General features: G+C 42.9%; 57 protein-coding genes, 4 tRNA genes and 3 pseudogenes (2 of these 64 cut by a window edge). 19 read left to right on the forward strand and 45 right to left on the reverse strand.

Annotated features, from left to right (window positions below):
• Positions 1–108: the 5' portion of a hypothetical protein gene (locus MHH91_RS20115; protein ID WP_013354185.1), read on the reverse strand. 33 nt of this gene lie to the left of the window's left edge; 108 of the gene's 141 nt are visible here — the first part of the coding sequence; the start codon lies at positions 106–108; its stop codon lies off the left edge, out of view.
• A gap of 484 nt (positions 109–592) precedes the next feature.
• Here MHH91_RS20115 and MHH91_RS20120 point away from each other — a divergent pair, with 484 nt between their 5' ends.
• The 12 genes and pseudogenes from MHH91_RS20120 (at position 593) to fbp (ending at position 9,722) form a co-directional block, all read left to right on the forward strand.
• Positions 593–799, forward strand: coding sequence for a DUF1657 domain-containing protein (locus tag MHH91_RS20120; RefSeq protein ID WP_013352384.1), 207 nt, complete (start codon positions 593–595; stop codon positions 797–799).
• A gap of 81 nt (positions 800–880) precedes the next feature.
• The gene (locus MHH91_RS20125; RefSeq protein ID WP_009336487.1) at positions 881–1,354 is read left to right on the forward strand and encodes a YhcN/YlaJ family sporulation lipoprotein; all 474 of its coding nucleotides are present in this window, start codon (positions 881–883) and stop codon (positions 1,352–1,354) included.
• A 17-nt stretch (positions 1,355–1,371) separates the two neighbouring features.
• Positions 1,372–1,851 (forward strand): stage V sporulation protein AC, encoded by a 480-nt coding sequence (spoVAC, locus tag MHH91_RS20130; protein WP_013352385.1) that lies wholly within the window; start codon positions 1,372–1,374, stop codon positions 1,849–1,851.
• The gene (spoVAD, locus tag MHH91_RS20135; RefSeq protein ID WP_013352386.1) at positions 1,851–2,870 is read left to right on the forward strand and encodes a stage V sporulation protein AD; all 1,020 of its coding nucleotides are present in this window, start codon (positions 1,851–1,853) and stop codon (positions 2,868–2,870) included. Before spoVAC ends, spoVAD begins: the two co-directional genes overlap by 1 nt.
• Complete coding sequence (gene spoVAE / locus MHH91_RS20140) at positions 2,867–3,217, forward strand: stage V sporulation protein AE (RefSeq protein WP_013352387.1); 351 nt, start codon at positions 2,867–2,869, stop codon at positions 3,215–3,217. Before spoVAD ends, spoVAE begins: the two co-directional genes overlap by 4 nt.
• A gap of 11 nt (positions 3,218–3,228) precedes the next feature.
• Positions 3,229–3,435 (forward strand): DUF1657 domain-containing protein, encoded by a 207-nt coding sequence (locus MHH91_RS20145; RefSeq protein WP_009336483.1) that lies wholly within the window; start codon positions 3,229–3,231, stop codon positions 3,433–3,435.
• A 29-nt stretch (positions 3,436–3,464) separates the two neighbouring features.
• Entirely contained in the window at positions 3,465–4,325 is an 861-nt protein-coding gene (locus MHH91_RS20150; RefSeq protein ID WP_013352388.1) for a DUF421 domain-containing protein, read from the forward strand.
• Positions 4,326–4,440: 115 nt separating this feature from the next.
• Positions 4,441–4,948, forward strand: a pseudogene (locus MHH91_RS20155) (DUF421 domain-containing protein).
• Positions 4,949–5,300: 352 nt separating this feature from the next.
• Complete coding sequence (locus MHH91_RS20160) at positions 5,301–6,794, forward strand: phospholipase D-like domain-containing protein (RefSeq protein ID WP_013352389.1); 1,494 nt, start codon at positions 5,301–5,303, stop codon at positions 6,792–6,794.
• 247 nt (positions 6,795–7,041) lie between these two features.
• A pseudogene (locus tag MHH91_RS20165) lies at positions 7,042–7,095 on the forward strand (hypothetical protein); the annotation flags it as partial.
• Between the two features lie 60 nt (positions 7,096–7,155).
• Positions 7,156–7,566, forward strand: a complete 411-nt coding sequence (locus MHH91_RS20170) for a DUF421 domain-containing protein (protein WP_076983292.1) — start codon at positions 7,156–7,158, stop codon at positions 7,564–7,566.
• 230 nt (positions 7,567–7,796) lie between these two features.
• The gene (gene fbp, locus MHH91_RS20175) at positions 7,797–9,722 is read left to right on the forward strand and encodes a fructose-1,6-bisphosphatase (RefSeq protein WP_013354186.1); all 1,926 of its coding nucleotides are present in this window, start codon (positions 7,797–7,799) and stop codon (positions 9,720–9,722) included.
• Positions 9,723–9,762: 40 nt separating this feature from the next.
• Here the strand turns inward: fbp and MHH91_RS20180 are convergent, their stop codons facing one another.
• From MHH91_RS20180 to MHH91_RS20205, 6 genes and pseudogenes are all read right to left on the reverse strand, one after another.
• Positions 9,763–10,248 (reverse strand): (2Fe-2S)-binding protein, encoded by a 486-nt coding sequence (locus MHH91_RS20180; protein ID WP_013354187.1) that lies wholly within the window; start codon positions 10,246–10,248, stop codon positions 9,763–9,765.
• Entirely contained in the window at positions 10,241–11,083 is an 843-nt protein-coding gene (locus MHH91_RS20185) for an FAD binding domain-containing protein (protein WP_013354188.1), read from the reverse strand. Before MHH91_RS20185 ends, MHH91_RS20180 begins: the two co-directional genes overlap by 8 nt.
• Complete coding sequence (locus tag MHH91_RS20190) at positions 11,070–13,400, reverse strand: xanthine dehydrogenase family protein molybdopterin-binding subunit (RefSeq protein WP_013354189.1); 2,331 nt, start codon at positions 13,398–13,400, stop codon at positions 11,070–11,072. Before MHH91_RS20190 ends, MHH91_RS20185 begins: the two co-directional genes overlap by 14 nt.
• 5 nt (positions 13,401–13,405) lie before the next feature.
• Positions 13,406–14,020: an NTP transferase domain-containing protein gene (locus MHH91_RS20195; RefSeq protein ID WP_013354190.1), complete on the reverse strand. Its 615-nt coding sequence runs from the start codon at positions 14,018–14,020 to the stop codon at positions 13,406–13,408.
• Positions 14,017–15,039: pseudogene (locus MHH91_RS20200) on the reverse strand (XdhC family protein). Before MHH91_RS20200 ends, MHH91_RS20195 begins: the two are co-directional and overlap by 4 nt.
• Before the next feature lie 70 nt (positions 15,040–15,109).
• Positions 15,110–16,129 carry an FUSC family protein gene (locus tag MHH91_RS20205; RefSeq protein WP_013354192.1) on the reverse strand — a complete coding sequence of 340 codons (1,020 nt, stop codon included), beginning with the start codon at positions 16,127–16,129 and terminating at the stop codon, positions 15,110–15,112.
• Positions 16,130–16,447: 318 nt separating this feature from the next.
• Between MHH91_RS20205 and MHH91_RS20210 the strand changes: the two genes are divergently transcribed.
• Together MHH91_RS20210 and MHH91_RS20215 are read left to right on the forward strand one after the other, a co-directional pair.
• The gene (locus MHH91_RS20210) at positions 16,448–17,002 is read left to right on the forward strand and encodes a hypothetical protein (protein WP_013354193.1); all 555 of its coding nucleotides are present in this window, start codon (positions 16,448–16,450) and stop codon (positions 17,000–17,002) included.
• A 58-nt stretch (positions 17,003–17,060) separates the two neighbouring features.
• Positions 17,061–17,222, forward strand: a complete 162-nt coding sequence (locus MHH91_RS20215) for a hypothetical protein (RefSeq protein WP_014471284.1) — start codon at positions 17,061–17,063, stop codon at positions 17,220–17,222.
• A 227-nt stretch (positions 17,223–17,449) separates the two neighbouring features.
• Here MHH91_RS20215 and MHH91_RS20220 read toward each other — a convergent pair whose 3' ends face one another.
• The 7 genes from MHH91_RS20220 to MHH91_RS20250 form a co-directional block, all read right to left on the reverse strand.
• Positions 17,450–19,411 carry a UvrD-helicase domain-containing protein gene (locus tag MHH91_RS20220; RefSeq protein WP_118977685.1) on the reverse strand — a complete coding sequence of 654 codons (1,962 nt, stop codon included), beginning with the start codon at positions 19,409–19,411 and terminating at the stop codon, positions 17,450–17,452.
• Positions 19,396–21,501 (reverse strand): AAA family ATPase, encoded by a 2,106-nt coding sequence (locus MHH91_RS20225; RefSeq protein ID WP_014471288.1) that lies wholly within the window; start codon positions 21,499–21,501, stop codon positions 19,396–19,398. The genes MHH91_RS20220 and MHH91_RS20225 overlap by 16 nt, the downstream gene beginning before the upstream one ends.
• A 43-nt stretch (positions 21,502–21,544) precedes the next feature.
• On the reverse strand, positions 21,545–22,024 hold the full coding sequence (gene rlmH / locus MHH91_RS20230) for a 23S rRNA (pseudouridine(1915)-N(3))-methyltransferase RlmH (protein ID WP_013354196.1): 480 nt from the start codon (positions 22,022–22,024) through the stop codon (positions 21,545–21,547).
• A gap of 80 nt (positions 22,025–22,104) precedes the next feature.
• Positions 22,105–22,275: a CxxH/CxxC protein gene (locus MHH91_RS20235; RefSeq protein WP_004393147.1), complete on the reverse strand. Its 171-nt coding sequence runs from the start codon at positions 22,273–22,275 to the stop codon at positions 22,105–22,107.
• A gap of 153 nt (positions 22,276–22,428) precedes the next feature.
• A complete protein-coding gene (locus MHH91_RS20240) occupies positions 22,429–22,599 on the reverse strand; it encodes a hypothetical protein (protein ID WP_013354197.1) in 171 nt (56 codons plus the stop codon).
• 320 nt (positions 22,600–22,919) lie between these two features.
• Positions 22,920–24,083 carry a hypothetical protein gene (locus MHH91_RS20245; RefSeq protein WP_013354198.1) on the reverse strand — a complete coding sequence of 388 codons (1,164 nt, stop codon included), beginning with the start codon at positions 24,081–24,083 and terminating at the stop codon, positions 22,920–22,922.
• A gap of 10 nt (positions 24,084–24,093) precedes the next feature.
• Positions 24,094–24,843 carry a YiiX/YebB-like N1pC/P60 family cysteine hydrolase gene (locus MHH91_RS20250; RefSeq protein WP_014472398.1) on the reverse strand — a complete coding sequence of 250 codons (750 nt, stop codon included), beginning with the start codon at positions 24,841–24,843 and terminating at the stop codon, positions 24,094–24,096.
• Positions 24,844–25,035: 192 nt separating this feature from the next.
• Here MHH91_RS20250 and MHH91_RS20255 point away from each other — a divergent pair, with 192 nt between their 5' ends.
• Positions 25,036–26,016 carry an aldo/keto reductase gene (locus MHH91_RS20255; RefSeq protein WP_013354200.1) on the forward strand — a complete coding sequence of 327 codons (981 nt, stop codon included), beginning with the start codon at positions 25,036–25,038 and terminating at the stop codon, positions 26,014–26,016.
• 29 nt (positions 26,017–26,045) lie between these two features.
• On the opposite strand, the gene MHH91_RS20260 is transcribed toward MHH91_RS20255, so the two are convergent.
• The 8 genes from MHH91_RS20260 to MHH91_RS20295 form a co-directional block, all read right to left on the reverse strand.
• Positions 26,046–26,519, reverse strand: a complete 474-nt coding sequence (locus MHH91_RS20260) for a GNAT family N-acetyltransferase (protein WP_013354201.1) — start codon at positions 26,517–26,519, stop codon at positions 26,046–26,048.
• A 47-nt stretch (positions 26,520–26,566) separates the two neighbouring features.
• A complete protein-coding gene (locus MHH91_RS20265) occupies positions 26,567–26,701 on the reverse strand; it encodes a hypothetical protein (RefSeq protein WP_007407881.1) in 135 nt (44 codons plus the stop codon).
• Positions 26,688–27,803: a response regulator aspartate phosphatase gene (locus MHH91_RS20270; protein WP_013354202.1), complete on the reverse strand. Its 1,116-nt coding sequence runs from the start codon at positions 27,801–27,803 to the stop codon at positions 26,688–26,690. Before MHH91_RS20270 ends, MHH91_RS20265 begins: the two co-directional genes overlap by 14 nt.
• Before the next feature lie 130 nt (positions 27,804–27,933).
• Positions 27,934–28,824 carry an arginase gene (gene rocF / locus MHH91_RS20275; RefSeq protein ID WP_013354203.1) on the reverse strand — a complete coding sequence of 297 codons (891 nt, stop codon included), beginning with the start codon at positions 28,822–28,824 and terminating at the stop codon, positions 27,934–27,936.
• A 74-nt stretch (positions 28,825–28,898) separates the two neighbouring features.
• Positions 28,899–30,299: an amino acid permease gene (locus MHH91_RS20280; protein WP_013354204.1), complete on the reverse strand. Its 1,401-nt coding sequence runs from the start codon at positions 30,297–30,299 to the stop codon at positions 28,899–28,901.
• A 222-nt stretch (positions 30,300–30,521) separates the two neighbouring features.
• Positions 30,522–31,727 carry an ornithine--oxo-acid transaminase gene (locus MHH91_RS20285; protein WP_014471290.1) on the reverse strand — a complete coding sequence of 402 codons (1,206 nt, stop codon included), beginning with the start codon at positions 31,725–31,727 and terminating at the stop codon, positions 30,522–30,524.
• A 229-nt stretch (positions 31,728–31,956) separates the two neighbouring features.
• Positions 31,957–32,592 (reverse strand): SdpI family protein, encoded by a 636-nt coding sequence (locus MHH91_RS20290; RefSeq protein WP_013354206.1) that lies wholly within the window; start codon positions 32,590–32,592, stop codon positions 31,957–31,959.
• Entirely contained in the window at positions 32,589–32,876 is a 288-nt protein-coding gene (locus tag MHH91_RS20295; RefSeq protein WP_013354207.1) for an autorepressor SdpR family transcription factor, read from the reverse strand. Before MHH91_RS20295 ends, MHH91_RS20290 begins: the two co-directional genes overlap by 4 nt.
• 166 nt (positions 32,877–33,042) lie before the next feature.
• Between MHH91_RS20295 and MHH91_RS20300 the strand changes: the two genes are divergently transcribed.
• Positions 33,043–34,461 carry a sigma-54 interaction domain-containing protein gene (locus tag MHH91_RS20300; protein WP_044051918.1) on the forward strand — a complete coding sequence of 473 codons (1,419 nt, stop codon included), beginning with the start codon at positions 33,043–33,045 and terminating at the stop codon, positions 34,459–34,461.
• Between the two features lie 101 nt (positions 34,462–34,562).
• On the opposite strand, the gene MHH91_RS20305 is transcribed toward MHH91_RS20300, so the two are convergent.
• From MHH91_RS20305 to MHH91_RS20320, 4 genes are all read right to left on the reverse strand, one after another.
• The gene (locus MHH91_RS20305) at positions 34,563–35,753 is read right to left on the reverse strand and encodes an MFS transporter (protein WP_013354209.1); all 1,191 of its coding nucleotides are present in this window, start codon (positions 35,751–35,753) and stop codon (positions 34,563–34,565) included.
• Positions 35,754–35,830: 77 nt separating this feature from the next.
• Positions 35,831–36,094, reverse strand: coding sequence for a hypothetical protein (locus MHH91_RS20310; protein WP_013354210.1), 264 nt, complete (start codon positions 36,092–36,094; stop codon positions 35,831–35,833).
• Between the two features lie 178 nt (positions 36,095–36,272).
• A complete protein-coding gene (locus MHH91_RS20315) occupies positions 36,273–37,691 on the reverse strand; it encodes a sensor histidine kinase (protein WP_014471292.1) in 1,419 nt (472 codons plus the stop codon).
• Positions 37,688–38,371, reverse strand: a complete 684-nt coding sequence (locus MHH91_RS20320) for a response regulator transcription factor (protein ID WP_013354212.1) — start codon at positions 38,369–38,371, stop codon at positions 37,688–37,690. Before MHH91_RS20320 ends, MHH91_RS20315 begins: the two co-directional genes overlap by 4 nt.
• Before the next feature lie 213 nt (positions 38,372–38,584).
• On the opposite strand from MHH91_RS20320, the gene MHH91_RS20325 reads away from it, so the two are divergent.
• Entirely contained in the window at positions 38,585–39,496 is a 912-nt protein-coding gene (locus tag MHH91_RS20325; RefSeq protein WP_013354213.1) for a PepSY domain-containing protein, read from the forward strand.
• A gap of 372 nt (positions 39,497–39,868) precedes the next feature.
• Here the strand turns inward: MHH91_RS20325 and MHH91_RS20330 are convergent, their stop codons facing one another.
• The 13 genes from MHH91_RS20330 to dnaB all read right to left on the reverse strand — a co-directional run bounded on the left by MHH91_RS20330 (position 39,869) and on the right by dnaB (position 51,077).
• Complete coding sequence (locus MHH91_RS20330) at positions 39,869–41,065, reverse strand: S1C family serine protease (RefSeq protein ID WP_014472400.1); 1,197 nt, start codon at positions 41,063–41,065, stop codon at positions 39,869–39,871.
• 86 nt (positions 41,066–41,151) lie between these two features.
• The gene (locus MHH91_RS20335) at positions 41,152–41,946 is read right to left on the reverse strand and encodes an MBL fold metallo-hydrolase (protein ID WP_013354215.1); all 795 of its coding nucleotides are present in this window, start codon (positions 41,944–41,946) and stop codon (positions 41,152–41,154) included.
• Between the two features lie 15 nt (positions 41,947–41,961).
• Entirely contained in the window at positions 41,962–42,801 is an 840-nt protein-coding gene (locus MHH91_RS20340; protein ID WP_014472401.1) for a two-component system regulatory protein YycI, read from the reverse strand.
• Positions 42,788–44,146 carry a two-component system activity regulator YycH gene (gene yycH / locus MHH91_RS20345; RefSeq protein WP_014471294.1) on the reverse strand — a complete coding sequence of 453 codons (1,359 nt, stop codon included), beginning with the start codon at positions 44,144–44,146 and terminating at the stop codon, positions 42,788–42,790. The genes MHH91_RS20340 and yycH overlap by 14 nt, the downstream gene beginning before the upstream one ends.
• The gene (walK, locus tag MHH91_RS20350) at positions 44,136–45,971 is read right to left on the reverse strand and encodes a cell wall metabolism sensor histidine kinase WalK (protein ID WP_014471295.1); all 1,836 of its coding nucleotides are present in this window, start codon (positions 45,969–45,971) and stop codon (positions 44,136–44,138) included. The genes yycH and walK overlap by 11 nt, the downstream gene beginning before the upstream one ends.
• Before the next feature lie 6 nt (positions 45,972–45,977).
• Entirely contained in the window at positions 45,978–46,685 is a 708-nt protein-coding gene (gene walR, locus MHH91_RS20355) for a cell wall metabolism DNA-binding response regulator WalR (protein ID WP_004393104.1), read from the reverse strand.
• Positions 46,686–47,022: 337 nt separating this feature from the next.
• Positions 47,023–47,095 (reverse strand) — tRNA-Phe (locus MHH91_RS20360).
• A gap of 36 nt (positions 47,096–47,131) precedes the next feature.
• Positions 47,132–47,208, reverse strand: a tRNA-Asp gene (locus tag MHH91_RS20365).
• Positions 47,209–47,292: 84 nt separating this feature from the next.
• Positions 47,293–47,364 (reverse strand) — tRNA-Glu (locus MHH91_RS20370).
• Positions 47,365–47,372: 8 nt separating this feature from the next.
• A tRNA-Lys gene (locus MHH91_RS20375) sits at positions 47,373–47,448 on the reverse strand.
• Positions 47,449–47,650: 202 nt separating this feature from the next.
• On the reverse strand, positions 47,651–48,943 hold the full coding sequence (gene purA, locus MHH91_RS20380) for an adenylosuccinate synthase (protein WP_014472403.1): 1,293 nt from the start codon (positions 48,941–48,943) through the stop codon (positions 47,651–47,653).
• Positions 48,944–49,181: 238 nt separating this feature from the next.
• On the reverse strand, positions 49,182–49,595 hold the full coding sequence (locus tag MHH91_RS20385; protein ID WP_041915594.1) for a VOC family protein: 414 nt from the start codon (positions 49,593–49,595) through the stop codon (positions 49,182–49,184).
• A 117-nt stretch (positions 49,596–49,712) separates the two neighbouring features.
• Positions 49,713–51,077 carry a replicative DNA helicase gene (dnaB, locus tag MHH91_RS20390; protein ID WP_014471300.1) on the reverse strand — a complete coding sequence of 455 codons (1,365 nt, stop codon included), beginning with the start codon at positions 51,075–51,077 and terminating at the stop codon, positions 49,713–49,715.
• 170 nt (positions 51,078–51,247) lie between these two features.
• Between dnaB and MHH91_RS20395 the strand changes: the two genes are divergently transcribed.
• A complete protein-coding gene (locus tag MHH91_RS20395; RefSeq protein WP_014471301.1) occupies positions 51,248–51,445 on the forward strand; it encodes a DUF2188 domain-containing protein in 198 nt (65 codons plus the stop codon).
• Positions 51,446–51,475: 30 nt separating this feature from the next.
• Here MHH91_RS20395 and MHH91_RS20400 read toward each other — a convergent pair whose 3' ends face one another.
• The gene (locus MHH91_RS20400) at positions 51,476–51,685 is read right to left on the reverse strand and encodes a hypothetical protein (RefSeq protein ID WP_014472406.1); all 210 of its coding nucleotides are present in this window, start codon (positions 51,683–51,685) and stop codon (positions 51,476–51,478) included.
• Positions 51,686–51,803: 118 nt separating this feature from the next.
• On the opposite strand from MHH91_RS20400, the gene MHH91_RS20405 reads away from it, so the two are divergent.
• A complete protein-coding gene (locus tag MHH91_RS20405) occupies positions 51,804–51,947 on the forward strand; it encodes a YycC family protein (protein WP_007407902.1) in 144 nt (47 codons plus the stop codon).
• Positions 51,948–52,251: 304 nt separating this feature from the next.
• Here the strand turns inward: MHH91_RS20405 and MHH91_RS20410 are convergent, their stop codons facing one another.
• The 5 genes in view from MHH91_RS20410 to MHH91_RS20430 are tightly spaced (at most 33 nt apart) and all read right to left on the reverse strand, a layout consistent with a single transcriptional unit that may run on beyond the window.
• Entirely contained in the window at positions 52,252–53,514 is a 1,263-nt protein-coding gene (locus MHH91_RS20410) for a glycosyltransferase family 4 protein (protein WP_088030706.1), read from the reverse strand.
• A 33-nt stretch (positions 53,515–53,547) separates the two neighbouring features.
• The gene (locus tag MHH91_RS20415) at positions 53,548–54,603 is read right to left on the reverse strand and encodes a phosphotransferase (protein ID WP_014471303.1); all 1,056 of its coding nucleotides are present in this window, start codon (positions 54,601–54,603) and stop codon (positions 53,548–53,550) included.
• Positions 54,596–55,783, reverse strand: coding sequence for a carboxylate--amine ligase (locus MHH91_RS20420; RefSeq protein WP_014472408.1), 1,188 nt, complete (start codon positions 55,781–55,783; stop codon positions 54,596–54,598). The genes MHH91_RS20415 and MHH91_RS20420 overlap by 8 nt, the downstream gene beginning before the upstream one ends.
• On the reverse strand, positions 55,780–57,108 hold the full coding sequence (locus tag MHH91_RS20425; RefSeq protein WP_014472409.1) for a glycosyltransferase family 4 protein: 1,329 nt from the start codon (positions 57,106–57,108) through the stop codon (positions 55,780–55,782). Before MHH91_RS20425 ends, MHH91_RS20420 begins: the two co-directional genes overlap by 4 nt.
• On the reverse strand, positions 57,105–57,671 hold the 3' portion of the coding sequence (locus MHH91_RS20430; protein WP_014471306.1) for a PIG-L deacetylase family protein. It continues 90 nt past the right edge of the window; the window shows 567 of its 657 coding nt (coding positions 91–657); its start codon lies off the right edge, out of view; the stop codon is at positions 57,105–57,107. The genes MHH91_RS20425 and MHH91_RS20430 overlap by 4 nt, the downstream gene beginning before the upstream one ends.

Consider the following 57,671-nt stretch of genomic DNA (forward strand, 5'->3'; position numbering starts at 1 on the left):
GGTTTCCTTTTTTTCTCCCAGTTTAATCCCAAGTTTTATTTCTTCAATGTCCTTTTTTGGTTTTAACGTTAAACGTTGAAAGGATTTCCTTTTTTGTTTTGTTGTCATTTTTTCACCTTCTAAAATGTATGAAAAATTTGATGTTTAATAACAAAACAGTTCCTTTTTATGTATTAGACAAACCTTAATACGGCGACAAATGCATGCGTTTATCTTTGTTATTACATTTTCAATGTTAAATACCCATAAATAGGATGATTAAGAGGGAGAAACTCTTAAAACTTTGGGACAATATCCGAAAAATGGGAAAAATATTAGTCCTTTCAGGAAATACAATCATCTTATTTTATAAAGGTAGGGGTGTAAAAGAAATTGAAGTTGAGAAAAGAAAAAATGAAAAGTTATAAGAGCTATTGCTGTCAACGAGAAATAGAAGAAATGATGGGGATATGGAAAAGGGGTTATTATCGAAAAAATGGAGCTATACGTCAAAAATAATTTAGATTTAAATTTCCCAAAAATCATTGAATAAAAAATTCTCCATAAAGCAAAATAAAAGAGTAAAAAAAAATTCAAGAAGGAGGAAATTATCATGACAGTAATAAATGACGTTAAAACAGCTCTAGCAGGATTGAAAAGTGCTCAAGCAAGTTTTGAAACATTTGCTCTTAGTACAGATAATCAACAAGCTAAGCAACTTTACCAAGATGCAGCTAAGCAAACCCAATCCGTTGTAGACAGCATTGAACCACGTGTTCAACAAATCGAACAAGAAGAACCTCAATACAAACAACAGTAATTAGTAAGGCGAAAAAAGGTTGGCCTCTTAACCAACCTTTTTCAGCTGTTCAAATAATGGAAAAACATGGAGGTGATTTTTTTGAAAGATAAAATAACCACATTGAAAAACCTACTTTTTATTATAATGGTCATTGGTTTCGCATCAGGATGTAATGGTAATCAAAATGAATTTATTCAAGGTAATAGTACTTTTGGTATTTCGCAAGTACATACAAGTAAGCCAATTGATCAATCCGTTGCCAATCATGCGAAAGAAAAGATAATTGCCAAGGAAGATATTACAGACGTAAAAGCTGTGAATACTGATAAAGAGCTTATGGCAGCGATTAAAGTTGAGAATTTTGATCGATTTCGATTAAAGAGTATCGAGAAGTCAGTAAAATCCGACTTAGAAAAAAAATATCCCGACTATAAAGTTTTTGTTTCGACTGATAAAAAAATATTCTGGGAACTTGAAAAGGTCGAGCAAAGACTGAAAAAAAACGATATGAATAAGAAGAACTTAAAAAATGATTTGAACAAACTGAAAAGTCTTATGAAGGAACAAACCTAAAGAGGAAGGATCGAGTTATGTCTAACAATCAAAAGAAACAACTTACTCCTGTGCAACAGGAATATCAAAAATTGCAAAAACAACGAGAGATCAAAAGACCGGTTGTTAAAAATTGTATTAAGGCCTTTTTAATCGGTGGACTTATTTGTTTGATTGGTCAGCTTATTTCAGACTTTTACATTTATTATTTCGATTTTACTGAGCAAACGGCCGGAAATCCGACGGTGGGTACGTTAATTTTTATTACAATGCTTCTTACTGGTTTTGGCGTATATGATCGAATGGCCCAATTTGGTGGGGCTGGAACAGCTGTACCTGTAACAGGTTTTGGCAATGCGGTTATATCGCCTGCCATTGAGCATCGAAGCGAAGGATTTGTACTGGGCGTAGGTGGCAACATATTTAAATTAGCGGGGGCGGTTATTTTATTTGGTGTTTTTTCTGCTTTTGTCATTGCCTTAATTAAAACCACTTTAATCCAGTGGGGTGGTTTATAATGCTAGCAGGTCATCGTACATGGATCTTCGAACAAAAGCCTGTCATTATCTCCACTGGAACCGTTGGTGGACCATTTGAAGCCAATGGTGCTATCCCAGATGATTTCGATACTCTTCATGCTGATTTATGGCTTGGGCAGGATTCCTATGAGAAAGCACATAAAATCCTTTTTGAAGAGGCTTGCCAAAAAGCCATGGAAAAAGGGGGCATACAAAAGGATCAAGTTCAATTTATCCTAGCTGGGGACTTAATCAATCAAATCACCCCAACAAGTTTCGCTAGCAGAACGATTGGAGCGCCTTATTTTGGCTTATTCGGTGCTTGCTCTACCTCGATGGAAGGACTGGCTCTAGGTGCTTATATTGTAAATACAAAAGGAGCGAAATATTTGTTAACAGGAGCTTCCAGTCATGATACAGCTGTTGAAAAACAATTTCGGTATCCAACTGAGTATGGTGGACAAAAGCCACCTACGGCACAATGGACGGTTACTGGTGCAGGTGCAGCCCTATTAAGTGATTCTGGGGAAGGACCTCATGTCACATCTGCCACAATTGGTCGTGTAATCGATATGGGATTGACAGATCCATTTAACATGGGAGGAGCTATGGCGCCAGCTGCGGTTGATACCATTGAAGCCCATTTAAAGGAACGAAATGTTGAGCCATCTTATTACGATTTAATTGTAACCGGTGACCTTGGCCAAATCGGACAGGAAGTGTCCATGGATCTATTTAAAAAGCATGGAACTCCTATTAGTGAAGAACAATACCAAGATTGTGGCCTTATGATTTATCGGGAAGGACAACCCGTTCTTGCAGGGGCAAGCGGTGCAGGCTGTTCAGCAACGGTAGTTTATGGGCATTTATTAAACCGCATGAAAAATGGTGAATTTAAACGCATGTTAGTTGTGGCTACAGGTGCTTTGCTTTCACCGTTGTCCTTTCAGCAAAATGAAACAATTCCTTGTATCGCCCATGCAGTGTCAATTGAATACGGAGGTGAACAATTAACATGATCTATTTTTGGGCTTTTGTCGTAGGCGGTTTAATTTGTATCATTGGGCAAATTATGTTTGATGTATTTAAATTGACACCAGGTCATACCTTAAGTGCTCTTGTAGTGATTGGGGCGCTTTTAGATGGATTTGGACTATACGAGCCTTTGATTGATTTTGCTGGGGCAGGGGCTACCGTTCCGATTACAAATTTTGGGAATTCGCTTGTTCATGGTGCGATGCAGGAAGCAGAAAAACATGGGTTAGTTGGTGTACTGACAGGAATGTTTGAAGTAACTAGTTCTGGTATTTCAGCTGCCATTGTTTTCGGCATGATAGGAGCTTTAATTTTTAAGCCAAAAGGATAAGGAGAATTAGGATGACAGTAGGATCAGATGTTAAACAGTGTTTTGCCAGTCTAAAAGGGGTAGAAGCAAGTCTCTCAAGTTTAGCATTACGGACTCTTGATGATGAATCGAAGCGAACTTTGCATGAGGCTATGATGGTAGTACACGAAGTAACAAAAGATTTAAAAAAAAGAGTAGGAGAACTAGAAGGAGAGGAACTTCAGTACAAAGGTTTCTAGAAAAACTATATTTACAGGAGGTGTAAGCAGTGCCTGAATGGTTAGATGTAGCTGTACGCTCAGCATTATTTGTTGCTCTTTTACTTTTCATTACAAAATGGTTAGGGAAAAAGCAAATTTCCCAACTAACTTTCTTTGAATATGTCACCGGTATTTCTATTGGGAATATTGGTGCAGAAGTGGCTATAGGACTTGAACGGAACATTTTTCACGGAATTATTGGAATTGTCATTTTTGCGGTTATTCCCTTTTTCGCTGGTTTAATTTCATTAAAAAGTAAACGTTTTCGCAATTTTATAGAAGGAAAAGCAACTGTATTTATCAAAGATGGGAAGATTATGGAAGATAATTTAAAAAAGGAAAGATATACGACAGATGAACTGTTAGATCTCCTTCGCAAGAAGGATGTCTTTCAAGTCTCTGATGTAGAATTTGCTGTTTTAGAGGCAACAGGTGATTTATCTGTGATGCTAAAGAAAGAAAATCAACCTTTAACAGCAAAGGATATAAACTTGAAGGTTGCTTCAATCAAGGAGCCTCAGACCATTATTATGGATGGTACAATAATGGATGAACCACTAGCCACGATTGGACGAAGTCGGGCTTGGCTACAAACTGAATTAGAAAAACTAGGGGTAACGATTGAAAATGTATTTCTGGGACAGGTTAATTCTTACGGAGAGTTAACGATTGATCTGTTTGACGATAAATTACAAGTCGCACCCCCACAAGAAAGACCCTTAATTCTTTCAACCTTGAAAAAATGTCAAGCAGACTTAGAACTATTTGCTCTTGGAACGGAATCAAAAGACGCCAAACAAATGTATAGGTTAAACAGTGAAAAATTACAAGAAGCCATTGATAAAGTGACCCCTATTTTAAAAGGATAAGGATTTAGCTTAGATTCATACATGACGAAAAAAAGATACCATTTTTAATTGAAATAAGTTTAAAAACCTTAGTCCAATTTCGGACTAAGGTGAATTTTTTTACGAGGTGTTAGAAGTGTCTATTTTTTTAGTTAAAGTTATTTTTATCTATATTGTGTTTATTGTAGCAGTAAATATTTTAGGGAAATCAGCTCTAGCCCAACTTACCCCTCATGATTTTGGAGCGATTCTTTTTTTATCTTAATCGAAAGTTAAAGGAAAGTAGATATCCTTTACCTGAGCTGTTGTCTAATTTAAGAACAACAGGATATCCGGATATTCACGATAATGAATATGCGATTTTGGAAGCAACAGGTGAAATTAGCATTTTTCCAAGAAAAGAATTAGTTCCTATTACTCCAAAAGATTTACATATGAAAGTGGAATACCGCGGATTACCCATAGCCGTTGTCATTGAAGGGAAAGTGCAAAAGCGTAAATTAAAATTTATCAACAAAAATGAAAAGTGGTTAAAGGAAGAACTAAAGGCAAAGGGATATCTTCAAATCAAAGATTTTTTTTATGCTGCTGTTAGAGATACCGATCATTCATTAACCATTAACAAAAAAGATGTTAACGACTAATTTTAAGACGATTTCCTCCCAATATAAATTAATGTTTTCTCTTATTTACTTCTTGTTGCATTTACCACTTTCATTTTCCAAATTTATAAAAAATTATACCTATATTTAGGAATTTACCAGATGGTAATTTTCAAAATCACTAAGTCTCTAGTTAGGACAGTGCCCAGATCATTACGCCTTTCTTGATGTCAGAACTTTCCCAACCTTAATTCTCTTTTTTTCGTTCTTAATATCTTATACAAGTTCTTATAAAGGTAGTCCATAATATATAACAGACAATCCCTTCATATTCCATACGTATACTGGTTACATAGTTTGTACATGTTAAGAGTAACAGAAGGAGGGATTCCAGTTGGAGTGGATTTTTTATCTATACCTGTTAAATACGTTCTTTATCTTATTCATAGCAATTTGGGAAGTTCGTCGGCCTGCCAAGGCTTTGAATTGGATAATAATCGTCCTTTTTTTACCTGTCATTGGTTTCTGGCTATATCTTAGCATATCAAACCCTAGGTTTATTCATCGAAAAAGATTGACCTGTTCTAAAAATGAATCTAACAAATTACCTGAGACATTCGGTGCTTCAGCATCGGTAATTGCCAATGCTTTACGGCATTTCACTGTGAATGGGCTTCGAATGGGCCAAGTCCAAGTGTTTAACAATGGGATAGCAAAATATGATCAACTCCTTGTATCCCTGCAAAAAGCCCAAGAAACCATTGATCTGGAATATTTCATCTATCGGAACGACCAAATTGGTAATCGAATCACAGAACTGCTAATCGAAAAAGCATTAAATGGAGTGCAGGTTCGTTTTATGAGAGATAGCTTGGGGAGTTATAAATTCCCGCGTGAAAAAATCCGGCAGATGGTTGAAGCAGGGATAGAATGCAGGACAATATTTCCTCTGCGATTTCCCTGGATTTTGTCCAATTGGAATTATCGGGATCATTGTAAGATTGTGACGATTGACAGAAAGGAATCCTTTACTGGCGGTATGAACGTTGGGTATGAATATACAGGATTAAAGCCAGACGTAGGATTTTGGAGGGACACTCATTTGCAAATTATAGGGGAAGCAACAGGCGACTTGCAGACTGTTTTTGATGTTCATTGGGAAATCGCTGTGCCGGAAAGGATAAAATCAAAAACAAATTTGAAAACAAAATCAGAGGTAACGAAAATCAATTCAATCGGCAGAGCAGATCATTCCAAATGGTCAGCCGAATTGGGATCAGAGTTGAGCACCCTTGATGATAAAGAAATGGACATATCCGGAAAAACTAGGACATTGCATAAAGCGTATATCCATACGTTGGAAGGAAACCCTGGAATTCCTACCCCAGTCATTCGGCAAGCTTACTTTATATGTATAACACAGGCGACCAAGACTATTGATTTAACAACACCCTATTTTGTACCAGAAACGGATATTATCATGGCATTAAAGACAGCAGTAACTCGTGGTGTCCGTGTAAGATTGCTGGTTCCTCGCCACAATAATCAAAAAATCGTGGGTCTTGCAAGCCGTACTTATTACGGAGAACTTATAGAAGCTGGAGTTCAAATCTACCAGTACGACAAAGGAATGATACATGCGAAGGTGTTGACCATCGATGAGGAGATTGCTGCCGTAGGCTCAGCAAACTATGATATGAGAAGTTTTCGCCTGAATTATGAGGTGTGTCAAGTCGTGTACAGTGCTGATGTGGCAAGGGAACTCACAGAGCAGTTCGAGAGGGATCTTACTGATTCTGTACCATTAAGAATTGAAGACTTGTTGCAACGATCCCTGACCGAGCGCATTGTTGAACAGGGTGCTCGCGTGCTTTCTCCATTATTATAAGTTGAAAAAACCGGTATTATTTATCTTTCTGATTTTAATTAGCTTACATGTTGTAATATAAATATTTTAAAACATGAGGATTTTTGAAATCGAGTGAAATATAAAATGGAGGAATAAATTTTGGGTGAAGTTTTTTTGGGTTTACTGACAATCAAAGTCATAGTAGGTTTTGCAACTTTATTTTTTATCATTATCATAACAGGCAGAACATCCATCTATCAGTTAAACCCCGTTTCACTTAGTTTTTGTGTTAGTACTTGGAGATTTTTTAGGAAATAACATTTATGAAGATAAGGTAGGGATTTTTCATTTTTTATATGCCATCGGATTGTGGACGTTTCTTATGTTGGGAATAGAGTTTATGACTCTAAAAAATAAATCGACACGTTCTCTCTTATTAGGCAATCCTAACATCATCATTCGAGATGGTGTTATGGACAGAGATGTAAATCAAGTATTGAGTATACTCCGTCAAAATAATGTCTTTTCAGTTCGCGAAGTCAAATACGGTATATTGGAAGCTAATGGGCAAATAAGTTTATTATTAAAATCCAAGTATCAAAAACCAGATCTCAATCTTCCAGAAAGTCCAGTAGACCTCCCAACATCGTTAATTATAGATGGGGAAATTTTATGGGATAATTTACATGAACTCGGATTTGATCAACAGTGGTTAGATAACCAATTAACTACCAATGGATATGATAATGTAAAGCGTATACTTTACGCAGATTGGCGAGAGAGTGAAGGCATACATGTAAGTCCTAAATAAAATTTGTTAGGATAAGAGCACATCAATTTTCTTGGTGAATATAAACTTTAGTCTTCAACAATCAGGCGCTTTAATGAAGTAACTAAAGCCTAATTTTTCACTTATAACACCGAGAAATTAGACTTTTTATATTTTGGTTTCCTTAACGTTGTAAATCCGCATTTTCCTGACGCTACCCCAAATTCACCTTATCATGTAAATGCTCGTAAATAAAAAGGGGATGGACGAGATTGGAAACGAAATATTTAGATCTGCTCGCACAAAAATACGATTGTGAAGAAAAAGTGGTCACAGAAATCATAAATCTGAAAGCAATACTGAACCTGCCGAAAGGAACCGAGCATTTCGTCAGTGATTTGCACGGGGAGTATCAGGCATTCCAGCACGTGCTGCGGAATGGTTCAGGAAGAGTAAAAGAGAAGATCCGCGATATTTTCAGCGGTGTCATTTACGATAGAGAAATTGATGAACTGGCAGCATTGGTCTATTATCCGGAAGACAAACTCAAATTAATCAAACATGACTTTGATACAAAAGAAGCATTAAACGATTGGTATGAAGAAACGATTCATCGAATGATTAAGCTCGTTTCTTATTGCTCTTCCAAATACACCCGCTCCAAATTGCGCAAGGCGCTGCCTGCCCAATTTGCTTATATTTCTGAAGAGCTGCTGTACAAAACAGAACAAGCCGCCAACAAGGAACAATATTATTCCGAAATCATAGAACAAATCATTGCGCTCGGCCAAGCCGATAAGCTGATCACCGGTCTTGCATACAGCACGCAGCGATTGGTGGTCGACCATCTGCATGTTGTCGGCGATATTTACGACCGCGGACCCCAGCCTGATAAAATTATGGAAGAACTGATCAACTATCATTCAGTGGATATTCAATGGGGGAATCATGATGTTCTCTGGATAGGCGCCTATTCCGGCTCGAAGGTATGCCTGGCCAATATTATCCGCATCTGTGCCCGCTATGACAACCTGGATATTATTGAAGACGTCTACGGCATCAACCTGAGACCGCTCTTGAACCTGGCCGAAAAATATTATGATGATAACCCGTCTTTCCGCCCGAAAGCGGATGAAAACAGACCAGAAGATGAAATTAAGCAAATCACAAAAATTCATCAGGCGATCGCGATGATCCAATTCAAGCTTGAGAGCCCGATTATCAAGAGACGGCCGAACTTTAACATGGAGGAACGGCTGTTACTGGAAAAGATTGATTATGATCGAAATGAAATCACGCTGAACGGAAAAACATATCAACTGGAAAACACCTGCTTTGCGACGGTTAATCCAAAGCAGCCGGATGAGCTATTAGAGGAAGAAGCGGAAGTCATGGACAAGCTGCTGTTCTCTGTTCAGCATTCCGAAAAGCTGGGCCGCCATATGAACTTTATGATGAAAAAAGGCAGCCTTTACTTAAAATACAACGGCAACCTATTGATTCACGGCTGTATTCCTGTCGACGAAAACGGCAGCATGGAAACGATGATGATTGAGGATAAAGCCTATGCGGGCCGTGAGCTGCTCGATGTATTTGAACGGTTCTTACGGAATGCCTTCGCCCACCCGGAAGAAACCGATGATCTGGCGACAGACATGGTCTGGTATTTATGGACAGGCGAGTATTCCTCCCTCTTCGGAAAACGCGCCATGACGACCTTTGAGCGGTATTTCATTAAAGAGAAAGAAACGCATAAAGAAAAGAAAAACCCGTATTACTATTTGCGCGAAGACGAGGCAACCTGCCGAAACATCCTGAAAGAGTTCGGTCTCAACCCGGATCACGGCCATATCATCAACGGCCATACACCGGTAAAAGAAATCGAAGGCGAAGATCCGATCAAAGCAAACGGAAAAATGATCGTCATCGACGGAGGCTTCTCTAAAGCCTACCAATCCACAACAGGCATCGCCGGCTACACGCTCTTATACAACTCTTACGGCATGCAGCTCGTCGCCCATAAACACTTTAACTCAAAGGCCGAAGTGCTGAGCACCGGAACCGACGTCTTAACAGTGAAACGCTTAGTCGACAAAGAGCTGGAGCGGAAGAAAGTAAAAGAAACGAATGTTGGCGAGGAACTGCTGAAGGAAGTGGCTATTTTGGAGAAACTGCGGGAGTATCGGTATATGAAGTGAGAAATTTTCAGGGTTCAGAGGTGATTCTCTGGGCTCTTTTTTACGGTTTTCCGTAACAGTCATACTGAGACCCTTCCACTTTATTTAAAACCGATTTAACAGCTTCTTCAATCTCCTTATAACCCGTACATCTGCAAATATTGGACTCCAGCCAATTTTTTATCGTTTCATCACTTGCATTTGGCTCAGTATTCACTAAAGCATGACAATTCATTAGAAAACCCGGCGTACAATAACCGCACTGAAACGCAAATTTTTCAACAAAGGCCTTTTGAATTGGCGTATTGATGAGGCCTTCAATTGTCGTAATTTCCCTTCCTTCACCTTCTGCCGCAAGCATTAAACAAGATTTCATCGGTATCCCATCCATTAAAACCGTACAGGCGCCGCAATCACCATTTAAGCAGCCTGGCTTTGAACCAGTTAACCCAAGACGAAGACGAAGGGCATATAACAAAGTATCGGCCGGTCTGACAGTAATCTGTCTTTCCTGGCCATTTACTTTCAATGTAATAGGATCAGACATGTGGACCTCCTTCTAATTCATATAAGGCATCTAAGATTGTATGCTGTAAAACAAATATTCGATAGTCGCTTGAGCCTTCTGCGCCATCAAGAATAGGTTTCGGCAGATACTGTAAAGACCTGCGTACCCTTTCTTCTAATGAGCAGCTTTTATCGTTAAACATAGCCTCCATTTCAACAGAACGAAAAGGAAATGGACATACGCCGCTAAAGGCCATTCTAATCTTTTCATCTTTTTTCAGTGCACAAACTGTCACCAATGGATATCCGACATTCCACTGCTGTCTTCTTTTTATACTGACAAATGGCAAGTCTGTATACGTCCGGTCTATAACGATATGAAATAAAAAATCTCCTTTTTGCAGTTGTATTTCCCTGTTAAATATTTTATTTATAGAATGGTAATGAAGCCCCGCTCTCCCTGCAATCCCTATCAAACTATCCGAAATCAGCAACGGCAGCACGGCCTCACGGTAATAGATGCTCCCGCAAATATTTCCGCCCAGACTGATTTTATTTCGAGTCGTCCGATCCGCAATTTCACTCACTGTTTTACTTAATAACGGGAATGGATTTTCTTCCTCCACTTTCGTTAATGACACACCCGCTCCGATTACCAGATCATTTTCATAAAAACCAATGGTATGAAATCCCGGAAGTGCGTTAATATCTATCACCGCATCCGTATAGATGAGATTCAGCCTTCCTAACGTTATAATTTCTGTACCGCCGGAATAATACATTGGTGTTTTCTTTTCGGCCGCAAGAGAGTGAAATAGATTAGTTGTTTCTTGAATGGTCTTCGGTTTAAAATAGTCAAAATCAAACGGTATCATCTTTCCACCCCATTTGCGTCCTCCATAATTGTTCGGGAATGAGAGGGAGCTGATTCAATTGGACACCTAAAGCGGCAGAAAGGCAATTTCCTAATGCTGCCGGCATCCCCAACAGTCCATGTTCCCCTGCGCCGCGTGCTCCATAAGGCGCAATAACATGCGGGGTTTCAACAAATTCAATGATATATTCAGGCTGCTCTCCATAGTGAAGGGGTCTGTATGTTCTAAGTTGAGGATTTAATACTCTTCCATATGGATCAAAATCAAAGGTTTCTCTTCCTCCAAATGCGATTCCCATACTCATCCCCCCCATCACTTGACCCAATGCAGCTTTTTCATTCAATACAGTTCCTATATCCACAACAGAATAAGCTTTTGTAATTCGATACGTATAATCCCGTTTATCCAGCTCAACTTCAATTCCCTGAGCACCTACAGCCCACTCGGGTCCCGGCTTTCCTTTTCCGGTTTCCGGGTCTAAATTCGTCATCCGGGTTAATGTGTAGCTGCCGCTCGCCATAATTTGCCCGCCAATGGTATTTCCATTTGGAAACGTATATCCGTAAGCGATGTCTTTTATGTCAACATACACATTCGGATTATCTAAAAAATAAACCTTTCCATCAGCCACTTCTAATTCCTCGACAGGAACTCTTAAAACACATGATGCCACGGCCTTAAGCTTTCGAATGGCTTCCTCCGCCGCATTCAGTACGGCTCTTCCTCCCATTAAAGTCCCTCTGCTGCCTACGGTTTTCCAGTGCTCAGGTGTTGTTTGTGTATCTATAAGCATTTTTACGTGAATTTTACTTATATCCATTTTCATTCGTTCCGCTAAGATTTGGGCTAACACTGTTTTTGTCCCTGTGCCAATTTCCACTACCCCTGACATCAAATTAATGCTTCCGTCAGGATTAAAGGTTAAAATAACCCCTGAAGTTGCATTTGTATCAAATGTTGACGTTTTCCAAATACAGCTGATCCCCTTTGCCCGTATCTTCCGATCATCGATTTCAATTCTCTGTCCCTCATCCCAATTCATTAATTCCTTCAATCTTTCAATACATTTTGGTACATTTCCGACCGTGCTTGAATTGAGAAGAACTTGAGTAGGGGTCGTATCACCGGGACGAATGGCATTTTTATAGCGGAGTTCCAACGGGTCCATATTCAGCTTTTCCGCCAATACATCCATTGTTCGCTCAAAGGCAAATAAAACTTCAGCATGACTGTAGCCTCTATATGCACTGAGATATGGATGATTCGTATACATACAATATGAATCACACCATACATGGTCGATTGCGTATGGACCCGTACAATCAACCACTGCGGCTCGACTGACGTCAACTCCTTTATCAGAGTATGCTCCGCTATCAAATAAAAACTGAATGTCTGCCGCCTTTAAGATTCCATCCTTTGTTGCGCCTAATTTTACAATGGCATCCAATCCTATATGAGCAGGAGACGTAATCATATCCTCTTCTCTCGAATTAAATAATTTTACGGCCCGGCCTCCAGCCGCTTTTGATGCCAAATAGGCAATAACCTCTAACTGAACCGCTGATTTTCCCCCGTATGCCCCTCCTACTAAAGGTGTTTTGACGATAACCTTTCCGGGTTCTATTCCAAAATACCACTGCATTAATTTTTTAATGGCAAAAGGAGCTTGAGAGGATGTTGTAATGATAATGTCCCCATCAGCTTGAATTTCAGCAATCGAGCATCTTGTTTCCATAGCAGCGTGATCAGAGGGATTAAAGGAAATGTTGAACTCTGCTGTCACATGACTTTCCCTGAACCCGACTTCAATATTTCCTTTTCTGACTTTATCCAGGTTTGCGATATTCGTCTTCGGAACGGGATAAACACCTTCCTTCTTCTCATAACGGTCCAAATGTTCATGGACGAGGGGAGCATCCTTTTGGAAGGCCTCCCGGGGAGAATTTACGACGGGAAGAGGTTGATAGGACACCTTGATGGCATGCACTGCCTTTTTAGCTATGATCGGATTTTCCGCAACAACAACAGCAACCGGCTCACCGTGGTATCTGACTTTTTTATAAGCAATCGGCGACCTGTCTTTAATTTCTTCACCGACGAGCGGAAAAGGTTCATCCCCCAATATCGCTATTACTCCGGGAATCTTCCAAGCTTCTGAAAAGTCAATAGATGCAATATCGGCATGAGCATATGGACTGATCAGCATTTTCGCGTGCAGTGCACCTGTTTCTTGAAAATCATCTGTATATTTCGCCTTACCTGTCACTTTTTCAAGGGCTTCTTTTCGAATAACACTTTTCCCGATATACCCCAACTCATTCACTCCCCGAATTTATTCAGCAGCAGAGTATAATCTTCAACTGTATCTACGTCATAAAAAAGCAAAGGGTCTTGAAAGCTGATCATTTTTCCCGTATTACTTTTACGGATTACATACCGAGCGCCTTGGTCTCCCTTTAACTGATGCAATAGCGGAAAACATTGTTTGGAGAATAGGATTGGGGGCATAGGAAGATGTTGATTTTCAGCAGCAATAAATGAATAGCGGTGCTCCTTTTGATAGGAATCAATTAACGTATTGATGATATCTGCGGTGACAAATGGCTGATCTGCAAGAAGAATGATAACAGCGTCAGCCTCATACTCTAACGCTCTTTTTAACCCGCATTGTATGGAGTGGCCTTGGCCCTTATCCGCTTGTTCGCATTCTACTTGGCTCCACTTATTTACCATAGGATCTAAAAAGAAAAAAGCCGAGAGCCAATGCAGTGAATCTCCCTTTCTGGTGATAATGAAAATATGATCTAATTTAGATAACAAGGTATTTTTAAGCGCTATACTTCCCAGAGAAACTCCATTGAGAAATAAACTTCGCTTATCCGTCCCCATACGTCTGCTTGTACCGGCTGCCAGGTAAATGGCTGCTGTTTTCATAAAACAGACCCTTGTTTTCGCATTTTTTTGATCATCTCGCCAACAATACTTACGGCAATTTCCTCAGAGCCTTATGCGCCAATGGAAAGTCCGATAGGGGAATGAATATCCTCCGGAATCTCAGCCCCGCCTAATAGGCGTTCCGTACGCCTTCTGGGGCCTAATACACCTTTATAAAACACATCTTCATCTTTGAATTTATGTAAAATGGTCCGATCTTTTTGAAAGCTGTGTGTCATTATGATAATAAAATCCCTGTGTGTAATGCTCAGGCCCTCCATTACTTCTTCCAATACTCCGACAATCAAATGGCCGGCTGCAGGAAAATGGCCGTTATGACATAAAGCAGGACGCCAGTCAATCACCGTCACATGAAAGCCCGTACCAGCCGCCAAAGAAACCAATGGCTTAGCATCTTCGCCCGCTCCAAAAACATATAAACAAGGTTTTGGAATCATCTGATGGATAAAAAATAAATCAGATGTATGTTCATCCTTTTTGATTCCCTTTTCCGTATCATAAAGGGGGTTTTTCAGTTTTTGAACTTGCTCCATAAAATCCCCGGTTCCAAACACGCTGCCGTCTTCAGCTATATACATATCTTCCTTTGGCTCTAACGTTTCCGTGAATCGTTTCACTCGGGTCACAGACTTTTTTCCATCTAAACATTTCTTGACTGTCAGCAGATGTCTTTCCAATTCCCCTTTGACAGGCTCAAGTAAAACCGTCAAAACACCGTTACAGCCAACGCCCTGCCCCCAGGATAAATCGTCCTCCGCACTCATATCAAAGTGAACAATCAACGGCTCTCCCGCAGCCCACACCTGCTCTGACCTTTCAGCAAGATCGTCTTCCAGACAACCGGCGGATAACATTCCGACTCTTGTTTTGTCCCCTAAAATTAACATGGAGGCGCCTTCTTTCTTATAAGCGGACCCCTCTGTTTTAATGATGGTAGCCAGTACCTTAGGTTTTGCAGAATTCGCGATGACATCCAAAATCCGGTGTATATCATCCATTTTGATTTCCCCCGCTTTTACCTGATCATATCTGCATCTGTATAACCATATTCTTTTTTTCCAGAAAACATTACAAACGTTTCAGCAATTTCTTCGTTTCTAAAAAAAAAGAGTCTTTAAAGACCTTATGATCGGGCGGCGGGTACAACTGCATTTTGGAACGGAGAGCTTCCAATAACATGTTCTGTTCCTTCTGTTTCCAATTGTCTGTTTCACCCTGCTGTATTCCTTTAAAACCCTCAAAAAATTCACTTAACACTTTGAAGTCATTGCCCAGCTCCATTTTGTCACTTGAAGATAAAAGCCCTTCTTTTTCCCATTCTTTTAACGTTTTCACTATATTTGATATATACTCATACCCTGCATTCATCTTTTGTATCTCTATTTGATATCTTGAAAGAATGATTTTATGCTTTTTACGGATTGGGTTGAATTTTAAGCTGTCAGAGGCTGTTTGCAGCATCTCTTTTGCCGTATGCAGCTCCTGCAGAAGATTGTTCATTTTATACTCCACAAGGTTCCCCTTTCCTTGTCCCCACTCTGATTGAACCCATTTGGAAAGGTCAGAAAGTGTGTCAGAAAGCTGACGAGCCAATGATCGAAATGAGTCCGCTGCCTTTTTTGTAAAGTCCGGCGGAAAAAGGAACATATGAACCAGAATAGCGATGATGACGCCGATCACCGTATCGATTATTCGATCCATTGCATAATCTTTGGAGTGTCGTTCAAACGTAAATACCAATAAAATGGTGAGGGCTACCTGATGTAAAACCGTTTCATCTATTCGTAACCACCTTGCAATATAGGTCCCGCCTAATAGTAACAGCCCCAGCATCCAGCCATTCATTGGCAAGTGACTGACAAGATAGGATGTTAACAAGATCCCAATCGCAGTTCCCGCAATACGATGAAAAGAAAATCGAATCGACTGATCTATGGTTGGCTGCAAACATAAGATAACAGATAGAGGTGCTAAATAGGGGTGATGAGAGCCCGCCAGTTTTGCCGCTTCCCAAGAAACAGCAGAGGCAAGCGCCATCTTCCAAACCAACGATGTGTTGTTTTGATTTTTTTTACTTGTTTTCACCATACGCCCCCTCCTTTCAAAAACCTTTTCCATTAGGTTTCCGTTACGCAAAGGGATTTATACTGATATATGGAAAAAGCGAAAAGAAGGGAGAACGTTAGCAAATGATACATTATTTACTACTCTTGCAGGTGCTTCACCTTTCTTGATAGCTTCGCCCCAGATATGAAGACCGCCCCCCTATGACTTTCGAAGGGAAACACACAAACCTTGTTGGTTAAGCGCAATGGAATTGGGTGAATTTTTTATCATTTTATATGGTAAGGGTTTAAGAAGCAGAATGCCTTTGTTAGTATGGCAACCAAAGGAGGAGGATCAATTATGCAAAGCAGAATAAAGCTAACCGCAGTGAAACTGGCAGCCTTGGTATTCCTAGTAGGTGCCTTTGCCCTCCCGGTTTTACCTCATGCTGCGGCTGCCGCAGAATCCCAAGCTACATACAAAGTTGAAAACCTCAACGACAGTGAGCTGAAGATGACGTTCAATCATGCAGATGTTCATATTGACGCTAAAGGCAATGCAACCCTAAAAGACAACATAACGGGCGAGGAGCAGGCTCTTCCGAAAAGCTCTACTGACAAAAATGGTGACCCCGTTACACTGAAATACGAAAAAATCAAAAATGGCGTTTTAGTCAAAGTAGTAAACAAAGACTCTGGAAAAACGAGCGGGGCAATCAGCACCCAATCAGTCGGGAAATGTATTTTAGGTACTGGCGGCGGTGCGGTAACTGGCGGAGGCACACTGGGTCTTGCAGGAGCTGCTGTAGGAACCGTCACAATACCCGGCATCGGAACAGTAGGAGCGGGTGCCGTTGGAGCAATTACCGGCGCTGTTGGCGGCGCAATGACAGGAGCTGCCGCATCTTGCTTTTAATCATGAAGAAAAAGGGGCCCGCGCCCCTTTCTTTCACTAACTATGGAAGGTGGTCAACATGTACAAAATCATCATTCCTTCAATACTAACCATCTTCATTCTCTGGATACTCTTACAGATTTCCCTGGAGATAAGCATCGTTAAGAATCCATTGAATTATTTTATTGTATTCATTGTCTTCTTTCTCTTTATAAAGATGGTGAAAGAGAAGCAACAGTAGTTTGCAACTAATAAGCTGGAAACCAGATTTGTGTTGGAATCTGGTTTTTTTGTGTTTTTATTCACTATATATAAATCCTTTGCTGAAAGACAACAACAGAATCAACAGAAAACTAAACTCTAACGGCTATTTTGTCAAATCGGTCTGCTAAATGTTATTAGCAAAATTTTCATTAAACCCTATATCAAATTACTTGATACTATAGTTAATTTCGCTCGATCTTTCACTCACAATTTCTGCAATTCTTTTGCTTCAATTTCAACACTAAATCCCGTTCTCTTTAACTTAAAAATCAAATCCTCAGAAAAATCTTTTACCTTATACTTATCAATAAAAATAGTTAAATTGCTTTTTGCTCTTGAGCAACCAACATAAAAAAGTCTGTACGCAGACAGAACTCCGTACACAGTACTCTCTTTAAAACATTTTTTAAAGTTTGTAACATTAGGTTTTAGAAGATATGCATTGTAAAAGTCTTCACAAAGATCTTTAAATATCCAATTATTCTCGAAATATTTGCATAATTCTTCAACTCTTGTTTTTAGATAAGTTGCATGTGCCTCATACTTTTCTTTATTCAAATCTGATATTTTACATGCTAAATGGTCAATTGTATCTTCAATCCACTTTTTATAATCATAATAAAAGGATTCTAGAGAATCTAACGATAGTTCTGTAATAGTCCATAGTTTTAAGAATTTATACATATGAACCAGCGGTGTTCTAAAGGAATCGTCCGCAATGAAGAAAACAGTATTATGACTCTCTCCTTTTACACCATGTTGTGTCGAAACTTTCGGGTCTTTCAAATAGTTTGACAGTGCCTTGAATTCGTTTATTGTAACTGCTAACACTCCAATATATTCATTAGATATATTATCTATATATTCCTCTTTTATAACTCTAGAGCCTCTTAATAAAGTTAAAAATTCATATATTGAGCTGTCTTTCTGATAAAAATCATATATTTGTTTTAATAGATTGTTTAAGTTAACTTTATCCTGATGACTAGTAATTGTACCAATTCTAGTATCAAATATTTTTTGATTCCTTTTAAGGGTTTGAATTATACTGCCAAGATTAAAATCCTCATAATAACTTAGAATTTTATCTACTATAAAAAGCAACTTTAAAAGAGGATCTTTATTTTCATTTGTATTATCAGATAAGACATCACTAGCATTTAGTTGGTTTACTTGTGAATATCTATCCAATCTATTAAATTGTCTGTAAAATTCTCCAGCGCCTATCGAATCAAACCTTTGTTGATTTAATAAAAATAACAATAAAGCATTCGGATAAATTAATTGTTCCCTTTTTATTCTTTTTTGAATGTTATCACACAATACTACTCTTGGTGGATGGTCTGGTTTATTAGCTCGGTTTTTATCGGATGAGATTTGTTTGAATTCCTTATCATTATATATATTATTTAATATAGAAACGATATCTGGTATTGACCGATGATTAGTATCTAATTTAATTTCATTATTTAGAGTTTTTAATTCTTTTTCAAATGACCCATCATAGTTTTTATATATTTGTTGCATTTTGTCGCCAAGAAAATAGAGTTTTGAGCTAGTATTTAGTCCTGCTTTATAAAACATTTTTAATACACTGGGAGCAGAGTCTTGGTACTCATCTATAAAAATCAATTGATACTTTTGAGTTAATCTCTTCTTGATTTTAGGAAACTTTTCGAATACCTTTTCTGCAAATATGAGCAAACTATCGTGAGACAAACCTCCTTTGTAAAGATGATTGTTTGAAGTTTCATTATAATAAATAGAACTTATATTAGTTTTTATCACTTCTAAGGTTAAACAACCAAACTTATCGATATACTTCTTGTTTCTAGCTAGTACATGTTCTTTCTCTTCCTTGTTCTCAATATTCCCTCTGATTAAATCCCCAAATAACTCCATATATAAATCTATCATTTCATTTTTACAAAAATAGATTCTTAAAAATTTATGTAAAAATGAATGAATTGTGCTTATGTGAATCCCTTCTTCATCCAGTCCCTTTTTAAGCTCTTCTGCAGCTCTCTTTGTGTAAGTAATACAAAGTATATTATCAAGTGGATGTTTTATCTTATGGTTTACAATCATTGATTTTATTTTAGTTGTTTTGCCACTACCTGCTGGAGCATTAATGAGAAAAATATTATCAACTAATTTTGCAGCCAATCTAATCCCTCCTTAATATAATTAGGAAGCATCTTTTCTATTAGACCATTTAAAATAACTGAGTACATAAAATCAGTTTTATTATTCTCTGAATGTCTAACAATATCTCTAATACTGTATTTTTCATCTTTATCTAAATCATCTTTTTTAGATTTATCAGGGTTTGGAATAGTATATTTAAGATTATCGCTATTTCTTTTCTCAATCCAGAAACTTCTATCTTTTTTTTCTAACACATTCAAATTATAAAATTTTGAGAGCATAGCTTCTTCTAAAGTCCGAGCATATTGTTCAGATTTTCCTTGATAATTAATTAGGACTAATCCTCCAAGAATCTTATTCTCACCTTTGTCTTTCCATTCATACAAATCAAGTATTGTTGGAGACTTTATTTCTTTTGATAAATCATAATAGGTGTTGATTGTTGCATTTGTTGTTTTAGACTCTTTTACTGCTTCTACAGTTGTTGCATCTTTTTTATAATCTAGATCAGTTAAAACAAGAGTTTTTATCTTCAGAAAATTTATCACCTTACTATATTTATGTGCGTATGCTCCGCCAACTTGAACATAGGCTATGTATTTTTGGTTAAGTTCTTCATATATATCTAGAGTCAATAACTTTCTTATAAGCAACCTTTCTGTGTCACCCTCATATAGAATTACTCTATCTGCAAAAACTATTTCAGAAAATCCTATTTCATAAAACCAATCATAAAATGTATCCAAAGTGGTGTCACCACTCAAGCCTTTTTTAAACATAGAAAAATCGTAAATTTTACTTTCTAACTGATCTATTGGTCGTGAAACTCTTAAATTTTTCATTTCCGTTAGGCGCACCATTTCTCCGGAATGAGTAGTTATTAACCCCTGTATTTTTTTTTGAAGATAGTAATCTTTTAAATACTTCCCAAAGATTCGTTGCATTTGGGGGTGCATATGTGATTCAGGCTCTTCTACCACAAATAGGTTGACTAATAGCGGATCAATTTTTCTTTTATATGTTTCCAACTGTAGCAGTATATAAATCATATTACTGTAACCTAATCCTTGGGAGGCTTCATTGAGGAAATAACCTTCATATTGATATTTAGTGTTAGTTATTTGATTAAGAAGAGAGGTTATTGTGCCTTCGTTAATATCTATATCAAGGATCATACTCCCTGTATTGCCTCCACTTGCTTTAGCAATTGTTTTAACCGCATTGCTAAGACCTTTCACCGATGTGTCTCTTACCTTATCAATAATCTCCGTATCTTGTATTGGACTTAGTATTTGGTCTGGTAAGTTCTCTAATAGGGCACCTAGTTTTTCATCATGAGTTGCGAGCTCAACCATATTTTTACTTAAACTTTTAAAGTTACCATTACTCTGATCATCGAGTGGTCTACCTGCATTAATATATCTAAAATTAAACAGTCTTCGAAAAGTTGAAATGTCAATTTCGACTTTATCAGTATAATCGCTATCACTAAAGTAACATTTCTCAATTATACTCGCTTCATAAATTGACAATATTACCTCTTTAAATTGTCGTATTTTTAATGTTGGATCTTTTGAGGAATGAATTTTTTTATATCTTGCATATAATTTTTTATAATTTTCCTCCAATGCTTGTCCAAAGGATACATAAGTAGGTTGAAATGAATATTCAAAATAGAAGCTTTTATTATCCGGATTCAAATCCATAATAAAATCGGCAAACTTTCTAATATCGTCCTCTTCACTATAATCTATTCTAAAACGTATAGATGTTGCAGGTATTATTAGATCACATTCTAAATTAAACAATTCAGTACTAAATAGCTTGTTTATAATTCTCTCTACTGTAGATAATTGATCATCGCCTTCCTTAAAGCACAGTATAAAGGTCTCATAAACTTCATCTACCCATTGTTTTGATAGCCTTACTGGTATATCCGAAATAAAAAATGGCGTTTTGCCATTTTGCATTATAGATCCAATTAAATTAATCATAGAAGTCTTACCACTATTATTAGCACCTGCAAGCAAGGTAACGTCGTCAGCCATTGAAAATGCTTCGTTTTTAAACTTCCTATAATTTTGTATAGTAACACCTTTTAAAAGCAATTTAAGAACCCCCAGATGAATTTCCGATTTTATAAAACCCCACTCACTTATGATAAGGCTCCCCACGATTAATCCGAAACGCCCGATAAATCTGCTCAACTAGTATGAGACGCATCAACTGATGAGGAAACGTCATCTTCGAAAATGACAGCTTGTCGTCTGCCCTTTTCATGACGGCGTCGCTTAGGCCGAGTGAGCCGCCGATGACGAAGGTGATTTTGCTTTTTCCATAAGTCGCCAGCTTATCTATTGTATCGGCCAGTTCTTCGGATGTTTTCATCTTTCCTTCGATGGCGAGGGCGATGACGTGGGTGTCCGGGCTGATTTTGGCCAGGATGCGTTCGCCTTCTTTGTCTTTGACGATTTTCATATCTTGGTCGCTCAGGTTTTCCGGGGCTTTTTCGTCCGGGAGTTCGATGATGTCGATTTTCGCGTAGGCTGAGAGTCGTTTTTTGTATTCTTCAATGCCTTGCTTGAGGTATTTTTCTTTTAGTTTTCCGATTGTCACAATATTGATATTCACAGGTCATCCCCACTTTAGAAACAAGTTATTCATATATATTGTCCACAATTGTGGATATCTTTTCTGTATTTTGTGTAGGATCATTCGTTCCCTACTAGATATGTTGCGGTGTCCCCACATAATTCACAGGCTGTGGATAAACTGTTAGTATGTTCGATTTTTCTGATTTCGGGCGGAAGCTCATGATCATCTATGTACATGTCCAGCACGGTTTCGATATGTTCTTCACAAGAATAATAAGCGGTTTTCATTGTTACATCCTCCGGTTTTCTTTTGCACACGGCAATTGTTCTCTTCTCAATATAACCTATTTATACACATGTTAGTAGTGCTTCGGGCTGAGTTTTATCCACAATTCGGCAAATTCCGCGCAAAAAGAGCCGGCGTTTGCAGCATCCGGCTCTTTACGTGTTTTCTCTTTTTTCTATGCGAAGTACGAACAGAATTCCTAATATACACGCCAGCAGTGCAGAGCATACATTAATCCAGTCCGGCTTTCCGCCGGTTAAAAAATAGTTGGTTATTACGGAAACCAGGAGAATGGTTACGGTCACCGCGGCAAGCTTTTTCTTCATCGGCTCCCTCCTTCACCTGACTGTCTTCTGCTTTTACGGGTAAAATTCCTCTATCTCTATGTTCGGTCGGCTTTTTTTCTTGCTATTTAGTCTTATTATGAGGGTCACAACGATATATACAATCATAATCAATGTCCCGTTACTCACATCAGGATATCCAATCAACATATTCATCATCACAAAAACAATTGTTATACATATGACGGACAACAATAAGAAGATACTGAATGATTTCAAATTAAACACCTTCTTTCTTGCAGTAGCGTTTCATTAAAAAAAAGCTTACCAAAAGCGGCAAGCTCTTACCAAATGTTCGTACTTCAAAACCCATCCATCACCTGCACGTCATACAGCTTGAGATGGCTTTTCGGCGTGACGATGTTTTTCAGGTTTGGGATGGTCCGGTCGTTCAGCTTTTTGCCCGTTTTCAGATCGAAGGATTCGATTTTGGCGGGTTTTTTGTAGCTGTACGTGAAGAGATACAGCTTTCCGTTTTGATGGGTCAGGTCTTTGAAATCAGCCTTCATTCCTGATGCAGGGAGGGTGAAGGCTTTTTTGCTTTTTCCGGTTTCAGGGTTGATGCGGTATACGGTTCCGAAGCCGTCAACGAAATAGAGGCTGCGCTGCTCCATAAAAAAGCTGTTTTTGAAGCTGAACGGCATGGAGTCATAGAGGGTCTGTTCGTCATTTTTATAAGAGGCGATGTCATACGTTTTGATAGCGCCGCTGTTTCTCATGACTTTCACCATTTGATAGATGTGGTCGGCTTTTTCTCCTCTTGTGAGAAAGTAGACGGCGCTGTCATCAGCGGCGAGCTGGGATTCGACAGACGTGCCTTCTTTATACGTCCATGTCGCGATTGTATTTGTATGGAGCCTCTCTTTATCGGCCTGAATGTCTTGAACGTGATAGCCTTTTTCGTCATCTGTCGGCGTGAGTGCGAAAAGATGATCTTTAAAAAAGCCTGAGGCGCGGATATAGTGCGGGATGACGTCTTGCTTCCACTTGCCGTCAATCTGGCGGTACAGCTCTGAGCGATAGCTGCCGCCGCTTTTGTCGTAGCCTGAGTTATACAGCGTGTAGAAGCCTTCCGTCCGGTCAATATATCCCGCGCTGTCCCCCGTATGCTGGTACGCTCTTTTATACGTGTGAAGGCCGTCCTGAACAGTGTAAATCCCTTTTTTGTCCTCCAGCAGGACGCTTTCGTCATGCACTTTGGCCGATCCGAGTTCTAGCCCTTTCATTTGATAAGAAAAGAGCCGGCCTTTTTTATCAGCAAATAGAGCATAGCTTTTTCCGCCGCCGAACGTGTCCTGGTCAGCCGTAGTGGAGAAATACAGCAGCGCCTCTTTATCTTTCAGAAAATCAGGATCATTTAATGTTTCCCTCTCAACCTCCGCAGGCTCTTCCGTGCGAAAATGGAAGAAGCATAAGACCGCTGCAGCGATGATGATCACTAAGGGTATCCAGATGATTTTTTTCACGTTTTTCTCCTTAGTTAATGGTGAGAATCGTTGTCGTATAAGGTGAGCTTGTGATGTCGCGCGGATATACGCCCAGGCCGCCGTTAGAGTCAATGTCGATTCCGGCTTTTAGGAGGAACGCTGACCACAGCAGTTTCGAGCAGTTTTTGGCGCCTTCATGGCCTGTATTTCGGTTATTGACGAAGTTGAAGGAGTACTCGTCGCCGACTCGTGATACGGCCCAGTCAGCAGCGGCTTGTTTTTGGGCATCGGTGACTTTCACGGTTTGTACGATTGAATTATCCTCGACTTCTCTTCCGTTATAGGCGATTTGGCGGACGCCGTCTCCCGGTACGGATTCGACGATCTTATCAGCGGCAGAATACATGCCGACATGGCCGTGGTTGTAATAGGCCGTGTATGAGTTCGTGTAATAAATATTGCCTTTTGTGCTTTTCGGAAGTTTTTTGGTGCCTGACGATCCGCCCATCGCAGATAGCCCTTCTTTGGAAGCGTTTACATCTCCTTGCACCTTGTCTGCCGTAATTTCTTGATGAAACTGCTTGAGAATCGCTTCTGTTGACACGTGCTTCTGTTTGGCGAGCTCTTTGGCTGATTGGAGAACGTCTTGAGGGGTCGTGCCCTGCTGAAGCTCTGCGATTTCTTTTGCATAGCGGGATGTTTCTGTTTCTTTCGCTTTTACATTCATACCGGAGAAGGACAGAACCATGGTGAATGACAGGGCAAACGGGAGGACGGCTTTGAACAGCTTTTTACACATCATTACTTCGCCTCTTTTCTTAGAGTATAATTTTTCCACATATGCATTATATGACAGAATTGTGATAAAAAAATAGACAATTTACAGATTTTTAAAAATTTTATAACAATAAGGAAAAGATATGCATAAAACCACCTTGAAATATCAGGAAATCTGGTTATCATATACACAAGATAGGAAAGGGGGAGAAATATGAAATACAGAACAATCGGTTCGATGCGGGTTTCCTCATTGGGGTTAGGGTGCATGGGCATGTCGGAATACTACGGCAGCCAGAGTGAGGAAGAGTCCATTTCCACACTGCATCATGCCGTTCATCTCGGGGTGAATTTGTTTGATACGGCTGATCAATATGGATTGGGCGCGAATGAAGAGCTTGTCGGCAGAGCGCTTGCCCCGTACAGAAAGGAGCTTTACCTCGCAACTAAATTCGGCTATGTCCGAAGTGAAAAGGGCGAGTTTATTGAAATCAACGGCCGGCCCGATTATGTCAAAAAAGCGTGTGACGCCAGTCTGAAACGCCTCGGGACGGATTATATCGACCTTTATTATCTGCACCGGGTTGATCCGCGGGTGCCGATTGAAGAGACTGTCGGCGCTATGAAGGAGCTAGTTGAAGAAGGAAAGGTGAGGTATATCGGCCTGTCAGAGGCTTCCCCAGAAACGATCAGGCGCGCCGGCCGCATCCATCCGATTGCCGCGCTTCAATCAGAGTATTCTTTATGGAGCAGGGAAGCGGAGGAGCATGTGCTGCCCGCCTGCCGCGAGCTCGGCATCTCATTTGTGCCTTACAGTCCGCTCGGCAGAGGTTTTCTGACCGGAAAGATGACGTCGACAGATCAGCTTGATGCCGACGATTACAGAAGAAGAACACCGAGATTTCAGGGAGACAATTTGGCGGTGAATATAAGACTCGTCCAAAAACTGACCGACATTGCCCGGGAAATGAATATGACCGCGCCTCAGCTTGCGCTCGCATGGGTTCTCGCAAACGGTGATGATCTCATCCCGATTCCGGGTACAAAAAAGAAACATTACTTGGAAGAGAACCTTGCCGCTCTTGACATTACGCTTCCCGAAGAAGTGAAGGCGCAGTTGGATGAGATGTTTCCGATCGGCACGGCGGCCGGCGAGCGTTATCCGCATCATATGATGACATTGTTAGATGAATAACAAAAGAGGCCCATCGTGCGGGCCTCTTTTCATGACAGCTTTTTGCTCATGATTACATCCGTCTCCAGGAATCCCGTCTTCTCATACAGCTTCCGCGCCGTTTCGTTATGAGCGAACACATGGAGAGAAAGCTTGCGGACACCCAGGTCTTTTGCCTTGTCCTCCAGCCTTGCGATCGCCTCTTTTGCATAGCCTTTGCCGCGATAAGGAGGATGAAGGCCGAAATCATAAATAAATGCGTCCTGCTGCGGGTTGTCCGGATCGGCGTGCAGCCACAGCCAGCCGGCATTGTCCTTTCCGTCCAATGTCAGCGTCCATAAATAGTGGTCAGCCGTCTCCAAGCCGTCAGGAAGCAGATCTTTAAATGTCCATTCTGCTAGTTCCGGCGCTTCTTCAGGCAGCCACGTTCCCGCTTTTATCTTTTCTTCAGCGTAATGCTTTGTTGAATGGGCGAGATAGGATTGAAATTCTTGCTCTGTCATCGGCTGCAGTGTGATAGCCATTGAATCACTCCTTACAAAACACAGACTGAAAGCGGTATCATGCAGTATTATCCGAAGGCTCCGTTTTCTGCGGGTTTTATGATTTGTTCGGCTTGCGCCGTTGAACCAGTTTGTGCAAATAATCCAATCGAAATGAGACTTGCCAAGGCTGCTGAGAGTACAATGAATTTACATGTTTTCATTACGAATCCCCTCCGTCAATCTCAAAATTTGGTCATTAGCATCTATTGATTCTTGGAAATACTTCGCCGCCAGTTTGTAATTCTCCTGTTTTTTAAAATGCGCAGCGGCCTGATACGATAAATCGGAAACGTCACTCCACAGTTCTTTCTTTTTTAACTCGGCGAACGCTGATTCAAGCGCTTCTTCACTGTGATCAATAAAGACATGCTGTAAGATGCGCAGTTTTTGGGTGTACACAGGTTCATTTTTTTCGTCTGCGGCGTTCAGCGCTTTATGAAGCCAAAACCGGCCCTCATCCGCCTGCTCCTGCTTCAATAACACTCTGGCCAGCATGTACAGACTCCGCACCGAATATGCGGATTGCAAATGCTCCTTTTTATCGAGAGCCGTTTCAAACTCGACTCGCGCCTCCTCCAATTTCTCCTGTCTCTCATAACAAATGCCCGCGTTAAAATGGGCCAGCGCCTCAATGTGCGGATCGCCTGCTTTGGCGGCTTGATGAATTGCCGTCTGCAGGAGCTCTTCGGCTTTCTGATAGTGAAACAAGTCCATTCTGTTACAGCCGATCACCATTAAACACTGTGCTTCTCTGACCGCGTACATTTCGTTGGCTTTGTAGATCTCTAACGCTCTTTCCGCATGATTCATCGCAAAGTAGTTTTGGCGGATTTCATAGTAGGCAATCGCCACTTGGTAATTAAACTCGGCTCTTTCAATCTCATTCGGTATGTGCCGGAGCCTGCTTTCAGCGATCCGGTAAAAATTAATGGCGTTCATGAATCGTTTCCGGTAAAACTCGTGCATTCCGGAAAAGAAATAATAATAGTATTGAATCATCTGGTCTGTTTTTTCTTTATCTGCGTTCAGCTGAATCGTTTTTAAAATGCCGTCTGTTTTCTCATACTCTTCCATCAAAAGCTTATAGCGGGAATCAATTAAATTAAAATAAAGGAGCACCGTTTGATTTTGTGTCATATTTTGCAGATCTGTAAGCAGCTGTTCTCTTAACGCCTTAGCCGATTCGGTTTTGTGCTTTTTGATTTCCTCGTACCAGTCACTGATTTTTTTCGCAACAGTTTCGTGGGCCATCACCTCAGCCATCTGTCAGGACACCTCCCTTTCCCATTTTGTGTAATAAATATATCATATTTACAGGCTCAAAAAGAGGGTGACAGCCTGCTAGTTTCCTAGTGGCAACAAAAAAACCCCCGCAGGTGCGGAGGCGCATATTTTATAATAGTTTTTTTCCTAACAAGGACTCCACCAGCTCAACCGCTGTTTTGCCGGTTTTGTTTTTGTGATCGAGGATCGGATTGACTTCAACAAATTCAGCTGAGGTGATAATGTCGGCATCATACAGCATTTCCATTGCCAAATGGCTTTCACGGTAGCTGATGCCGCCGACGACAGGCGTCCCTACGCCGGGCGCGTCACTCGGATCAAGGCCGTCGAGATCAAGGCTGAGATGAACGCCGTCACAGCCTGACAGGTAGTCAATGGTTTCTTCCATGACCCTCGTCATGCCGAGGCGGTCAATCTCATGCATCGTATATACCTTCATGCCTGTTTCCTTAATGTATTCACGCTCGCCTTCATCAAGCGATCTCGCGCCGATGATGACGACGTTCTCCGGCTTGATTTTCGGGGCATAGCCGCCCAGATTCACCAATGTGTCGTGGCCGACGCCGAGGCTGACGGCCAGCGGCATTCCGTGAATATTGCCTGACGGCGATGTTTCCAGCGTGTTTAAGTCGCCGTGCGCGTCGTACCAGATAACACCGAGCTGTTTATAGTGCTTGGCCGTTCCTGTCAGCGTTCCGATCGCGATGCTGTGATCGCCGCCCAGGACGAGAGGGAACCGCTCACTCTCAATGACGCTGTCCACCTTTTGGGCGAGCTGCTCGTTACCTGAGAGCACAGAGTTCAGATTTTTCAGCTCTTCATCTTTTTTGAGTTTTTCACGATTGACGGGGATGTCGCCCAGGTCTTCCACCGCATACCCCATGTCAGATAACCGTTCAATGAGATGCGCGTAGCGGATGGCGCTCGGGCCCATATCCACTCCGCGTCGTGCTTGTCCTAAATCCATCGGCATTCCAATAACTGAGATATTCTTATTCATCCGTTTTTCCACCTCAACATGTTGTATGTTGTCCTGTGCGGGTTTCTCAAAGATGACTTGGACACGAAAAGATTTTAAAGCTCTATCTGTTTTTCTGACTGTTTATGCTTTTTTACATACAGATGATAGACGATAACGCACACTACCATGAACGGGATGCCGCAATAAAGGGCGAGCCGCTGTTCTGAATCAAATGCGAGACTGATCAGAACAACCGTATTCAACGTCAGCCCGATAATAGGCAGCACCGGGTACAGCGGTGTTTTAAACTTAAGGTCTTCCACTTTTCCGCCTTCACGGATGTATTTCCGTCTGAACATCAACTGCGACAGAGAAATCGCAATCCAGCCGACCTGCGCGCTTAATCCGGCCAATGATAAGAGAAACATATAAACGGCTGCCGGCGCTGCGACTTTAGACAGCAGCGACAGGCAGGCGACGGCCAGCGTCACGATCAGCGCATTCATCGGCACGCCGCGTTTGTTTGTTCTGCCGAGCGCTTTAAAGGCTTGCCCTTCGTTCGCCATGGCATATAGGATACGCGTTGATGCAAACAGGCCTGAGTTGGCCACTGACAGCAGCGCAATTAAAATAACAAAGTTCATGATATCAGCGGCATACGGGATACCGATTTGTTCGAACACCACGACAAACGGGCTTTCGACCACTCCCGCCTGCTTCCACGGAATCATGCCGGCAATGACAATGATGGAAAGAACGAAAAAGACAAGCGTTCTCCATACCGTCTGCCGGATAGAGCGCGGAATCGTTTTCTCGGGATTTTCACTTTCTCCCGCGGCAACCCCGATCAGCTCCGTTCCCTGGAACGCGAAGTTGACGGTAATCATCGTAACAAGCATAGCTCTAATGCCGTTCGGAAACAATCCATCCTCATAAAAATGAGAGAAGAAAGGAGCCGGCTCGCCGTGCTTCATATCAATCAGGCCGAACATGGCGGCGCCGCCCAAAATAATAAACAGCAGAATGACTAAAATTTTAATGCCGGAAAACCAAAATTCCGATTCAGCGAACGCTTTTGTCGTAATGGCGTTCAAAAGAAACATCAGCCCGACAAACACGAGGCACCACACCCACACGGGAACATGCGGAAACCAGCGGAGCATCAATTGGCCCGCAGATAAAAATTCAATGGCGCATGTCACCGCCCAGCCGAGCCAGTACAGCCAGCCGAATGCGAAACCGAAAGCGGGGCTGATAAATTTGGTTGCGTACGTCTGAAACGACCCCGATACGGGAAGGGCAACCGCAAGCTCGCCTAAGCAGAGCATTGTCAAAAACATAATAAAACCGCCGACCAGATAAGACAGAACCGCACCCAGCGGTCCCGCCTGGTTGATTGTAAATCCGGTACTCAGGAAAAACCCGGTGCCGATCACTCCGCCCAATGAAATCATAAACAAATGGCGCGATTTCATCGTGCGCTGAAGCTGATTCTCTTTTTGATTTGTATTCACTGTTCTGCACCCCTTCAGCAACTTGTATTGGAACCAAGCCGGTGCATTGAAACCGATTTGCTGTCCAAAGAGCCTCTATTTGTATATGGATGTTATATAAAATTCATTTTCGTACATAAAGATACATTATACTAAAATACCGTCGCCGCGCAAATAGAGTGTGATGAATTTTTATTTGTAAATTCCATACAAGCCGAGGGAAAGCATTGCCGCATCAAAGTTTTACGCGTTTTGAAGCACATTTGTGATCTTTTGGATCGCCCAGTCCAAGTCTTCCTTGGAAATCATTAACGGCGGTGCAAACCGGATCACGGTATCATGTGTTTCTTTGCATAAAAGCCCTTCGCCTTTCAGCTTTTCACAGTATGGGCGGGCCGCTTCGGTCAGTTCAACGCCGATAAACAGGCCGCGTCCGCGCACGTCTTTTATGATAGGGTTATCGATTTTCTCAAGCTCTTCTTTAAAATACCGGCCAAGCTGAAGCGAACGCTCTGCCAGCCCTTCTTCCTCAAGGACTTCAAGAGATGCGATCGATACCGCGCAAGCGAGCGGGTTTCCGCCGAATGTCGAGCCGTGGGAACCCGGATTAAACACGCCGAGAATGTCACGGTTCGCCGCGATGCATGAAATCGGGAAGACGCCGCCGCCGAGCGCTTTTCCTAAGATGAACATATCCGGTACGATATTCTCCCAGTCAATCGCGAATGTTTTCCCTGTGCGGCCGAGTCCCGTCTGTATTTCATCAGCGATCAGAAGCACATTTTCTTCCTTACAAATGGCGGCCGCTTCTTGTAAAAATCCTTCCGGCGGAATGACGATGCCCGCTTCTCCCTGAATCGGTTCGAATAAGAAAGCGGCTGTGTTCGGCGTAATCGCCCGGCGCAGCGCTTCTGCATCTCCGTACGGAATTAATTTTATACCCGGAAGCATAGGTCCGAAACCTCGTTTATACTCATCTTCTGAAGAAAGAGATACCGCAAGCATCGTTCTGCCGTGGAAGTTGCCGATACACGCAATGATTTCTGCCTGATTATCGGCTACCCCTTTGACCTCATATGCCCAGCGTCTCGCCGCTTTGACAGCTGATTCAACGGCTTCCGCCCCCGTATTCATCGGCAGAATCATATCTTTTCCCGTCAGCTTGGCTGTTTTCTCATAAAACGGGCCGAGCTGATCATTATGAAACGCGCGTGACGTCAGAGTGATTTTATCCGCCTGATCCTTCAGCGCCTGAATGATCTTCGGATGTCTGTGTCCCTGATTCACGGCAGAATAAGCACTCAGCATATCCATATATTGATTGCCCTCAGGGTCTTTTACCCAAACACCCTGCGCTTCTGAAATAACAATCGGAAGAGGATGATAGTTGTTCGCGCCGTAATGTGAAGTTTGACTGATAATTTCTTGAGATTTTGTGAAAGCTGACATAATCTGATTCCCCCTTGTTTTGTAAACATTCAACATAAGCTCTTGCTTTCCCTTTTTATAAAGCAAGTTCCGTGCCAATCCGAAAAAACGGGATGTTTCGGCAAAATTCTTTCTCTTCCTGCAAAATTTTCATGCGGTTTGCAACCAAAGCTCAGCAAAGCGCAAAATTTTTTTGCGTTTTCGCTGACAAAAATAAGAGCAATCCAATTAGATTGCTCCTATTCAGCAGTTATTTATTCAATTGTCTTTGATATACAATATAAGAACTTAATACAGAAAATATGATACAGCCGATTGCAGCAATGAAAATGGCTGATATTCTATACACTGGCGGAAAAAAAGCTGAAAGCATCATGATAATGCCCGCTAAGACAAAAAGTTTTGAACTAACCCTGTGTGTATCCTTCCAAACTTTTTCACTGCTCAGCGTCCACGGTGTTCTTATCCCTAAAAAGAAATTAGGCTTAACTATCTGAATAAAGTTTCCAAACACCATAAAAATAACGCCCACTATAAAGCTTCCTAAATAAGATATAGGGAGGTCATATCCCAGGCCGGTCAAGATGATCATAAGATTAATGACAAACATTACCGCAAACATTGTATTAAATATAGCCATATATGGCCCGATAAATGTTTTGTAGTTATTTTTAGGATCAATCTTAGGGATGATAACCATTAAAATATATATAATAATCATTATGCCAATAAGCATCATCATCGCATTAGCTTTAGCTTGGTAATCATTTGCACTTCCGTTTAATCCCCAGTGTATCGCCAAATTGTCCGGTAAAGATGAATATGTGAAAGCCCATGTTAAAACAGTTAAAACAATGAGTCCTGCCGAAAAGATATATTTTTTCATGATTCCCCGCCTTTCTTCTTATCATGTTCTGGTTCAGCCAAAGAAAAGAACCAGCCTATAAGATCCTGTAATACAGTGGTATTTAATGAATACATAATAAATTGACCTTTCCTCTCATCGTGAACTAAATCAGTATTTTTCAATATGTTAAGATGATGAGAAATACTGGGTTTTGACATTTCGAAGTGTTCCGCAATTTCACCAGCTGTCATGTCTTGTTTCTTCAATAAATCTAAAATTCTTCTCCTTGTAGGATCGGCTAGTGCTTTAAATGCTTTATTCAAGTACTTTCCCCCTCTCATATATGATTTAGATATTTAAGTATATATCTAAATATCAACCATTTTCCTAAAAAAGTCAATGGTTTCTTTACCTCAATTTCCATTTATTTTTAAAAATCAGCAAAGCGCAAAATTTTTTTGCGTTTCCGGCTCAATTTATTTTAAAATAATGAATGTTAAGACGATTGGGAGGGGAATTGACCTGCACACAACCAGCGAATTTTTCACACTCGTATTACAAAGCATTCTGGAAGAGATTGATGTCGGGCTGCATGTGGTAGACGAAAAGGGCAGCACCGTCATTTACAATAAGAAAATGATGCAGATTGAAGATATGGATGAACGGGACGTCCTGCATAAAAATCTGACTGATGTATTTATGTTTTCCAATCAGCAGGACAGCACGCTCGTTCAGGCCCTTCAGGAAGGCAAAACGATTAAAAATGTGAAGCAAAGCTATTTCAATAACAAAGGCCAGGAAATCACGACGATCAATCATACCTTTCCGATTGTGCAAAACGGGGAGATCAAGGGCGCCGTGGAAATCGCCAAGGACGTCACCAAGCTCGAACGGCTGATCAGGGAGAACATGCACAGAAAAGAACAGAACAGCTATACGTTTGACAGCATTCTCGGCAACAGTCCGGTCATCCGGGAAGTCATCGAAAACGCAAAACGGGCAACCCGCACGTCTTCATCCGTGCTTTTGGCGGGTGAGACGGGAACAGGAAAAGAACTGTTCGCCCAAAGCATTCACAACGGCAGCCAGCGCTCAGGCGCCCCGTTCATATCACAAAACTGTGCCGCCTTGCCGGACAGTCTGGTCGAAAGTATTTTATTCGGCACGAAAAAAGGCGCCTTTACCGGAGCCATAGACCAGCCCGGCTTATTTGAGCAGGCACAGGGCGGCACCCTGCTGCTGGATGAGATCAACTCTCTCAATCTCAGCCTGCAGGCCAAACTGCTCCGCGCCCTTCAGGAAAAGAAAATCAGGCGCATCGGGTCAGCTCAGGACAAACCGATTGACGTCCGTATTATCGCCACGATGAATGAAGACCCGATCACCGCCATTTCGGAAGAGCGGCTGCGCAAAGATTTATATTACCGATTAAGCGTTGTCACGCTGATCATTCCGCCGCTCCGGGAGCGCAAAGAGGACATTCTGCCGCTGGCTGAAGTATTTATCCAGAAAAACAATCACCTGTTCCAAATGCATGTCGATTCGATCAGTGACGATGTGCAGCAATTCTTCCTGGAATATGACTGGCCGGGCAACATCCGTGAGCTTGAACATATGATTGAAGGCGCCATGAACTTTATGACGGATGAAACGACGATTACGGCGGCCCACCTGCCTTATCAATACCGCATGAAAATCAAACCGGCTGACACGGATGCCAAAGCCGCTCCAAACACCCAGCCCGGCACCGATTTAAAAGGTAAAATGGAGAATTTTGAAAAATATATGATCGAAAACATTCTGCGAAAACACCGCAACAACATATCCAAAACGGCACACGAGCTCGGTATCAGCAGACAGAGCCTGCAATACCGCCTGAAAAAATTCGGGCTGGAGCGGATGAAATGAATCCATACTGAAAAAAGGCTGAGATGCTCCTCAGCCTTTCGTCAGCCTATGTCTGATTGGCTTGATGCCACCACTCCATTACCTGAATTTGTCATTCTGGTTCAAAGCTCGACTTTATTCTGGATGGCGACACTCGCTTTCAGTCTGTAAAAGCTGAGCATCATAAACAGCGACAATAAGATGGATAATACCCCGATTGCGGTCAGCAGCAAGGCTGAATCAAAATAATCCGTTAAGAATCCGATAAACGGAAAGGCAATGAACATGAAGAGAGAGGTCATCAAACTGATAATTGACAGCAGCGTGGCTCTCGTTCTTGACGGAATCTCATTATTCACTACCTGACTGGATACGGGCTCTATCACATCATAGAGCGCATTAATGACGACAAAAGCGGCAATCGTCACATACAGACTGCCTGAAGGTATAAACAGATAGGCTGCCCCGATGATGCAGAATGTCAGCAGAAGCACGCGCCTCGGCGTGAATTTTTCCGCCGGCTTTGAAGAAAAGATGGAGCACAGCGCCTGCAAGATGGACAGTCCCGCAAAAATAATGGATATATTGCGCACGGACAGCCCTTCCTGACTTAACAGATCTTGTCCGTACATATAAAAAACCGATGTGAGCGCAAAGAAAACAGAGAGTGACAGCACCAGATATTTAAAGGCTTTGTTCAGCCTGAAGAAATCTTTGACTTCTTTTAAGATGTCACCGACCGTCTGCGTTTCGTGTTCACTGTTTTCAAATTTGATTTCCGTCAGCTGTGTAATGACCGCCATTGCAATCAGCTGAGTCACAATCCCCGCGATAAACACATAAGCCCATGATATTTCCTGTAAGTAACCGCCGATGCCCATGGCGATCGCAAGACCGAGTATGACAAGTCCGTTATAGTTTCCGATGGATTTGCCGTACCACTTTTCCTTCCCTTGTTCTTTCAGTGAATCAAACAAAAAGGCGTGATCCGTTCCTGATATAAACGTCAGCCCGACGCCGTATATAATATGGGCGATGAAGAGGGCGATGAAGTTATGAAAGCTCAGGAACATCGCCAAATAGACAATGACCATAAAATGGCCGAGCAAGAGCGATTTTTTTCTCCCGATTCTGTCCGAGATGACGCCGCTTGGCACTTCCGCCAGAAACATCGCCAAATTCAAGACCGATTGCAGGATGCCCACAAGAAACAACGAATAATTCATACTTGTTAAATATAAAATCCAAATCCCCCGTTCGAAAAAAAAGTTTCCGAAAAAACCGGAGAAGTAAAGCAAATTTCTATTCCGCACATGAATACCCCTTTCCAGCTATCTGCATTTAACATCATGAACAGAAAGGAGCCCGTCAGTCTTAACACAAAAACCCTCTATACATGGATCTTGCAGATACAGACTTTTCCCAAAACAAATTGGGCAATAATGAGTTGTATTCTCGAATAACCCAAAAAGTTCCTTCTTTTTTCCAGCACCTCTCTGATGCCGCCTTCATATAGCTCATGCACGTAAGACGGAAGAATAATCATTGAAATGGCTGAAATCGGGAGATGATAAGTCCGCTTCGGATCAGTTCTGGTTTTTCCAAGAGGGGCGGATCTTCCTCCGGCTTCTATTTCATCAGACGGCTCGCCCATGGTAACGTCAAATCGTTTTTTCCTATTATGTTCACCCCCGGCTGATCGCCTTTTACAAACGGTAAAGCATGTTTTATGTCAGAAATTGCTGAGCTGGGGATTTTGATTATTTCGGCACCTATAGTCCGGGTGAATCTCAATACTCTTGTATGAGCGGCATCTTTGCGGGTCAGCAGACTTATCCCGGCAGCCGGATAATGAACACGGAGCCTTTTCCCTGCTCACTTTTCACTTCAATTGTTCCGTTATGGCTGTCGATAATGGTTTTTGTAATGGCAAGACCCAGCCCGGTGCCGCCGTATTTACGGGATCGGGAGGTTTCCGCCCTGTAAAACCGGTCAAACAAATGAGGCACATGTTCGGGGGCGATGCCCGTTCCATTGTCAGCAATCATGAGCATGATGCCGCCGTCTTTCTGCAGAGAAACGGTGATGACGCCCGTTTCTTCATCCGTATGCTGCACCGCGTTGTAAAAGAGATTGAGAATGACCTGCTTCATTTTGTCCTTGTCAAAAACGGCTTTAATCTGTTGATCGACAAAAAACTCGAGCTTCCGGTTTCTCGCCAGCAGCTTCAGCTGAGCCTCCATTTCCAAAATGACGGCTCCCAGTGCGCCTTTTTCCATTTCAAAGCTCGGCACTCGGTCAATCTTCGCAAGAAACAGAAGGTCCTCTATCAGCTTATTCGCCCTGACGGATTCGGCGTACATGCTTCGGAGCGCTTTTTCTTTCTGTTCCGGCTTCTCCGCCGCTCCGCGCATTAAAATTTCGATAAAGCCGTGAATGGAAGTAAGCGGTGTTCTCAGTTCATGTGACGCGTCTGATACAAACTGCCGGATGCGTTCCTTTGCTTCTTTTTCCGCCTGAAAAGAGGTTTCAATCCGTTCCAGCATCTGATTGATGGATATGCCTAATGACTCAATTTCGGCCTGCTTTTTATCAATCGGCAGCCGTTTATCGAGACTGCCGGCATTGATGTCACCCATCATATGCACAATGCGCGATAATGGCTTGAGTGTGAGCCGGATCACCGGCAAAAAAACAAACAGTCCGATGACCAAAGCCGCAAAAGAAAGCACCGCAAAAATACCGACCTGGCGGAAAAGCGAATCATCCAGAGGCTGTGTCAGCGTGCTCATTTGCACAACGCCCGCCTGCCTTCCGTCAATGGAAATCGCCTGAAATACGACGATGATTTCCTGACCCATCTTATTGTGAGCCACCTGATAGTGAAGCGCCATTGTGTCTGTCAGCGCATCCCGATACACGTTTTTCGGGAAAGAAGGAGCGGTTCCCGCGTGCGGGTCCTCTGATAAAACAGACATCTTGTATGATTGATCGATAAAAGCAACCGTCACCCCGGGATAAATCAAATTCGGATGAGCCGGTGTTTCAGAACGGGCAAGGGTTTTGATTGACCTCCATACGCTTTGATCCATTGAATTGATATAGCTCTGAATGCTGATCGCCTGATTTTCATACATCGTCCTTTTCATAAACATGTACTGCGTGCCGCCGATGAAGCATAACAGCAGGGTCAAAATCGCCAGCGACCTGAACAGGAGCTGGAATCGCAGGGTTCTGTACAGCCGCTTCATGCCAGATCCACCCTGTACCCCGCGCCCCGCACCGTGCGGATCACTTTATGCTCTTTGTCTTTCAGCTTTTCGCGTAAAGAACGGATGTACACCTCGACGATATTGTCTTCCCCGTAAAAATCATAGCCCCATACTTGATCGAGAATCCTCGTTTTACTGAGCACCGTCCCGTGGCGAAGCACTAAAAATTTCAGCAGTTCATATTCGGTGGCAGACAGCTTCAAAGGCTGTTCATTGTAATGAATCTCTCTGCTCCGGTCATCGATTCGGAAAGGGCCGAGCACCACCTCATCAAAAAGATGCGGAAACTGGTTGCGGATTCTTGCGTAAATCCGGGCAAGCAGCTCCTCAAAGCTGAACGGTTTGATCATGTAATCATCAGCCCCTTCAATCAGCGCCTTTACGCGGAGCTCTACTTCATCCTTCGCGGTCAGCATAATGACGGCGGTATTGCTTGTTTTCTTGAGCATTCTTGACAGCTCAAGCCCATCCATTCCCGGCATCATAACGTCCAAAACAGCAATATGAGGCTGAAATGTTTTAACAAGATTCATTGCCGACATCCCGTCTGCCGCGGACATCACTTCAAATCCTTCATTGACAAGCCCCATCGTTAAAAAATCAATGATCGCCGGCTCATCGTCTACAATCAGCACCTTGATGCCTTTCAACTTATCCATGATGCAGTCTCTCCTTAGATGTATCAGCCTGAGTTTATTTTTTTCGCTTCCCCCTCTATTATTCGCTTTTATCTGAAACAAAACTGAATCTAAGCTGAAAATCCGCTGAATTCAGGAAGTTTTCAGCTTGTCCTCATATTGTTTTCAGCTTGGGTCTTTACAATAAGCCTTAGTTGGGACGCCAACGATGAAATGTTTAAGGAGGAATATACGATGGGAATTACAAAAGTTTTATCAGGAGCTGCACTGGGGACCATTCTTTCAATCAGTTCTTTAACTTCAGCACATGCGGCTGTCATTCATAAGGATAGCGCTGCGCAGGCGAAAGTGGAAACGAAACAGGAGGCTTCCGTTTCCATAGCAAAAGCGAAAGAAGCAGCATTGAAGAATTGCAGCTGCAAAGGCGCCGTTCAATCAGCGCAAATGAAAAAAATCAACGGCGCTTACGTATATGTCGTCAACATTCTTGACGTAAAAGGAATGCAGCATACCGTCAACGTCAACTGTGACAGCGGAAAAGTCGTGAAACACCAGATTGAAAAAAAACAGCAATTCATTTCAAAAACGGGTGCTGAAAAAATTGCCTTGAAGAATTGCAAAGGCGCCGTGAAGTCTGCTGAGCTGAAGTCCGAAAATAACGTCATGGTTTACGTCGTTCAAGTGTCAGGACAAGACGGCAAGCTTCACACAATCCATATCAACTGCAAAAACAGCAAAATCGTCAAACATGACATAAAGGATAACCAGCAATACATGACCCGTACAAAAGCGGAATCATTCGCACTCAGCCATTGCAAAGGCGCCGTGAAATCCGCTGAAATGAAAAAAGAAAACGGCGTATCTGTATATGTTGTCAGCATATTCGGCCAGGACGGCAAGCTGCATACGCTCCACATGGACGGCAAAAGCGGTAAAGTCCTGAAAGAAGACGTGCAGAAAAAACAAGTCATGATCGCTTCTGAAAAAGCGCATTCCATCGCGCTCAGCCACTGCAGCGGAATAGTGAAATCTTCTGAAATGAAGAAAGAAAACGGCGTCTACATGTACATCGTCAAAATCACTGCCCAAAATCATACGGTACAGACAGTTAAAGTAAACGCTGAAAACGGAACAATCTGCAAATAACAAAAAAATAAGCTGCCGGCAGTTTCATCTGCCGCTTCAATTTTGCAACACCAGTCGTTTCAATCACAAAAGGTTCTAAGTTCATGTCTGCCTTTTCTAAATATACCCATTTTCAACTGAACGTGCTGTGACCCGCGTTCAGTTCTTTTTTGTGAGCTGCTGAAAAATGGCATAAAAAAAGCGCCCTGGAAAAGGACGTTTGAGGATAGGATTTAAATTCTGCATTCTAATATAATTCTTCCTTCACATTCACCTTCAATTTCATTCAATACAATGATCACATCAGCTGTTTTCATGTTTTTTCACCCCCTTTTATTCATAATATTAACAAATAAATCAATAAAAAACAGCCCGGATTTCCGGGCTGCTTTTTTATTTCTGCAATCGATCCGCTTCTGTCAGTTTGACTTCCGCTGTTTTTTTCTTTCCTGAACGGTAGAACGTGATCTTGACACGGTCGCCGATCTTTTTGCGATACAGACGCTCACGGAGATCGACAATGTCATTGACCTTATGTCCGTCGAATCCGGTGATCACGTCGAGCTTTTTCAAGCCTGCTTTTCCAGCCGGTGAAAACGCGTCGACACCCATAATGACCGCTCCGGTTTTAACACCCTTCGGAAGTTTGAGCGTCTGGCTCCAATGGTAGCTCGCAATATCCGTTAAAGATTTCATCTCAATACCGAGGAAAGGCCGTCTGACTTCTCCGTATTTTTCTAAATCCTGAATAACGGGAATGACAAGCTTTGACGGGATGGACAGGCCGATTCCTTCAACGGCGGATTCAGCAATCTTCATTGAGTTGATGCCGACCACCTTGCCCGATATATCCATCAAAGCGCCGCCGCTGTTGCCGGGATTAATCGCGGCGTCGGTCTGCAGCACTTCCGCATTCCAATCAGGCTGTCCGTCGCCGTTTGAGTCAACGGGAACCGCCCTTTCCGTTCCTGAAATGATCCCTTGTGTCACCGATCCCGCAAATTCAAGTCCGAGCGGGTTTCCGATCGCAATGACCGGCTCGCCAACTTTCACTTGATCAGAATTGCCGAATTGGGCGACCGATTTGATTTTATCAGTCTTCACCTTCAACACGGCAAGATCCATCAGACGGTCGCTCCCGATCAGCTCGGCAGGCACGCGCGAGTCATCTTTCAGGCTGATCTCAATTTCAGTCGCACCTTCAATGACATGGTGATTGGTTACGATATAAGAAGTGTTTCCGTTCTTTTTGTAAATGACGCCGGACCCGCTTCCCGCTTCGCCGCCCTCTCCCCAAATATCGGTCTTTTGGATATTGAGAACGCCGACTACCGAATCCGATACACGGCTGACCATATTCGTGACAGCATCATTGATATTTACGTTGACTGTTTTCACCTGTTCGCTGCCGATGCGCTGATTGGCGCTTTTGCTGCTTTCTCCATGGTCTCCGCCTGTCCAGTACGGCAGCAGTAAACCCATGAGCGCGGCCCCGACGATGACACCGATCAGACTTGAAAGGAAGTATCCTCTCTTGCTGCGGCAGGGCTGCTCGGGGGCGTACTGTTCATCATCGCGATTATAATCCACCCTATCTCAAATCCTTTCAAGAGAACTTAATTTGCTTATAGTGTGGGTTAGATCGCGGATTAATAATCATGATTCATTTGGAAAAATTACACGGCGCACAGAGGCGTCGGGATTTTCGGATCGGTATCAAATAATTGAAACGTTTCCCCCGCGACAAATCCTTTTGCAGCCAATGTCTGCTGCACGGACATTCTCGCCAGTTCCTTCATATTGTTGTCTTGGCTCAGATGCGCCAAGTAGATGCGTGATGTGCCGTCGCCGATGACATCAGTCATGGCGAGCGCCGCGTCTTCATTTGAGACGTGGCCGACATCGCTTAAAATCCGCCGTTTAATGCTCCATGGGTATCTGCCCATTTGCAGCATGCCGACGTCATGGTTGCTTTCAAACACAAACACATTGGCCGAACGGATAATGCCCTTCATTCTGTCGCTCACATAACCGGTGTCCGTCATCAGCGCGAGCTTTCTGCCTTGGTAGTGGAAAACATAGAACATCGGCTCGGCCGCGTCATGAGAGACGCCGAATGACTCAACATCAAGCCCGCCGAAGGATTTCACGCTTTCCATCGGGAACAAAAACTTTTGTCCGGTGTCCAGCTTGCCGATCTGATTCTCCATCGCTTTCCACGTCTTTTCATTGGCGTATACCGGAAGACCGTACTTTCTCGCAATGACGCCGAGCCCTTTAATATGGTCGCTGTGCTCATGAGTGACAAAGATGCCGTCCACGTCGTCTATCTTACGGCCGATTTGCTCCATCAGCCCGTCCATCGCTTTTCCGCTCAGGCCGGCATCCACCAGAAAGGAGTGCTCCTCTGTCTCCAGATAAAACGCGTTTCCGGTACTCCCGCTCGCAAGCACGCTAAATTGCAAGCCCATTTGTGTCTCACTCCATTATTTATTTTGATTGTTATCAATGACTGTGCTTTCTAATGCATTCACAGTGTACGTCTGCTGTGTCTTTTTCTTAGGCCCTTTTGACTTATCTTCAATTGTAATTCTCCATACCGGCGCCAGCACCTGCGTACTTGTCAGCGGGTATTGGGCGATATAGCCGAACTTGACGCTTTTGACGGCGCAATTCGCTTTTAAGTAATTTTGAGAATACAATAATTCGACCGCATCCAGCTCTGGAATCAGGCTTTCCGTCTGGATTCGCTTGAATGACTCCAGCATGGTCTGCTCGTAAGATACGACCTGATTTTTATCGTTCAGATGCAGAATGACCTGTCCGATCGCGTCAGAGGACGAGTCAAAATCCTGATAAATAAACTGTCCGTCATACGTCTGGTAAAAAATGATCTGTTTTTTATCCTTATCGACTTTCCACAGTTTATATTTTTCTCCGCCGGTTATTTTGGAGCTGACGAGCGATTCCGCATCATCCTGCGGCTTTTGCTTCGATAAACCGACCGGATCGGAAAACTTCATTCTCAGCGTCGTGACCTTGTGATCATCCGTCGGCATCTCCATTAACGGCTTCTGATCCTTCAAGGCTTCAATATCTTCCGCGGTAAATACCTTTTGGCCCGCCGTCAGCCTGTAGCCCGTCTCGGAATCAGAAGACAGGTTCCCGAATGTGATATGATCCATCTCCATGTCTTTTTCCACATTTGAATTTTTAATCACTTCGTATTCGCTGCTTGAACGTTTTTCAAAAAACTGATAGCCGAGAAAAATATCAAGGATGAGGAAGGCAATGATGAAGATCGTTTTTGTCTTATTCCACTCCATTATCGTCCTCCTCCTTCCCCAGCAGATCTTTCGTAATCGGAACGATTTTCCCGTTGATTTTCATACTCCAGACGGGTTCCAGCTCAACAAGATCATTCGTTGACGAAGATACCATTTGATAGGACAGGAAGATCTGGTCGATTTTGTTCACATCGTATTTATCCTGCTGCTCCAGCAGCGACACAACCTCACTGCCGCTCATCATTTTTACGTCTTTTGTTTTAATCGGATTCGGCCCGAGAACATAGTTCGGCCGCTTATAGCTGAGAACCTCGTCATTGGCCCATTGCAGGGTCATAACAGGCCCGGCTCCGAAAGGCTTAGACGTGCTGTTGATGACAGGCATTTGATCTTTAAACATGTAGAAACTCAGCTGCTGGTTATCACTCACATTGAAAAATTGATAATGATCCGTCCAGCTCCCCGTATCCTCTAAATATTTATAGCTTTTCTTAATCAGCTCTCCCGTTTGATAAGAAGCGCTTTGCGCCAGGTTCCGGTGCTGGAATTGAATCTGCCGCTGCGTCGAATTGATTTCCAGACGGCTGATTCCGTCAGTCAGCACATTCCGATTGTAATTCGGATCCTCTCTGACCGTGCTCGGATCATTAAAGAGCGTCTGCTTAAACAGATTCGTCTTAATGGTTTCAGTAATAAATTCTTTTTCCTTCATATTAAACCGCGAATTCGGCATGAGAAATTCTTTGCTTTTTCCGACCGAATAGAGGTGGTATAACGGCATACTCGATTTTTTGCTGTACAGCTCATTCATCAGGTTGCGGTAATTCGCCGATTCCACAGTCACTTCCAGAATCAGCTGTTTGCTGTATGAGACCATGTAAATCTTCTTATTCGCTTTATTCTCATTAAACGGAATGACAATATGGTCAAATGAGCTGTATTCCATTGACTGATTCGACCATTTAAACATCGATTGGAAGAAATCAATCGGAATGGTGTCATTGAATTGCAGATCGAGCTTTGCCGAATTTCCGTTTCTGCCGTAAAGCCAATTTTTAAAACCGAGCTTGTCGTATTGATCGGAAATATCTTTCATCCCTTTTACTTCCCATTGCGGCAAATCCGCCCACAGGTCATTAAAGAGCGTCTCATCATCCACTTTGTAATGAGAGCCGTTTGTATGAATAAACATATCCCGGGGTTTTACCGTTTGCGACATTTTTTGGCTCGTTTTATCAATTTTATGCTTTTCCCGGACAGTCGATTTGGTTGAGGCCGTGCCTTCTGAAAAATTGGGCTGGAACGTCCAAATTCCCCATGTTAAAACAAGACTAATGACGACTAGCACCGACAGTATGACTGTTTTTATATTTTCACGCCTCATCCCAATCATCCTCTTGCTCTTCTTTATATGGAAGAGTAAATGTAATCTTCGTTCCTTTGCCTTCTACACTGTCGGCCCAAATGTCACCGCCGTGCGCCTGAACCATCTCTTTTGCAATCGCAAGGCCGAGCCCGGTGCCGCCGAGTTTTCTCGTGCGCGCTTTATCCACTCTGTAGAAACGGTCAAAGACTTTTTCCACATCTTTTTTCGGAATGCCGATACCTTCATCTTTTACACTGATGTAGAGCAGCTCTTCTTTCTCATTCACATCGACTGAGAAGGTGACATGTCCGCCTTCCGGTGAGTACTTCAATGCGTTAGAAATGATATTATCGAGAACCTGCGTCACTTTATCCTGATCAATCTCCACGTACAGATTTCTGTCCGGCAGCTCGCGGATAAATTCGACATGCTGTTCCTTTGTCATTTCAAAACGGTCAATAATCAGAGACATAAAGCGGATCATATGAATCCACTCTCGATTAAACTGATAATCTTTGCTGTCGAATTTAGAAAGCTGAAGCAGATCATTCACCAATCTGATCATGCGCTCAGTTTCATTTTGGGTCACCATTAAGAAACGCGGAGCGATCTCTTTATTTTCCCACGCGCCCTCTGCAAGCGCCTCTAAATAGCTTCGCATTGTCGTCAGCGGTGTTCTCAGCTCATGAGACACATTGGCAACAAATTCTCTGCGCTCCCGATCGAGTTTTTCCTGTTCGGTGACATCATAAAGAACCGCGATTAAACCATCAATTTTTCCGTGCTCTCTCTGAATAACGGAAAAATTCACCCGCAGTACAGTCGTTTCATCGTCACGATCGATCTCCAGCAGCATGGAATCCTGCTGTTCTACTAAATCCTCAAAAGTAAAGTTCTCTTTTATGCCCAATAAAGATGTAATCGGCATCTCTAAAGCCGTTTCACGTGAAACATTCAACAGCTCAAGCGCAGGGCTGTTTAAAAGAATAATAGCTCCGTTGCGATTCGTAGCGATGACTCCGTCCGTCATATACGCGATAACAGAAGAAAGCTTCCTTCTCTCCCCTTCCGTCATGGCTTGGGCATCTTCAAGCTCTCTCGTCAGATGGTTGAAGGTCGTTGCGAGCTGACCGATTTCATCATGCCCGTATTTTCGAACCTTTCTGGAGAAATTCCCTTTTGCCAGTTCCATCGCCTGCTTACGCATATCCGAGAGCGGATGGGTAATGGTCCGGGCGAGAAATATACCGAGAAGAGCCGTCAGAACAAGGGCTAAGCCCGTTCCGGAAGCAAGAATCGAGTTGACGGTTTTCATCTGGTTAAAGGTATCTTCCATACTGGCCACCACATAAATCGCGCCGACAACTTCCTGATTCTCCGTGACGACCGGTTTTGCCGAAATCAGCACTCTGTTTTTACTTTTAGGATCATAATATTTTTTTGAATAGGCCTGTTTTGTAGAGAAAATCCGTTTGAAAATCGGGTCAGTCGTCTGTTTCCCCGCTATTTCCTCGCCATAAGGCCTCGAAGAACCGATGACCTCATAGCTTTTATCAACAAAAGTAATTTCCCGTATTTCATTATTTTTCGTAAAATCATTCAAAATACGTTTGACGTCATCCTTAATGACGGTGCTGTCATTGTCCCCTTTATATTCCTGTTCAATATAATAGGAAAGGTTGTCAATCCGCTGATTTAACGATAGTTCATAGGACTTGAGGAGAGAATTCTCCACCTGTTTCACAAAGTACACGCCGATAATCTGCATGGCAATGATGATGAGAAGCACATAGATCAGCGTAATCTTAAACTGAATCGACCGAAAAAAACCAACCTTATTCATCGCCGGTTAGTCCTGTTCAGGGTTTCTCAAGTAATAACCGACGCCCCGTCTTGTGACGATCCAATTCGGATGGCTCGGATTATCCTCGATTTTCTCACGGAGGCGGCGCACTGTTACATCCACCGTTCTCACGTCACCGAAATAGTCATAGCCCCACACCGTCTGCAGCAAATGCTCACGCGTCATGACCTGTCCGATATGTTTGGCCAAGTAATGCAGCAATTCAAATTCACGATGGGTCAGCTCGATCGTTTCTTCTCTTTTTGATACGACATATGCGTCAGGGAAAATGACGAGAGACCCGATATGAATGTCATTTGAAGCTGATTCTTCCTCAGCCGGCGCAACCGTAAGCTGGCGGCGCAGATTCGCTTTGACGCGGGCCAGAAGCTCACGCGTGCTGAAAGGCTTAGTGACATAGTCATCCGCTCCGATTTCAAGCCCGATGACCTTGTCAATCTCAGAGTCTTTAGCCGTCAGCATAATAATCGGCATATCATATTTTTTCCGGACTTCCCGGCACACTTCAACTCCGTCTTTATTCGGAAGCATAATATCTAATAGAATTAAATCAGGCTGAAGCTCCTCCACCATTTCCACGGCTTCATTTCCGTCGTACGCACAGTGCACGTCATAGCCTTCTTTTCTTAAATTAAACTCTAATATATCTGCAATCGGTTTTTCATCATCGACTACAAGGATTTTCTTATCCATCATCTTGATTTTCCTCCTGCCAGAATGACTTCATTTTATCTATTGATGTTTTATGATAATCACAATTCGGAACGTGAAAAACGTTCCCCGTCTATTATAACGGTTTCAGGTCAAAAGATAAAAAAATTAAAGAGAACAGCGCAAAAACGTATTGAACTGCCATCCTTTTGTCATGTTTTTTATTTTCTTTTAAAAAATAATATTTTTTTGAAACCTCACGAAAAAAATCGCCGTCTACTGTTTGACGTCTTCTTCTGGGCCGGCTGAAAAGCCGGCTCTCCCTTTTTTGATAACAAAGAAAAAAACGCACCTACTATTGCAGATGCGTTTGGGTAAGTGGCTCGGGACGGAATCGAACCGCCGACACACGGATTTTCAGTCCGTTGCTCTACCAACTGAGCTACCGAGCCAGATGTTTCTTTTCTATACTATAAAGTAAAGTAAAATGGCGGTCCGGACGGGACTCGAACCCGCGACCTCCTGCGTGACAGGCAGGCATTCTAACCAACTGAACTACCGGACCTTACAGTAATTTGTCCGGAGAACCGTATCGTGGCGGCTCTCCGAGGACAAATAAGGAGTTAGCAATAACGCTAAAGTAAATCAATGACCCGTACGGGATTCGAACCCGTGTTACCGCCGTGAAAGGGCGGTGTCTTAACCGCTTGACCAACGGGCCATAAAAAGTGGTGAGCCATGAAGGACTCGAACCTTCGACCCTCTGATTAAAAGTCAGATGCTCTACCAACTGAGCTAATGGCTCTTGATGTGTCGGATTATGTATCATAGAGCATTCAGACAAAAGCTTTCTTGCAGTACTCTATTGAAGCTGTTCCGTAACAACGAGATTTATAATATCATAGAACATTCGAAAGTGGCAACTACTTTTTTGAAAAAAATCTATTATTTTTTTCCCACATACAAAAACAAGCCTCCGGTCACGGAGGCTTGTCTGCTGCAAATCCTTAGTTAGCGCGGTATACACTGCGGATGACGTTCGTTTGTGAACGGTCAGGACCGACAGAGAAAATAGAAAGCGGAATACCTGTCAGCTGAGACACGCGTTCCAGATAGTGGCGCGCATTTTCAGGAAGATCGCTTAATGTTTTTGCGCCTGTGATATCTTCCGTCCAGCCAGGCATTTCTTCATACACCGGTTCACACTCTGCAAGAGCTTTCAGACTTGCCGGGAATTCTTCAATCACTTCACCTTTGTAGCGGTAAGCGACACAGATTTTCAAGGTCTCAATGCCTGTCAGCACATCGATTGAGTTCAGAGAAAGATCTGTGATTCCGCTGACGCGGCGGGCATGGCGGACAACAACGCTGTCAAACCAGCCGACACGGCGCGGGCGGCCTGTCGTTGTGCCGTATTCGCGTCCGACTTCACGGATTTGATCTCCGATTTCATCTTTCAGCTCAGTCGGGAAAGGACCGTCACCGACACGGGTTGTGTACGCTTTAGATACACCGACGACGTGCTGGATTTTTGTCGGGCCTACGCCTGAACCGATCGTCACCCCTCCGGCGACCGGGTTGGATGAAGTAACAAACGGGTATGTTCCTTGGTCGATATCAAGCATGACCCCTTGAGCGCCTTCAAATAAGACACGGCGGCCTTCATCCAGCGCGTCATTCAGGACGACGGATGTATCGCATACATACTTTTTAATCTGCTGGCCGTATTCATAATACTCATCCAGAATATCTTCAATTTTGAAGCCTTCCGTTTCATACATTTTTTCAAGCAGACGGTTTTTCTCTTCTAGGTTCCGTTCAAGCTTTTCTACAAACACGTCTCGATCTAACAGGTCTGCGATCCGGATGCCGATCCGTGCCGCTTTGTCCATATAAGCAGGTCCGATTCCTTTTTTCGTTGTGCCGATCTTGTTGGCCCCTTTGCGTTCTTCCTCTACTTCATCCAGTTTCAGATGGTACGGGAGAATCACATGAGCTCTGTTGCTGATTTTCAAGTTATCCGTGCTCACATTGCGTTCATGAAGATACGCAAGCTCCGTTACGAGCGCTTTCGGATCAACAACCATTCCGTTCCCGATGACACACGCTTTTTCTTTATAAAAAATTCCTGACGGGATTAAATGAAGCTTGTACGTGACTCCATCAAACTTGATGGTATGTCCTGCATTGTTTCCGCCTTGATAACGTGCGATCACTTCTGCATTTTCTGACAGGAAATCTGTAATTTTACCTTTTCCTTCATCGCCCCACTGCGTACCTACTACGACTACTGAAGACATATATCCGTGCACCTCCGTTAACCTTTCAAAACGATATCTCATTCAAACAAATTAAGTGTATCAGTGCCGATGCAGAAAGTCAATCGTAAATCCGAACATTAAAATCTTATCATTCTATATTTGTTCGCCTTAATCTCAATTAAAAGCGTTTTCTCTTTCATTTGTTATCTATTACTCACGAAACTTTCACGCTTTAATAAGAAAAAGAACCCATAATCCGGGTTCTTCGGACAGCCGCTTATATTCCGCTTGTATTCATCAGGACGATCCGCCAGCCGTCAGGATCTTCGATGGTCACGCCTTTTTCACCCCAATACGGGTTTTCGGGTTCTTTTTCTTCATATCCCATTTGCTTTAATTTCGTGCTGATGCGGATGACCTCCTGCTGATCCGGGATGTAGAAGACAAGCTGGCTGTCGCCGTGCGGAACGGGCGCCGGCTGAGATGCGCCGGTTTCTTCAGTGAATTCTAAGTGATATTGGGTATGGGGCAGGCCGAACATGACGCCGCTGTAGCCCTCATGGCCGGAAAAGCTGCCGACCCTTTTCAGTCCGAGGCCTTCTTCATAAAACCTGATGATTTCTTTGAGCTGTCCGGTCGGCCGGGCGATCCGGATTTGCGCCGCTTGAAATTGCGGAAATTCAATTGTCATCATCATTCCCCCCTTGATGCCATTATATAAAAGCGCTTTCCTTTTTTCGTCTGCCGAACGGTTGTCATTCTCTCGTTCTTTCGGATGAAAAAAAGCCTCAAGACATCGCTTGAGGCTTTACGCACCTGCCGGAACACCGCCGTCATCAAAGCGCCTTTCCAGGTTTACGAACTTATTGTATTCTTTCACAAAAGCCAATGAAACGGTTCCCACCGGGCCGTTACGCTGTTTGGCAATAATGATTTCGATGATGTTTTTGTTTTCGGATTCTTTATCATAGTAATCATCACGATACAGGAAGGCGACGATGTCGGCATCCTGCTCAATACTTCCTGACTCACGGATATCTGACATCATCGGACGTTTATCCTGCCGCTGCTCAACACCCCGGGAGAGCTGAGACAGAGCGATGACCGGAACTTCAAGCTCCCGTGCCAGCGCTTTTAGCGCCCGTGAAATTTCCGATACCTCTTGCTGGCGGTTGTCGCTTGAACGGCCGCTTCCTTGAATGAGCTGTAAGTAGTCAATTAAAATCATGCCCAAGCCGTTCTCCTGCTTCAGCCTGCGGCATTTTGAACGGATTTCGCTGACACGGATGCCGGGGGTGTCATCTATAAAGATACCGCTGTTTGACAGGCTTCCCATCGCCATCGTCAGCTTACCCCAATCCTCTTCCGTCAGATTTCCCGTTCTGAGATTTTGGGCGTTAATATTCCCTTCGGCGCAGAGCATACGCATGACAAGCTGCTCGGCACCCATCTCGAGACTGAATATCGCGACGCTCTCATCCGTTTTGGTGGCCACGTTTTGCGCAATATTTAAGGCAAACGCCGTTTTCCCCACGGACGGACGGGCTGCGACAATGATCAAATCATTCCGCTGAAAGCCCGCCGTCATCCGGTCAAGCTCGATAAAACCAGTCGGAATCCCGGTAATATCGCCTTTCCGGTTGTGAAGCTGCTCAATGTTGTCATATGTTTGCACGAGCACGTCTTTAATATTTTGGAAGGCGCCCGAATTCTTTCGCTGCGCGACCTCCATAATCGTTTTTTCCGCATCGCTTAATAAATCTTCAACTTCATCCTCGCGTGTATACCCGTCTTGGGCGATCGTGGTCGCCGTTCTGATTAAACGGCGGAGAATCGATTTTTCCTCAACGATTTTCGCGTAATATTCTATATTAGCCGCTGTCGGAACGGAATTCGCGATGTCCGTCAGATACGAGACGCCTCCCACCTCTTCTAACAGGTCGGTATTCGCAAGCTCTGACGTTACCGTGATCAAATCAACCGGTTCGCCGCGATCTCCGAGCACGAGCATGGCATTATAAATTTTTTGATGTGACATTCTGTAGAAATCATCCGGAATCAACACTTCAGAAGCCAGTGTCAACGCAGACGGCTGTAAAAAAACAGCACCTAACACGGCCTGCTCAGCTTCTATGTTTTGCGGCGGCAGCCGATCATTCAGAAGGTCTGTCATGCTAAGCACCGTCCTCTCCTTAAAAAATATCCAAACTCCATTTTACCATTTCTCATGAAAAAGAATAGAAAAATATCGCTTTCCCTGTATTTGTCAGACTATGGATATGTGTTTCACCGTTCCGAATGCTGGGAAACATATAAATAAATCGATACCAGGAGGGAAAAAAGATGAAAACATATGCGGTAACACCAAGTGTTGATGCGGACGGATGGTTTGTGAAGGTGGAAAATGTGGCGCCGACGGCTCTTTATACCTCAAAGGACGCGGCGATTGAAAAGGCGGAGCAGACGGCTAAAGAGAACAGCCCGGCTAAGCTTGTCATTTATGATCAGCACAAAAACATTGAAGAAGAACGAACCTTTTGAGAAAAGCCTTCGCCCGTGCGAGGGCTTTTCTCATTCAATGAAGCGAATACGCAGCACCGTCTGCGCCATGAGATCGGCCGTTTTTTGATACAGATCCCATTCTTCACAGGCGGCAAATACTTTCATCATTTCCTGCAAGGTCTGTTTCAGCAAGATAAATTCGTCAATTGTCCGCAGTTCTGCGGCTTTTTTCTGATAATCAGCCAGCTTCAGCTGTAATAACATTAATGGCGATTGCATAAAAAACCTCCCCCATTCTGTTATAACGCCCGGCTTTTCAAACCTCCATTTCTTTGTCATATCCTCTTACGATCGATTTTTGATTTTAGTACAATAAAGAAACGGAAGGAGTGATAACATGAAACCGCTGCAAATTTCCGCCGAAACGGCACAAAAGCTTGCAGAATCACTGAACATGCCGCTTGAGAGAATCATGCACATGCCTCAGCACATTCTGCTTGCCAAATTAGCTGAAGTCCAAAAAGAGAACGATCACAAATAAAGGCTGCTCTCTCATATATATGTGCGGGAGGCGGAAGCGATGGCTTTCCGCCTCTTTTTTTATGGAGAAAATTCCGGTGAGACATTCGTTATCGTTTATTCATATACGCTGAGGGAAAAGTGAAGTGCTTCTTATTATCCGGAAACAATTCAGGCAAAAGCTTGTCTCTTCGATTAAAAAGAACGGTACCAAAAATCTCAGCTGACCAATACTGCAGCACCGGAAAAGAGGCCGGATATCGAACGCCGGCCTTTTATCTGCTCTTGAAACACCTGTCATGCCTGCGCCTATAATATGGAACCTTTTATAAAAATGATTGATAAATACTGTCTATTTTTGAAACCATGATGTCCTGACGCAGATGCTGACTGGCATAAGATTTTGCTTCTTTTCCGAGCCGTTCTCTGAGAGACTGATCCGTAATCAATGACACGAGGGCAGCAGCAAGCTCGCGGCTATTGCCGGGCTGACAGATAAGCCCTGTTTTCTCATGCCGGATCATTTCAGGAATTCCTCCGCATTCAGAGGTGATAATGGCTTTACCGGAAAACATAGCTTCGATGACCGCTATGGGGAAATTATCATTCAATGTGGGCAGCACAAAAATAGACGATTCAGCCAAAAGATCCGGCACATCACGTCGTTTTCCGAGGAAGAACACATTTGAAAGACCCAATTTCCGTCTCTTCTCTTCCAGAAACCCCCGCATTTTCCCGTCTCCGATTATCCAAATTTCGGCTCCCGATAAATGCTGCCGAATTTGCGCGAGGGCATCCAGCAGCACACCATGCCCTTTTCGCTCGGTCAGACGTGAAACACACACAATCACGAGCTTTTCAGTACGTTTCGGCTTGGGTGCATCCTGGACGTGAATGCCGGTATAAACAGTCGTCAGCTGTGTTTCCTTCGCGCCGTACTCCAGTAAAGGCGCGTGAAAGGAGTCACTGATGGTAATGATTTTATCCGAAGCCCGAATGCCCTGTTTTTCTATTTCAGTGAAGTATGCCTCTTCAATTGAACCCTTTTGGATTTTATGAAACTTCATCCGGCTTTTCGTAAAATGTCCGTGAGGCGTGAAGAAAAGAGGACGCCGATATGTTCGATTAAGGTATCCCAGCAAAAATACCGCAAATAAATCCTGCGCGTGAAACAGATCATATTGTTCTAAATCTTTTTCCTTCAAAAATCTTTGAAAGACATGTAAATAGCTGAGATTCTTCACAAGCTTTTCGTTTGCGGCGCCGTATCTGCCGAGAAGAAACGCTCTGACTTCATCAGCGGCCCGCGGGATATCTTCCTGAAAAAATGAAGGCGGCATTTGGAGCGGCGAGATGACATCCGCATGATGACCGATGCGCTCAAAACCTGTCTTAACGGACGTGATATAACTCGCCAATCCTCCGACATTCGGGTAACGGAGAAAGGTTGCGTACAAAATGCGCAATGGCTTCTTTCTTTTGGGGGAGCTTTTTCCTTCCGAACAAAATGAACGCAGCATCCCTTGCTCACTTTGAGGTTCGATTCCGTAAAATTGATCCATGACGCGCAACAAGGCAAGAGGCACCATCTCTTCTCTCAAATCCGCTCCCCCCTCTCAAACCTATAAACCTAATTCCCGCCCCCATTGTGACACTTTGTCTACATGATACGGGAGCAGCTCTCCTCCCCGATTGTCGAAGATTCTCCGCAATTGGGTATGAAGCCCTTTCTCAAGTGTCCTCTGCAAATAAGACATTTTATAAAGCGTCATAGGTGGGGTCTGAAAATGAATGCCCCGCTTTTTCATTTCTTTCGTATACACTTTTACGCAATACGTCCGAATGTCTTCCGCGTGCGGGCTCCAATCTTTTCTGAAGCCAAGCAGAATTTCAACCAGCACCGTCATATCAAACCAAACCGGCGCGTATTTTGCTGATTCCCAATCGATGAATTGAATATCCCACGGTTCATGGCCGGACGCATCGTGGGTGCAAATATTCTGCATATGAAGGTCGCCATGTGTAATGGCTGAGCCGTTTTGCATCAATTCAGGGAAAAAATCCGGCCCTTTTCGCTCCAGCAGGTTTGCGATTTGCCGGTAATGAGGCTTTACGATATCCTTTGTTCGATCATCTTTGAGGGCCCGATCCAGTAATTCCGCTGTCTTTTTGATCTGCTTTTTACGCCCCTTCCTCATGGTTTCCGATTCATATACCGGCAGCCATGACCGCCATTTCCCGTCAGAAATTTTCTTGTTTTCAAAGGTGCGGCTGTGCAGTTCAGCAACAGACGGAATAATATACCGAAAATGCTTAGGATGAAATGTAAGCTGTCCCCTGATCTGGCTGACAAACTCCATAAATATCCACGTTTCCCGGCCGTTTTCTTCTATAAGATATATGTCCGGCATCAAATCCCCTAAGACGGCACGGGCTTTACTGTACATATTAATCTCGGCCTTGTTTTTGTCACGGGAGGATTTATACACCTTCAAAATCAGCGGGACGGTGCCGGATTTCTTTTTCACAAGCAGTTTATAAATGGCGCTTCTGTCTGTTGTTTTCAGGCATGTGATGTCATCCGGGTTCACAGCCGCCTTTTCGCCAAATGAATGCGACAGTTTTTCGTCAATTCTCAGTTTCTGAAATGCTTCATACAAAATATCCTTTTCAGACATGCTGATCTTCCTTCCGCTTCCGTTTCCAGCTGTTTTTGAGATGGGACCAAGTGTTTCTGATAAACGGCATTGGGTCATTCCAAGCAAAAAGAGCATACTCCTTTTTTCCTTTACACCCTTTCCAAAAATCCCGGAACGTCATTTCTCCTCTTTTTCGTTTCTTCAAAAACGTTAAGAAGTAACGCACTTCATAAATCCAATTGATTCCCTCTTTTTGCTCGAGCTGAGGCTTCACATGCTGTCCGGTCAAATACAGATAGTACATGTAAACAAAATGAACGCCTGCCGGTTCTGTCAGACTATGGCTGAGCCAAAAGCGCGGATTAATTTCTATGAATTTGTAAACATTGTCCCGGGGGTCCTTTTTAAATTCCGCCATGCCTACTCCTTTCAGCTGAATCGCTTCAAAAAACGGCAGGGTCTTCTCAATTAATTCAGGAATCCGTTTGCTCACGACATGAGCCCCCGCGCCAAAATCAGCAGGGAATTGATGGTTTTTTTGCAGAGAAAATAAGCCCATTAATTTCATTTGGTCATCATAAAAAGTGGCGACTTTATAAAAACACTGATTGTCTCCGGGAATGATTTCCTGCACGAGCAGTTTTCCATTTTCTCTGTAGGAGCTGAACTCCTTGCGCAATTGTGCCTCATCCTTCATCACAATTGCTTTCTTGTTTACTTTTTTCCTGTATTCATGGCCGGACACCGGTTTTAAAATACACGGAAACTCAATATTGGCGATGGCCTCTTCCAATTCATCCTGATTGTTCGGAAAAAAGGTTTTCGGGCAGGGGATGTTATGCTTCACCGCCAGTTCATATGCTTTGCTTTTATCTAAAACCGTTTCTAACAGAGAGTGGCTCGGGAGCAAAAATAAAAAAAAACCGGCTAATGTTTTGCGGAATTTAGATATAAATCCCGCATAATCATCAGATCCTGCGTACAGAACCGGTTTTGCTTGAAATCGCTTCCCGAAATCAGTCAGAAATGTCAGAAGTTCTTCCTCTTGTGTTAAAGGACTGGGACATATCCCGCAATCTGCTAATCTTGATTTTCCGATACGATAAGGTCCCTCCGTGTCAAACGCGTAAACATCTATTCCTCTTCGGGCCAGGCTTCGAATCATCCCGATCCCGTTTGCACTGAAATCAAGTACAACGGCCGCATGTTCATGTTTCATGATTTCCCTCCGAGCTTGATGGTATTTTGATAAATGGATTCGATATTTTTTATCATCGTCTCACTGCTTAAATATTTCTCTGCGTAGGCCTTTGCATTTAAAGCAGCTCTCTGCCGCGCAGGTTTGTTAGAGATAAAAAACGCTAATGCCCGGGCAAGATCCTTTGCATTGCCCGGTTCGACAATAAGCCCCGTTTTGTTATGACGGATCAGATCCGGGATGCCTCCGCAATCGGTCGCGATGATAGCCGAGCCGCTGAACATCGCTTCAATAATAGAAATGGGCAGACTATCATTAATGGTCGGCAGTACGAATATGTCCGTCTCTTCCAAAATAGCGGCAACATCATCTCTTTTTCCTAAAAAGGAGACCATTGATAGTTTCAGTTTTCGAGCCTGTTCCTCCAGAGCGCTCCTTCTCTCTCCGTCGCCCACGATCGGCACTTCTACATGATCAAGTACATCAGACGGAATTCGAGAAAGTGCGTCAAGCAAATGATTATGCCCTTTTCTCGGGCCTAATCTCGCAATACATGAGATGATGATTTTATTTTTCGGTAACGGCGTTTTCTTTTTCAAGCCTGTTTTTGCATCGTAATCGATTCCTGTGACCACCGTTGTCATGTCTTCCTGTACGGCTCCAAGCTTCATCAGCGGGCTGCGAAACGTATCGCTTATAATAATCAGGCGATCTGCGTATTCAATGGCTTTCATCTCTAGTTTTTTGTAATAAGCCTCTTCTACCGAGCCTTTTTTAAATATGTGAAACTTAAGTCTGTTGAAAGTAAACATGCCATGCGGTGTAAACAATAAAGGTTTTTTATAGATACGATTGAATCTGCCTAATATATTGGCTGTAAATAAATCCTGAGCATGAAACACATCATATTTTCCCAGATTCATCTTTTGAAGCATTTGCTCATATATGAACATCAGCCGATTATTTCTCAAAATATGATCGTTATAATCCCCGTATCTGTCTCTAAAGAAATCTTTTAATAACGGAACAACAGCGGTCCGCAGTTTTTTTACTTTTGCGGAAGGAAACTGATTGGGGGATATGACATCCACCTTATGGCCTCTCTTTTTCAGTCCCTCACTAAGTGTTTTAATATAGTTGGATAAACCGCCGGTGTGCGGGTAGTCCCAAAATGTGGCAATCAGAATGGATAATTTCTTTTTTTTCCTGTATACTCGCGGAATACGATGTGACTGTTTCATCTGGGTCTTGATTGCTGTCTTTTTTTGCGGGCGTGTTTTGACCCCGTAGTACTGATCAAGCGTCTGGACCATATATGGATATGGGATGGTAAACATCTCGTTCATTTCCAGATCCTCCGCACGACTTCAAATGCCTCGGCGTATTCTACGCCTGCTGTCATCCCTCTGACTCTTCCTAAATGTTTAACACCTTCATATGAACGGGGATGAGGAAAATCCCTCATTTCTACGTCATAGTGGTGAAGCGCCGCAAGTTTGGCGTCCATCGTCTCTGTGATATCAACGAAGTAATTGGGCTTGAAGAGTTTATCGGCCGTATTCCTCTCCCACTCGCTTGAAGACAGCGTTTCAAACGTAAGCAGTTCAATAGGCTTTTGATTCGGAAGAGGTCTGGCGGCTGTCAAAACTGCTTGGAATGTTCTCTGGTGATCCATATTGATATCACCGTAATGATGAGTAAAGATTTTATCAGGCTGATAGACGCGAATGAGCTGTTCTAATTCTTTGACAAGCTTATGAAGAGGGATACATTCAAGTTCTAAATTCGTATGCTCTAAAAAGATGACTTTCTCAATTCCGAGCTCTTGATTCGCCTGTTCGCCTAATTGCTTAATATGATGCGCTTCTTCTTTTCTGCCTAATGCCGTAATAATGGAAATCACTTTATA

Origin of the sequence: Bacillus sp. FSL K6-2819 (genome assembly GCF_038008305.1) — a bacterium.
GTDB classification, from domain to species: domain Bacteria; phylum Bacillota; class Bacilli; order Bacillales; family Bacillaceae; genus Bacillus; species Bacillus amyloliquefaciens.

What these genes read in the sequence shown, in the direction of transcription:
- MHH91_RS20120 (WP_013352384.1), top strand. Translation starts at nt 593, where the DNA reads ATGACAGTAATAAATGACGTTAAAACAGCTCTAGCAGGATTGAAAAGT.
- spoVAC (WP_013352385.1), top strand. Translation starts at nt 1,372, where the DNA reads ATGTCTAACAATCAAAAGAAACAACTTACTCCTGTGCAACAGGAATAT.
- spoVAD (WP_013352386.1), top strand. Translation starts at nt 1,851, where the DNA reads ATGCTAGCAGGTCATCGTACATGGATCTTCGAACAAAAGCCTGTCATT.
- spoVAE (WP_013352387.1), top strand. Translation starts at nt 2,867, where the DNA reads ATGATCTATTTTTGGGCTTTTGTCGTAGGCGGTTTAATTTGTATCATT.
- MHH91_RS20145 (WP_009336483.1), top strand. Translation starts at nt 3,229, where the DNA reads ATGACAGTAGGATCAGATGTTAAACAGTGTTTTGCCAGTCTAAAAGGG.
- MHH91_RS20170 (WP_076983292.1), top strand. Translation starts at nt 7,156, where the DNA reads ATGACTCTAAAAAATAAATCGACACGTTCTCTCTTATTAGGCAATCCT.
- MHH91_RS20180 (WP_013354187.1), bottom strand. Translation starts at nt 10,248, where the DNA reads ATGTCTGATCCTATTACATTGAAAGTAAATGGCCAGGAAAGACAGATT.
- MHH91_RS20185 (WP_013354188.1), bottom strand. Translation starts at nt 11,083, where the DNA reads ATGATACCGTTTGATTTTGACTATTTTAAACCGAAGACCATTCAAGAA.
- MHH91_RS20195 (WP_013354190.1), bottom strand. Translation starts at nt 14,020, where the DNA reads ATGAAAACAGCAGCCATTTACCTGGCAGCCGGTACAAGCAGACGTATG.
- MHH91_RS20205 (WP_013354192.1), bottom strand. Translation starts at nt 16,129, where the DNA reads ATGGTGAAAACAAGTAAAAAAAATCAAAACAACACATCGTTGGTTTGG.
- MHH91_RS20210 (WP_013354193.1), top strand. Translation starts at nt 16,448, where the DNA reads ATGCAAAGCAGAATAAAGCTAACCGCAGTGAAACTGGCAGCCTTGGTA.
- MHH91_RS20215 (WP_014471284.1), top strand. Translation starts at nt 17,061, where the DNA reads ATGTACAAAATCATCATTCCTTCAATACTAACCATCTTCATTCTCTGG.
- MHH91_RS20235 (WP_004393147.1), bottom strand. Translation starts at nt 22,275, where the DNA reads ATGAAAACCGCTTATTATTCTTGTGAAGAACATATCGAAACCGTGCTG.
- MHH91_RS20240 (WP_013354197.1), bottom strand. Translation starts at nt 22,599, where the DNA reads ATGAAGAAAAAGCTTGCCGCGGTGACCGTAACCATTCTCCTGGTTTCC.
- MHH91_RS20250 (WP_014472398.1), bottom strand. Translation starts at nt 24,843, where the DNA reads ATGTGTAAAAAGCTGTTCAAAGCCGTCCTCCCGTTTGCCCTGTCATTC.
- MHH91_RS20255 (WP_013354200.1), top strand. Translation starts at nt 25,036, where the DNA reads ATGAAATACAGAACAATCGGTTCGATGCGGGTTTCCTCATTGGGGTTA.
- MHH91_RS20260 (WP_013354201.1), bottom strand. Translation starts at nt 26,519, where the DNA reads ATGGCTATCACACTGCAGCCGATGACAGAGCAAGAATTTCAATCCTAT.
- MHH91_RS20265 (WP_007407881.1), bottom strand. Translation starts at nt 26,701, where the DNA reads ATGAAAACATGTAAATTCATTGTACTCTCAGCAGCCTTGGCAAGTCTC.
- MHH91_RS20270 (WP_013354202.1), bottom strand. Translation starts at nt 27,803, where the DNA reads ATGGCTGAGGTGATGGCCCACGAAACTGTTGCGAAAAAAATCAGTGAC.
- rocF (WP_013354203.1), bottom strand. Translation starts at nt 28,824, where the DNA reads ATGAATAAGAATATCTCAGTTATTGGAATGCCGATGGATTTAGGACAA.
- MHH91_RS20285 (WP_014471290.1), bottom strand. Translation starts at nt 31,727, where the DNA reads ATGTCAGCTTTCACAAAATCTCAAGAAATTATCAGTCAAACTTCACAT.
- MHH91_RS20290 (WP_013354206.1), bottom strand. Translation starts at nt 32,592, where the DNA reads ATGAAAAAATATATCTTTTCGGCAGGACTCATTGTTTTAACTGTTTTA.
- MHH91_RS20300 (WP_044051918.1), top strand. Translation starts at nt 33,043, where the DNA reads ATGAATGTTAAGACGATTGGGAGGGGAATTGACCTGCACACAACCAGC.
- MHH91_RS20310 (WP_013354210.1), bottom strand. Translation starts at nt 36,094, where the DNA reads ATGGGCGAGCCGTCTGATGAAATAGAAGCCGGAGGAAGATCCGCCCCT.
- MHH91_RS20315 (WP_014471292.1), bottom strand. Translation starts at nt 37,691, where the DNA reads ATGAAGCGGCTGTACAGAACCCTGCGATTCCAGCTCCTGTTCAGGTCG.
- MHH91_RS20320 (WP_013354212.1), bottom strand. Translation starts at nt 38,371, where the DNA reads ATGGATAAGTTGAAAGGCATCAAGGTGCTGATTGTAGACGATGAGCCG.
- MHH91_RS20325 (WP_013354213.1), top strand. Translation starts at nt 38,585, where the DNA reads ATGGGAATTACAAAAGTTTTATCAGGAGCTGCACTGGGGACCATTCTT.
- MHH91_RS20335 (WP_013354215.1), bottom strand. Translation starts at nt 41,946, where the DNA reads ATGGGCTTGCAATTTAGCGTGCTTGCGAGCGGGAGTACCGGAAACGCG.
- MHH91_RS20340 (WP_014472401.1), bottom strand. Translation starts at nt 42,801, where the DNA reads ATGGAGTGGAATAAGACAAAAACGATCTTCATCATTGCCTTCCTCATC.
- yycH (WP_014471294.1), bottom strand. Translation starts at nt 44,146, where the DNA reads ATGAGGCGTGAAAATATAAAAACAGTCATACTGTCGGTGCTAGTCGTC.
- walK (WP_014471295.1), bottom strand. Translation starts at nt 45,971, where the DNA reads ATGAATAAGGTTGGTTTTTTTCGGTCGATTCAGTTTAAGATTACGCTG.
- walR (WP_004393104.1), bottom strand. Translation starts at nt 46,685, where the DNA reads ATGGATAAGAAAATCCTTGTAGTCGATGATGAAAAACCGATTGCAGAT.
- purA (WP_014472403.1), bottom strand. Translation starts at nt 48,943, where the DNA reads ATGTCTTCAGTAGTCGTAGTAGGTACGCAGTGGGGCGATGAAGGAAAA.
- MHH91_RS20385 (WP_041915594.1), bottom strand. Translation starts at nt 49,595, where the DNA reads ATGACAATTGAATTTCCGCAATTTCAAGCGGCGCAAATCCGGATCGCC.
- dnaB (WP_014471300.1), bottom strand. Translation starts at nt 51,077, where the DNA reads ATGACAGACCTTCTGAATGATCGGCTGCCGCCGCAAAACATAGAAGCT.
- MHH91_RS20395 (WP_014471301.1), top strand. Translation starts at nt 51,248, where the DNA reads ATGAAAACATATGCGGTAACACCAAGTGTTGATGCGGACGGATGGTTT.
- MHH91_RS20400 (WP_014472406.1), bottom strand. Translation starts at nt 51,685, where the DNA reads ATGCAATCGCCATTAATGTTATTACAGCTGAAGCTGGCTGATTATCAG.
- MHH91_RS20405 (WP_007407902.1), top strand. Translation starts at nt 51,804, where the DNA reads ATGAAACCGCTGCAAATTTCCGCCGAAACGGCACAAAAGCTTGCAGAA.
- MHH91_RS20410 (WP_088030706.1), bottom strand. Translation starts at nt 53,514, where the DNA reads ATGGTGCCTCTTGCCTTGTTGCGCGTCATGGATCAATTTTACGGAATC.
- MHH91_RS20415 (WP_014471303.1), bottom strand. Translation starts at nt 54,603, where the DNA reads ATGTCTGAAAAGGATATTTTGTATGAAGCATTTCAGAAACTGAGAATT.
- MHH91_RS20420 (WP_014472408.1), bottom strand. Translation starts at nt 55,783, where the DNA reads ATGAAACATGAACATGCGGCCGTTGTACTTGATTTCAGTGCAAACGGG.
- MHH91_RS20425 (WP_014472409.1), bottom strand. Translation starts at nt 57,108, where the DNA reads ATGAACGAGATGTTTACCATCCCATATCCATATATGGTCCAGACGCTT.